Source organism: Hymenobacter glacialis (genome assembly GCF_001816165.1).
In the GTDB taxonomy this organism is placed as follows: domain Bacteria; phylum Bacteroidota; class Bacteroidia; order Cytophagales; family Hymenobacteraceae; genus Hymenobacter; species Hymenobacter glacialis.
Genome location: NZ_MDZC01000112.1, coordinates 1 through 57,671, shown reverse-complemented (window position 1 = coordinate 57,671; position 57,671 = coordinate 1). Strand labels below are relative to the sequence as shown.

General features: G+C 58.1%; 49 protein-coding genes and 1 rRNA gene. 32 read left to right on the top strand and 18 right to left on the bottom strand.

Annotated elements, in window-relative coordinates; genetic code table 11:
• Positions 1–77 precede the first annotated feature (77 nt).
• Positions 78–947, top strand: a complete 870-nt coding sequence (locus BEN48_RS15840) for a TolB family protein (protein ID WP_070735949.1) — start codon at positions 78–80, stop codon at positions 945–947.
• A 103-nt stretch (positions 948–1,050) separates the two neighbouring features.
• On the opposite strand, the gene BEN48_RS15835 is transcribed toward BEN48_RS15840, so the two are convergent.
• On the bottom strand, positions 1,051–2,043 hold the full coding sequence (locus BEN48_RS15835; RefSeq protein WP_070735948.1) for an NAD-dependent epimerase/dehydratase family protein: 993 nt from the start codon (positions 2,041–2,043) through the stop codon (positions 1,051–1,053).
• 106 nt (positions 2,044–2,149) lie between these two features.
• Between BEN48_RS15835 and BEN48_RS15830 the strand changes: the two genes are divergently transcribed.
• Positions 2,150–3,241: a patatin-like phospholipase family protein gene (locus BEN48_RS15830; protein ID WP_070735947.1), complete on the top strand. Its 1,092-nt coding sequence runs from the start codon at positions 2,150–2,152 to the stop codon at positions 3,239–3,241.
• 179 nt (positions 3,242–3,420) lie between these two features.
• Positions 3,421–4,674, top strand: coding sequence for a glycine C-acetyltransferase (gene kbl / locus BEN48_RS15825; protein ID WP_070735946.1), 1,254 nt, complete (start codon positions 3,421–3,423; stop codon positions 4,672–4,674).
• Between the two features lie 243 nt (positions 4,675–4,917).
• On the opposite strand, the gene BEN48_RS15820 is transcribed toward kbl, so the two are convergent.
• From BEN48_RS15820 to folP, 3 genes are all read right to left on the bottom strand, one after another.
• The gene (locus tag BEN48_RS15820; protein WP_070735945.1) at positions 4,918–5,280 is read right to left on the bottom strand and encodes a hypothetical protein; all 363 of its coding nucleotides are present in this window, start codon (positions 5,278–5,280) and stop codon (positions 4,918–4,920) included.
• A 127-nt stretch (positions 5,281–5,407) separates the two neighbouring features.
• Positions 5,408–6,250, bottom strand: coding sequence for a diadenylate cyclase CdaA (cdaA, locus tag BEN48_RS15815; protein ID WP_070735944.1), 843 nt, complete (start codon positions 6,248–6,250; stop codon positions 5,408–5,410).
• A gap of 107 nt (positions 6,251–6,357) precedes the next feature.
• On the bottom strand, positions 6,358–7,272 hold the full coding sequence (gene folP, locus BEN48_RS15810; protein WP_317043715.1) for a dihydropteroate synthase: 915 nt from the start codon (positions 7,270–7,272) through the stop codon (positions 6,358–6,360).
• 83 nt (positions 7,273–7,355) lie between these two features.
• On the opposite strand from folP, the gene BEN48_RS15805 reads away from it, so the two are divergent.
• The 5 genes from BEN48_RS15805 to BEN48_RS15785 all read left to right on the top strand — a co-directional run bounded on the left by BEN48_RS15805 (position 7,356) and on the right by BEN48_RS15785 (position 11,706).
• A complete protein-coding gene (locus BEN48_RS15805) occupies positions 7,356–7,892 on the top strand; it encodes a DUF1599 domain-containing protein (protein WP_070735943.1) in 537 nt (178 codons plus the stop codon).
• A 124-nt stretch (positions 7,893–8,016) separates the two neighbouring features.
• Positions 8,017–9,189 carry a BT_3928 family protein gene (locus tag BEN48_RS15800; protein WP_241502298.1) on the top strand — a complete coding sequence of 391 codons (1,173 nt, stop codon included), beginning with the start codon at positions 8,017–8,019 and terminating at the stop codon, positions 9,187–9,189.
• A gap of 179 nt (positions 9,190–9,368) precedes the next feature.
• The gene (locus BEN48_RS15795; protein WP_070736127.1) at positions 9,369–10,427 is read left to right on the top strand and encodes an ABC transporter permease; all 1,059 of its coding nucleotides are present in this window, start codon (positions 9,369–9,371) and stop codon (positions 10,425–10,427) included.
• Positions 10,428–10,430: 3 nt separating this feature from the next.
• On the top strand, positions 10,431–10,952 hold the full coding sequence (locus BEN48_RS15790) for a shikimate kinase (RefSeq protein ID WP_125932692.1): 522 nt from the start codon (positions 10,431–10,433) through the stop codon (positions 10,950–10,952).
• A gap of 64 nt (positions 10,953–11,016) precedes the next feature.
• The gene (locus tag BEN48_RS15785; protein ID WP_083321128.1) at positions 11,017–11,706 is read left to right on the top strand and encodes a sterol desaturase family protein; all 690 of its coding nucleotides are present in this window, start codon (positions 11,017–11,019) and stop codon (positions 11,704–11,706) included.
• 81 nt (positions 11,707–11,787) lie between these two features.
• On the opposite strand, the gene BEN48_RS19305 is transcribed toward BEN48_RS15785, so the two are convergent.
• The 4 genes from BEN48_RS19305 to BEN48_RS15770 form a co-directional block, all read right to left on the bottom strand.
• Positions 11,788–11,964, bottom strand: coding sequence for a hypothetical protein (locus BEN48_RS19305; protein ID WP_193408688.1), 177 nt, complete (start codon positions 11,962–11,964; stop codon positions 11,788–11,790).
• 281 nt (positions 11,965–12,245) lie between these two features.
• A complete protein-coding gene (locus BEN48_RS15780; protein WP_241502297.1) occupies positions 12,246–13,115 on the bottom strand; it encodes a TPM domain-containing protein in 870 nt (289 codons plus the stop codon).
• Entirely contained in the window at positions 13,112–13,570 is a 459-nt protein-coding gene (locus BEN48_RS15775) for a TPM domain-containing protein (RefSeq protein ID WP_070735941.1), read from the bottom strand. Before BEN48_RS15775 ends, BEN48_RS15780 begins: the two co-directional genes overlap by 4 nt.
• 121 nt (positions 13,571–13,691) lie before the next feature.
• Positions 13,692–14,270: a LemA family protein gene (locus BEN48_RS15770; protein WP_070735940.1), complete on the bottom strand. Its 579-nt coding sequence runs from the start codon at positions 14,268–14,270 to the stop codon at positions 13,692–13,694.
• Between the two features lie 187 nt (positions 14,271–14,457).
• On the opposite strand from BEN48_RS15770, the gene BEN48_RS15765 reads away from it, so the two are divergent.
• The 4 genes from BEN48_RS15765 (at position 14,458) to BEN48_RS15750 (ending at position 20,003) form a co-directional block, all read left to right on the top strand.
• A complete protein-coding gene (locus BEN48_RS15765) occupies positions 14,458–15,459 on the top strand; it encodes a sugar phosphate nucleotidyltransferase (protein ID WP_070735939.1) in 1,002 nt (333 codons plus the stop codon).
• A gap of 59 nt (positions 15,460–15,518) precedes the next feature.
• Positions 15,519–16,607, top strand: a complete 1,089-nt coding sequence (locus BEN48_RS15760; protein ID WP_125932691.1) for a hypothetical protein — start codon at positions 15,519–15,521, stop codon at positions 16,605–16,607.
• An 80-nt stretch (positions 16,608–16,687) separates the two neighbouring features.
• Entirely contained in the window at positions 16,688–18,919 is a 2,232-nt protein-coding gene (locus BEN48_RS15755; protein WP_070735937.1) for a prolyl oligopeptidase family serine peptidase, read from the top strand.
• Positions 18,920–18,944: 25 nt separating this feature from the next.
• Positions 18,945–20,003, top strand: a complete 1,059-nt coding sequence (locus BEN48_RS15750) for an LLM class flavin-dependent oxidoreductase (protein ID WP_070735936.1) — start codon at positions 18,945–18,947, stop codon at positions 20,001–20,003.
• Positions 20,004–20,078: 75 nt separating this feature from the next.
• Here BEN48_RS15750 and ahcY read toward each other — a convergent pair whose 3' ends face one another.
• Both ahcY and BEN48_RS15740 read right to left on the bottom strand, forming a co-directional pair.
• The gene (gene ahcY, locus BEN48_RS15745; protein ID WP_070735935.1) at positions 20,079–21,398 is read right to left on the bottom strand and encodes an adenosylhomocysteinase; all 1,320 of its coding nucleotides are present in this window, start codon (positions 21,396–21,398) and stop codon (positions 20,079–20,081) included.
• A 132-nt stretch (positions 21,399–21,530) separates the two neighbouring features.
• Complete coding sequence (locus tag BEN48_RS15740; protein WP_070735934.1) at positions 21,531–22,280, bottom strand: DUF4397 domain-containing protein; 750 nt, start codon at positions 22,278–22,280, stop codon at positions 21,531–21,533.
• 155 nt (positions 22,281–22,435) lie between these two features.
• Here BEN48_RS15740 and BEN48_RS15735 point away from each other — a divergent pair, with 155 nt between their 5' ends.
• The 4 genes from BEN48_RS15735 to metK all read left to right on the top strand — a co-directional run bounded on the left by BEN48_RS15735 (position 22,436) and on the right by metK (position 26,687).
• Positions 22,436–23,047, top strand: coding sequence for a hypothetical protein (locus tag BEN48_RS15735; protein WP_070735933.1), 612 nt, complete (start codon positions 22,436–22,438; stop codon positions 23,045–23,047).
• Between the two features lie 29 nt (positions 23,048–23,076).
• Entirely contained in the window at positions 23,077–24,303 is a 1,227-nt protein-coding gene (locus BEN48_RS15730) for a class I SAM-dependent methyltransferase (protein WP_070735932.1), read from the top strand.
• Positions 24,304–24,419: 116 nt separating this feature from the next.
• Entirely contained in the window at positions 24,420–25,154 is a 735-nt protein-coding gene (locus tag BEN48_RS15725; protein WP_070735931.1) for an SDR family NAD(P)-dependent oxidoreductase, read from the top strand.
• A gap of 270 nt (positions 25,155–25,424) precedes the next feature.
• Positions 25,425–26,687, top strand: a complete 1,263-nt coding sequence (metK, locus tag BEN48_RS15720; RefSeq protein WP_070735930.1) for a methionine adenosyltransferase — start codon at positions 25,425–25,427, stop codon at positions 26,685–26,687.
• 100 nt (positions 26,688–26,787) lie between these two features.
• On the opposite strand, the gene hpf is transcribed toward metK, so the two are convergent.
• The 4 genes from hpf to BEN48_RS15700 all read right to left on the bottom strand — a co-directional run bounded on the left by hpf (position 26,788) and on the right by BEN48_RS15700 (position 29,699).
• Positions 26,788–27,087: a ribosome hibernation-promoting factor, HPF/YfiA family gene (hpf, locus tag BEN48_RS15715; RefSeq protein ID WP_070735929.1), complete on the bottom strand. Its 300-nt coding sequence runs from the start codon at positions 27,085–27,087 to the stop codon at positions 26,788–26,790.
• 38 nt (positions 27,088–27,125) lie between these two features.
• Complete coding sequence (locus tag BEN48_RS15710) at positions 27,126–28,004, bottom strand: tyrosine-type recombinase/integrase (protein WP_070735928.1); 879 nt, start codon at positions 28,002–28,004, stop codon at positions 27,126–27,128.
• 164 nt (positions 28,005–28,168) lie between these two features.
• Positions 28,169–28,363: a 30S ribosomal protein S21 gene (rpsU, locus tag BEN48_RS15705; protein ID WP_035564799.1), complete on the bottom strand. Its 195-nt coding sequence runs from the start codon at positions 28,361–28,363 to the stop codon at positions 28,169–28,171.
• Positions 28,364–28,553: 190 nt separating this feature from the next.
• Positions 28,554–29,699, bottom strand: a complete 1,146-nt coding sequence (locus tag BEN48_RS15700) for an acyl-CoA dehydrogenase family protein (protein ID WP_070735927.1) — start codon at positions 29,697–29,699, stop codon at positions 28,554–28,556.
• A gap of 255 nt (positions 29,700–29,954) precedes the next feature.
• Here BEN48_RS15700 and BEN48_RS15695 point away from each other — a divergent pair, with 255 nt between their 5' ends.
• The 6 genes from BEN48_RS15695 to BEN48_RS15670 all read left to right on the top strand — a co-directional run bounded on the left by BEN48_RS15695 (position 29,955) and on the right by BEN48_RS15670 (position 37,893).
• On the top strand, positions 29,955–30,914 hold the full coding sequence (locus BEN48_RS15695; protein ID WP_083321145.1) for a polysaccharide biosynthesis/export family protein: 960 nt from the start codon (positions 29,955–29,957) through the stop codon (positions 30,912–30,914).
• Between the two features lie 65 nt (positions 30,915–30,979).
• On the top strand, positions 30,980–33,487 hold the full coding sequence (locus BEN48_RS15690) for a polysaccharide biosynthesis tyrosine autokinase (protein WP_070735926.1): 2,508 nt from the start codon (positions 30,980–30,982) through the stop codon (positions 33,485–33,487).
• 96 nt (positions 33,488–33,583) lie between these two features.
• Positions 33,584–34,270 (top strand): tyrosine-protein phosphatase, encoded by a 687-nt coding sequence (locus BEN48_RS15685; protein ID WP_241502296.1) that lies wholly within the window; start codon positions 33,584–33,586, stop codon positions 34,268–34,270.
• A gap of 78 nt (positions 34,271–34,348) precedes the next feature.
• Entirely contained in the window at positions 34,349–35,371 is a 1,023-nt protein-coding gene (locus BEN48_RS15680) for an NAD-dependent epimerase/dehydratase family protein (protein WP_070735924.1), read from the top strand.
• Positions 35,372–35,537: 166 nt separating this feature from the next.
• Positions 35,538–36,935, top strand: a complete 1,398-nt coding sequence (locus tag BEN48_RS15675) for a tetratricopeptide repeat protein (RefSeq protein WP_070736119.1) — start codon at positions 35,538–35,540, stop codon at positions 36,933–36,935.
• A gap of 127 nt (positions 36,936–37,062) precedes the next feature.
• Positions 37,063–37,893 carry a phosphosulfolactate synthase gene (locus BEN48_RS15670; protein ID WP_070735923.1) on the top strand — a complete coding sequence of 277 codons (831 nt, stop codon included), beginning with the start codon at positions 37,063–37,065 and terminating at the stop codon, positions 37,891–37,893.
• An 81-nt stretch (positions 37,894–37,974) separates the two neighbouring features.
• Here BEN48_RS15670 and BEN48_RS18335 read toward each other — a convergent pair whose 3' ends face one another.
• Together BEN48_RS18335 and BEN48_RS15660 are read right to left on the bottom strand one after the other, a co-directional pair.
• Complete coding sequence (locus BEN48_RS18335) at positions 37,975–40,839, bottom strand: T9SS type A sorting domain-containing protein (RefSeq protein ID WP_158010219.1); 2,865 nt, start codon at positions 40,837–40,839, stop codon at positions 37,975–37,977.
• 204 nt (positions 40,840–41,043) lie between these two features.
• Entirely contained in the window at positions 41,044–41,967 is a 924-nt protein-coding gene (locus BEN48_RS15660; RefSeq protein WP_070735921.1) for a bestrophin family protein, read from the bottom strand.
• 522 nt (positions 41,968–42,489) lie between these two features.
• Here BEN48_RS15660 and BEN48_RS15655 point away from each other — a divergent pair.
• From BEN48_RS15655 to BEN48_RS15630, 6 genes are all read left to right on the top strand, one after another.
• The gene (locus tag BEN48_RS15655) at positions 42,490–43,164 is read left to right on the top strand and encodes a DedA family protein (protein ID WP_070735920.1); all 675 of its coding nucleotides are present in this window, start codon (positions 42,490–42,492) and stop codon (positions 43,162–43,164) included.
• Positions 43,165–43,300: 136 nt separating this feature from the next.
• The gene (locus BEN48_RS15650; RefSeq protein WP_317043714.1) at positions 43,301–44,083 is read left to right on the top strand and encodes a shikimate dehydrogenase family protein; all 783 of its coding nucleotides are present in this window, start codon (positions 43,301–43,303) and stop codon (positions 44,081–44,083) included.
• Positions 44,084–44,433: 350 nt separating this feature from the next.
• Positions 44,434–45,087 (top strand): RNA polymerase sigma factor, encoded by a 654-nt coding sequence (locus tag BEN48_RS15645; RefSeq protein WP_083321144.1) that lies wholly within the window; start codon positions 44,434–44,436, stop codon positions 45,085–45,087.
• Entirely contained in the window at positions 45,077–46,759 is a 1,683-nt protein-coding gene (locus BEN48_RS15640) for a hypothetical protein (protein WP_125932689.1), read from the top strand. The genes BEN48_RS15645 and BEN48_RS15640 overlap by 11 nt, the downstream gene beginning before the upstream one ends.
• 152 nt (positions 46,760–46,911) lie before the next feature.
• Entirely contained in the window at positions 46,912–48,954 is a 2,043-nt protein-coding gene (uvrB, locus tag BEN48_RS15635) for an excinuclease ABC subunit UvrB (RefSeq protein WP_070735918.1), read from the top strand.
• Between the two features lie 188 nt (positions 48,955–49,142).
• A complete protein-coding gene (locus BEN48_RS15630) occupies positions 49,143–49,847 on the top strand; it encodes a head GIN domain-containing protein (RefSeq protein WP_070735917.1) in 705 nt (234 codons plus the stop codon).
• An 87-nt stretch (positions 49,848–49,934) separates the two neighbouring features.
• Here the strand turns inward: BEN48_RS15630 and BEN48_RS15625 are convergent, their stop codons facing one another.
• Complete coding sequence (locus tag BEN48_RS15625; RefSeq protein WP_394330937.1) at positions 49,935–51,257, bottom strand: metal-dependent hydrolase family protein; 1,323 nt, start codon at positions 51,255–51,257, stop codon at positions 49,935–49,937.
• A gap of 405 nt (positions 51,258–51,662) precedes the next feature.
• On the opposite strand from BEN48_RS15625, the gene BEN48_RS15620 reads away from it, so the two are divergent.
• The gene (locus tag BEN48_RS15620) at positions 51,663–52,103 is read left to right on the top strand and encodes a LytR/AlgR family response regulator transcription factor (protein ID WP_070735916.1); all 441 of its coding nucleotides are present in this window, start codon (positions 51,663–51,665) and stop codon (positions 52,101–52,103) included.
• Entirely contained in the window at positions 52,100–52,396 is a 297-nt protein-coding gene (locus tag BEN48_RS15615) for a LytR/AlgR family response regulator transcription factor (protein WP_070735915.1), read from the top strand. Before BEN48_RS15620 ends, BEN48_RS15615 begins: the two co-directional genes overlap by 4 nt.
• Before the next feature lie 18 nt (positions 52,397–52,414).
• On the opposite strand, the gene BEN48_RS15610 is transcribed toward BEN48_RS15615, so the two are convergent.
• Complete coding sequence (locus BEN48_RS15610; RefSeq protein WP_158010218.1) at positions 52,415–55,507, bottom strand: PAS domain-containing protein; 3,093 nt, start codon at positions 55,505–55,507, stop codon at positions 52,415–52,417.
• Positions 55,508–56,163: 656 nt separating this feature from the next.
• Between BEN48_RS15610 and BEN48_RS15595 the strand changes: the two genes are divergently transcribed.
• Together BEN48_RS15595 and BEN48_RS15590 are read left to right on the top strand one after the other, a co-directional pair.
• Positions 56,164–56,646, top strand: coding sequence for a carboxypeptidase-like regulatory domain-containing protein (locus BEN48_RS15595; RefSeq protein ID WP_070735907.1), 483 nt, complete (start codon positions 56,164–56,166; stop codon positions 56,644–56,646).
• 845 nt (positions 56,647–57,491) lie between these two features.
• Positions 57,492–57,671: ribosomal RNA gene (locus BEN48_RS15590) — 16S ribosomal RNA — on the top strand; the annotation flags it as partial.

Genomic DNA, 57,671 nt, shown 5'->3' with positions numbered 1-57,671 from the left:
TCGACTACGCTCAGCATGACGTTTTGATTTGCTCTATTCAAATGGGCTTTACTCCTCACTCTCTTGCCCCCTTCCCGATGAAAAAACTTGTTGCTTTCTGCTGCTGCCTGGTTCCCTACTTAGCGGCGGCCCAGCCGAACACCGACATTCACCTCTTCGACCTGGCAGTGAAAGGCACGAAGGTGGTTCTGAGCAAGCCGCTCAACATCACGCCCCACGTGGGCTACGACAACCAGCCCTTCTTCCACCCCACCCAGCCGCTGGTGTACTACACGGCCTTGGCCGACAGCGGCCGGACCGACCTGCGGGCCTACAACTACCAAACCGCCCAAAGCAAGGCCATTACCACCACCCGCGAGCGGGAATTTTCGCCCACCCTCACCCAAGACCAGCAGTTTCTGTCCTGCATCATTCAGCGCGACAACGGCAACCAGGACCTGGGCCAATACCCCCTGGCCGGCGGCTCGCCCACCGTGTTGATTGACAACCTGAAAGTAGGCTACCACGCCTGGATTGACCGCACCCGCCTGCTCCTGTTTGTGCTGGCCACGCCCGTCAACGAGTTGCACTACCACGACCTGGCCACTGGCCACGACACCGTGGTGGCCCGCAACATTGGGCGCTCCATCAAGCGCATTCCCAACCAGGCGGCCATCAGCTTTATGCAGCAAACCCCGGAGGGCACCTGGCTCATTCAGCGGTTCGACACGAAGACCCGCGCCATTACCACCATCGCCCCAGGCCTGGCAAAGTCGGAAGACGTAGCCTGGACGCGCAACGGCCTCATGCTGATGAGCAACGGCGAACAGATTTACAGCCGCTGCCCCGGTGCCCGCGGCACCTGGCAACCCGTGACGGTGAAGGGAGCCCCTGCGCCGCTGAAGAATGCCAGCCGCTTGGCCATTAACGCCGCTGCTGATAAGCTGGCGGTGGTAGTGGACGAGTAGCACCGGTGAGGTGGACGCATTGGGCACATATAGGCCATTAAAAAAGCCTCATATCCGACTCCACACTGGAAGTTGAACATGAGGCTTTTTCACAACTCAATAGCTACACCAACTGCATTTCCTTCAGATGATGCAGCATGTCGGCCGTCATTTTGTCCAAGTCGAAATCGGGCTGCCAGCCCCAGTCCTGCCGCGCTTTCGAATCATCGATGCTGGCAGGCCAGGAGTCGGCGATTTGCTGGCGGCCATCGGGGTTGTAGGTCACCTGGAAATCGGGCAGGTGGCGCTGAATGCTGGCGGCGCTTTCGGCGGGCGAGAAGCTCATGGCACCCAGGTTGTAGCTGGTGCGTACCTTGATTTGGTCGGCCGGGGCGTGCATCAGGTCCAACGTGGCTTTCAGCGCGTCGGGCATGTACATCATCGGCAGGTAGGTGTCTTCGCTCAGGAAGCACTCGTAATTCTCGCCGGCCACGGCCTTGTGGTAGATGTCCACGGCGTAGTCGGTGGTGCCGCCGCCGGGCAGGCTCTTGTAGCCGATGAGGCCGGGGTAGCGCAGGCTGCGCACGTCCAGGCCGTGCTTGCGGTGATACCACTCGCACCACTGCTCGCCGGCCAGCTTGCTGATGCCGTACACCGTGTTGGGGTTCATGATGGTGACCTGCGGGGTGTTGTCGCGCGGGGTGTCGGGGCCGAACACGGCAATGCTGCTGGGCCAGTACACCTGGGCCACGCCGTGGGCCACGGCCGCTTCGAGCACGATGAGCAGGCCGTCCATGTTCAGCTGCCAGCCGAAAAGGGGGTTTTTCTCTGCCGTGGCCGAGAGCAGGGCCGCGAGGTGGTAAATCTGCCTGGGGCGGTACTGACGAATGAGCTTGTCGAGGCGCGAGCGGTCGAGCACGTCGAGCAACTCGAAAGGACCACCGGCCAGCAGCTCGGGGTTCTTGGGCGGGCGCACGTCGGCGGCTACCACCAGGTTGGGGTCGTAGCGCTGGCGCAGGGCGGCCACCAATTCGAGGCCCAGCTGGCCGCAGGCGCCAATGACCAGCACGGAGCCGGGTAGAACAGTGGTTTCAGTGTCGCCGGGAGTGGTGGCCATGCGCGGAGGTGGGATTGGGTGGGACAGTGGGATGAAGTTTGGGTGCAAAGATACCGGGCCGGGCGTTGCCACAGCGCCTGCTGCACGCTACGGTATATTTGGCTTCATGTACAAGCGCGCTTTTTTAATAAGTTTTATCAGTTTATGGGCACTGCTGGCGGGAAGCCCGGCCAGTGCCCAGCCAGCTCCTGGCTCACCCCGCTACCGCAACCTGGTGATGGAAGGCGGCGGTATTCGCGGTATTGCCTACGGTGGCGCCCTGCAGGAGCTGGAGCAGCAAGGTATTTTGCAAGGCATCACGCGGGTGGGCGGCACCTCGGCAGGCGCCATTCAGGCGGCACTGCTGGCAGTGGGCTACTCGGCCAGCGAGATTGTTGCGGTGGTGAACGCCACGCCCGTGCAGCGCCTCAACGACGGCCGCTTCATCTTTTTCGGTGGTAGCCACCGGCTGCTAAAAGAGTACGGCTGGTACCGGGGCGACGAGTTTGCCACCTATCTCAGCGAGCTGGTGGCCCGCAAAACCAAGCAGCCCAACCTGACGCTGGGCGAGCTGCACGCGCTGGCCCAGGCCCAGCCAGCCCGCTTCCGCGACCTCTACACCACCGGCACCAACCTCACCACCCAGCGCGTGCAGGTATTCAGCCACGAAACCACACCCGCCATGCGCGTGGCCGACGCCGTGCGCATCAGCATGAGCATTCCGCTGTATTTCCGGGCCGTGCTGCTCGATGCGCAGAACAACGTCATCACGGGCACGCCCACGCCCGGCCAGCCCGTGCAGGTGCTCGTCGATGGCGGTCTGCTGGCCAATTACCCCGTCGATATGTTCGACAAGCCGCGCTACCTGCCCGCCGGCACCGCCGCCGCGCCCGATGCCAGCGGCAACGTGTTCAACCCCGAAACCCTGGGCCTGCGCCTTGACCGCGCCGAGCAGATTCCGATGGATACGGCCACCACCGGCCGCCGCCAGCTGGCAGCCTACGACATCCAGGACCTTGACACCTACATAGGAGCCCTCTACACGGTGGCCCTTGAAAACCTCAATCCCGTGCAGCCACGGGATTGGAAACGCACCGTGAGCATCAACTTTTTAGGCTTGAGCCCCAAAATAAAGCGGGTGACCGACGCGGAGAAAAAGGCGCTGATGGACAGCGGGCGCGAGGGCGTGAAGGCGTTTATGGCACGGCAGCCGAAATAAAGTCTAGTAGAAAGAACAGTCATGCTGCGCGAAGTTGAAGCATCTCTACCGTACCGTTAATCAATTTTACTACCGCGGTAGAGATGCTTCGACTTCGCGCAGCATAACCGTTACCAAAATTTAACGCCATAAACCGGCGTAATTTTGCCTCACTACTTCTCACCACTTCCCACCGACTTATGTACGCCACTCTCCAGCCCGACCTTACGCAGCAGCTTCAGGAAATAAAGGATGCCGGCCTTTTCAAGAAGGAGCGCATCATTACCTCGCCCCAGGGCGCCGAGATTGAAACCGACGAGGCCGGCGAAGTGCTGAACTTTTGCGCCAACAACTACCTGGGCCTGAGCTCGCACCCCGAGGTTATTGCTGCCGCCAAAGCCGCCATCGACTCGCACGGTTATGGCCTGTCGTCGGTGCGCTTCATCTGCGGCACCCAGGACATTCACAAAGAGCTGGAAAAGAAGCTGGCCGAGTTTCTGGGCACCGAGGACACCATTCTCTATGCCGCGGCTTTCGACGCCAACGGGGGCGTGTTCGAGCCCCTGTTCAATGAGCAGGACGCCATTATTTCCGATGCCCTGAACCACGCCAGCATCATCGACGGCGTGCGCCTATGCAAGGCCCAGCGCTACCGCTACCAGCACAACGACATGGCCGACCTGGAAAAGCAGCTCCAGGACGCCCAGGCCAAGGGCTCGCGCCACCGCATCATCGTCACCGACGGCTCGTTCTCCATGGACGGCACCATTGCCCGGCTCGACCTCATCTGCGACCTCGCCGACAAGTACCAGGCCCTGGTGATGGTGGATGAGTGCCACAGCAGCGGTTTCCTGGGCAAAACCGGCCGCGGCACCCACGAGCTGCGCAACGTGATGGGCCGCGTCGACATCATCACCGGTACGCTGGGCAAGGCTCTGGGCGGCGCCATGGGCGGCTTCACCTCGGGTCGCAAGGAAATCATCGACATGTTGCGCCAGCGCAGCCGCCCGTATCTGTTCTCCAATACGCTGGCCCCGGCCATTGTGGGCGCGTCGCTGCGCGTACTGCAGCTGCTCACGGAGAGCACCGCCCTGCGCGACCAACTCGAAGAAAATACGACCTACTTCCGGGAGAAGATGACGGCCGCCGGCTTCGACATCCGGCCCGGCCAGCACCCCATCGTGCCCGTGATGCTCTATGACGCCAAGCTGGCCCAGGAATTCGCGGCTAAAATGCTGGATAAGGGCATTTACGTGGTGGGCTTCTACTACCCCGTGGTGCCGCAGGGCCAGGCCCGCATCCGGGTGCAGCTGAGCGCCGGCCACACCCGCGCGCACCTCGACAAGGCCATTGCCGCCTTCATCGCCGTGGGCCAGGAACTGGGTACGCTGAAGGAGGCTGGCGCCGCGGCTGCCGCGCCCCGCGGCGAGCAAGCGGTGACGAACACACCCTGATTTCCGCTCGAATATTCAAACGCAAAAAAGCCGCTGCCTGTATAAGGCAGCGGCTTTTTTTGGCCTTGTCGGCATCGGTGCTAAGTGCTGGCGCAGCAGTAACCGTATTCGATTCGGGCCTGCTGATCTGACCGCCCTGGGCGGTCTGACCGGTTGAAGCACCAGCAATTTCGGTCTGACGACGACCGGTCAGACCGCCTAGGGCGGTCAGACCAGAGCATACGCTTACCGCTGCATTCGTACTTAAAGGGCTTTGAAGCCCGTAGCTTGGCGCACGCTGCGCTCGTTGCCGCTCACGGGGTCGGCGTAGGAATGGTCGCTCACTTCTACCGACAGGCGCTTACCAATGAGCTGCTTGGTGTCGAGGTCTTTGCCTTCTTCGGGCTTGATGCCCACGGCCGAGTACAGCTGCAGGATGATGGGGTGGCCGGCCTCGGAATTGTAAAAGCGCTGCGACACATAGCCGTCTTCGCTTTCCATGCGAGCGGCGAAGAAGGGCACGTTCTGGTGCTCGCTGCTGCCTTCCTCGATAGCGGTGATTTCGACCGTATGGCGGCCGTCGGGCAGGAAGCCTTTGTCCTGGCCTGCGTCAACTGAGATTTTCATATAACTAAATTTATTGGAAGCTTCAAACTAATTACATTAGCTTAAACGAAGCTCCTCGGGCAGGGTTACAGCCGGGTGCAGATGGCGCCCACCGGCCGTAGTCGTCGCATCACTGCCGCTGCACTGCTCAGGCCGCTTTCACGCCTACCGGACTGCCGGAGTTGGCAGCCGAGCGGCTGGCACCGTTACTTAGTAGCCACTCATTGAGACGGTTGCGCAGCTCGGCGGTGGCCAGGTTGCGATATACTGCGCCATGATACACCAAGCTCATGGCGCCGGTTTCTTCGCTCACCACCAGCACCACCGCGTCGGTTACTTCGCTCAGGCCGATGGCGGCCCGGTGACGCAGGCCAAGCGAGGCAGGCACGTCGGGGTTTTCGCTCACGGGCAGTATGCAGCGGGCAGCCTGAATGCGGCCGTTGGCTACAATCACGGCGCCGTCGTGCAGGGGGCTGGTTTTATTGAAAATGGAAAGCAGCAGCCGTTTGCTGATTTCAGCGTCGAGCCGGTCGCCGGACTCGGCATACGGGCTGAGGTCGGAAGCCTGGGCAAAGCAGATGAGGGCCCCGGTAAACTTGTTGGAAAGGCTTTTGGCGGCTTCCACGAAAGGCCCTACAGATAGGGGCGTGGCCGGGGCGGGGCGGCCCCACTTCCAGCCGCGCACCCGTTCCAGGGCCGTGGCCTTGCCCACGCTCAGCAGAAACCGCCGGATTTCCTGCTGAAACAGAATGATGCTGGCCAGCACGCCCACGCTCATAAACTGCCCCAGAATTTTGGTGAGCAGCTCCATGCCGGTGGCTTTCACCACGAGGTAGAGCAGGTAGACGGACACCAGGCCCAGGGCCACATTCAGGGCCACCGACCCGCGCAGCAGCTTGTAGAGCTGGTAGAGCAGGATGGTAACCAAAAACACATCGGCCGCGTCAATCCAGCCGAAATGCAGGAAATTGATGGGGAAAGGGCCGGACATATGGCGGGGCTGAAGAAGAGAGCGGCAGGCAGGGGGCCGTGGGTACAAAAGACGCTCCGGAGTGGGGCCGTTGCACGGCAAGCCTACCAAAATTCAAATTACGGCCTTTATTCCGCCATTGAAAAGGTATTGGCAAATAATTGTATGGTTTGATGTGCTTCGGCCACGTCGTGCGCCCGCAGCAGCCGGGCCCCGCCCTGCAGCGCCACCATGTGCAGGGCGGTGGTGCCGTTGAGGGCCGCCTCGGGGCTGAGCCCCAGCGGCCCGTACACCATTTTCTTGCGCGACAGCCCAACCAGCACGGGCCGGCCCAGAGCCTGCAGCTCGGGCAGGCGGCGCAGCAGCTCGTGGCTCTGGGCGGCGGTTTTGGCAAAACCGAAGCCGGGGTCGAGCAGCACATCGACCACGCCGGCCCGGCGCAGGGCCACAAGGCCGTCGCGAAAGTGGCGCAACAGGGTGAGCACCAGGTCTTCGTCGTAGTGCGTGAGCTGGGCCATGTTTTGGGGCGTGCCGCGCAGGTGCATCAGCACGTAGGGGGCCCGCAGGCGGCCCACGGTGGCAAACATGGCCGCGTCGAGGGTGCCGCCGCCCACGTCGTTCACCATGTCGGCGCCGGCCAGCACCGCGGCGTGGGCCACGCGGGCCCGAAAGGTGTCGACGGAAAGAAAGGCTTGCGGGAACTCGCGGCGCAGGGCCTGCACGGCGGGCAGCAGCCGCTGGGTTTCTTCGGCCTCCGAAATATCGGCGGCGCCGGGGCGGGTACTGTAGGCGCCCAGGTCGAGCACGGCGGCTCCGGCGGCCAGCATGGCGGCGGCGCGCGCCAGCAGGTCTTGTTCCGAAGCCACGCGGCTGCCGGCAAAAAACGAGTCGGGCGTGAGGTTGAGGATGCCCATCACCTGCGGCTGGTGCAGACTGAGCAACCGGCCGTGGGGGCTGAGGAGCGAATTGGGGCAGGAGGGCAAGAGGGTGGGCAAATAGGAGGGCATGGGCGTGGCCAGGTAGAATAAGGGCTCAATATCCATAGCCGGTAGCGAACTTGCGGCGGCAATGGGCACCTGATTACAATCCCAATCCCCCCCCCTGCCCTCTTTCCCCTGCCCTAACCGTGCAAACTCCCGACCACTACGACCTGCTGCTGGCCCGCTGCCGCACCCTGTTTCTGGCCAAAACCCACGACTACGGCACGGCTTGGCGCATTCTGCGCCTGCCGTCGGTCACGGACCAGATTTTTATCAAAGCCAACCGCATTCGCACCATTCAGGAAACCGGCGTGCAACTGGTGGCCGACGATGTGAACGAGGAGTTTGTGGCTATTATCAACTACTGCCTCATTGCCCTGATGCAGCTGCACCTGCCCGCCGGTACCCCGCTGGATATGAGTGCCGAGGCCGTGGCCGCTGCCTACGACCACGAAGCCGCCGAAAACCGCCGCCTGCTGCTGGCCAAAAACCACGACTACGGCGAAGCCTGGCGCCAGATGCGCGTGGCCAGCATCACCGACCTGATTCTGATGAAGCTACACCGCGTGAAGCAGCTGGAGGACATTGGCGGCGATGCCTGGGTGAGCGAAAGCGTGGAAGGCAGCTACCGCGACATGCTGAACTACGCCGTATTTGCCCTGATTTTGCGCGGCGAAGGCTGAGACCGCGCGGCCCCCGCCGATGCAGACGGGCCTGCTTCGGCACGTGCAGCAGAACCGGGCTGCCAACCCTCCTTATCTTAAACCAAACTTTGCGCGTTGCCTAGCCGTTTGGTACGGGCTTACTTTGTCTTATGCCAACTCCAATTTCCAGTACCAGAACGCGCCGACGCCGCACCTGCTTCGCACCATCACCCGCGTATCGTGGTTTTTGCTGGGGGCGTTGTTTGTTTTTTCCGGTCTTATCAAGCTGAACGACCCAGTGGGCACGGCTATTAAGCTGGAGGAATATTTCGAAGTGTTTGCTGTCGATTTCGGCTCCTTCTTCCTCTATTTTAAGGGCATCGCGCGCACGCTCTCCATCCTGCTCAGCTCCATGGAGGTGATTTTGGGCGTGGCCCTGCTCCTGCGCTGGCACATGCGCTACGTGATGTGGGTGCTGCTGGGGCTGCTGGTGTTTTTCACCTTCCTCACCTTCTATTCGGCGGCCTTCAATAAGGTAACCGATTGCGGCTGCTTCGGTGACTTTATCAAGCTCACGCCTTGGACGTCCTTCGCCAAGGACGTGTTTCTGATGGTGCTGTGGGCCGTGGTGTTTTTCAATCAGCGGTTTTTGCGGCATGCCTACGTGCAGGGCACGCAGGGCATTATGACCATGACGTTCGTCTCGGCCATTGCCATTGGCATTGGGGTGCGGGCGCTGGGCCACCTCCCCTATTTCGACTTTCTGCCCTATAAAGTGGGCAACGATATTGGCAAGCTCATGAAGCCTGCTGAGCCCGCCCGCTACCGCTACACCATGACGCGCAACGGTGAAACCAAGGAATTTGAGCAATACCCCACCGACACCACCTGGCAGTACCAGGCCATGACGGTGCTGAACCCGGAGAAGTCGCTGCCGGTCATCACCGACTTTGAAGTTTCGGACGTAAACGGCAATTCCTACACCGGCGACTTGCTCAAGGGCAACAAGTTGGTGCTCATTGTGCAAAACACCAACAAGACCGACCGCGACCGGTTTGTCGCCATCAATGCCCTGATGACGGCCACTGCCAAGTCGCGCAAAAACATCACGGCGCTCACCATCACCAGCACCAGCCCGGCCAAGTTTGATGCGTTTCGGCACGACGTGAACCTGCCCGGCCCCTATTACTTTGCCGACGCCACAGTGCTCAAGTCCATCATTCGCTCCAATCCCGGCTTGGTTCTTCTGAGCAATGGCGTGGTGCAGGCCAAGTACCATTACCACGACATCCCTGAACTGTTTGAGGTAGACAAAGCCCTGGCTCGCACCTTCTAAGAAGACCTCCGAACAGGCAAAACCAGAACGTCACGCCCATCGGGCGTCCGCTTGCCGGAGCCTCTCTGCCGCACCAGTAAAACGACTTACTAACGCAGCGAACAGGCTTCGCCAGGCTCTGCATGATGCCCTGGCACCTGGCAAGCCGTACCTTTCTGGCCGACTACCTCGCTCCCCCCATGCTCTCTTTTATCTTACGTCGCCTGGCTCAGGGCCTGCTGGTGTTGGTGGGAGTGGCCTGCACGGTGTTCCTGCTGTTCAACGTGCTGCCCGGCGACCCGGCCGCCCTGCTGGCCGGTCAGCGCTCCGACTTGGCCACCAAAGCCGCCATTACCGCCGACCTCGGCCTGGACAAACCGCTGCCCGCCCGCCTGGCGGGCTACCTCAACGACGTGTCGCCGCTGGGCCTGCACCCGCGCGACTCGGCCGGCCAGGCGCGCTACGGCGGCGTGGCGCTGCTGCCGCTGGGCAGCCAGGCGCTGGTGCTGAAAACGCCGTACCTGCGCCGCTCTTTCCAAAGCAACAAAGACGTGCTGAGCATCCTGCTCGACTATTTCCCCGGCACCATGTGGCTGGCGCTGGCCGCCATGCTCATTGCCAGTGCGGGGGGCGTGGCGTTTGGGGTGGCGGCGGCGCTGCGGCCCCAGTCCGTGCTCGACCGCACGCTGGTAACCACCTCGGTGCTGGGCATTTCGGTGCCGTCGTTTGTGGCCGCCATCGTCATTGCCGTCACATTCGGCTTCTACTGGAGCCACTGGACGGGCCTTAGTCTTACCGGCCAGCTTTACGAAACCGACCCGTTTACGGGCGAGAGCCACTTGGTGCTACGCAACCTACTGCTGCCGGCCATTGCATTGGGCATTAGGCCATTGGCTATTATCACGCAGCTCACGCGCTCCAGCATGCTCGACGTACTGAGCCAGGACTACATCCGCACGGCGCGGGCCAAGGGCCTGAGCCGGCGGGCCACCGTGCTGCACCACGCCCTGCGCAACGCCCTCAACCCGGTGGTAACAGCGGTGTCGGGATGGCTGGCGTCGCTCATGGCGGGCGCGTTTTTCATCGAGTACATCTTCAACTGGAAAGGCCTGGGCACCGTGACGCTGCGGGCCGTAGAGAACCTGGACTTCCCCGTGGTGATGGGCGCTACGCTGTTTGTAGCTGCCCTTTTTGTGGTCATAAATATTGTGGTCGACGTGTTGTATGCCGTGCTCGACCCGCGCGTGAAACTCAGCTAGGCCTTGAAAATCTATTTAATCGGCATGCCCGGCTCGGGCAAAACCACACTGGGCCGGGCCCTGGCCGAGCACCTGGGCGTGCCCTTCCTGGACCTCGACGCCGAGATTGTGGCGCGGGCGGGCCAGGTGGTTTCGGCCATTTTTCTGCAGCACGGCGAAGCCTACTTTCGGCAGCTCGAAGCTGATACGCTGCGCGAGATTGCCGCCCAGGCGGGGCCGCTGGTGTTGGCTACCGGCGGCGGCACCCCCTGTTTCCATCACAATCTCACAGTACTGAAAAACAGCGGAGTTACCGTGTGGCTGGACGTGCCGGTGGCCGTGCTCACGGCCCGCTTGGCCGCAGCGGCCGAAACCAATAGCCGCCCCCTGCTGGCCACCAGTGGCCCCAGCGAAAAGTGGCTACATGAAACCCTTAGCATACGTACGCAGTTTTACCAGCAAGCCCAACTGCGCTGCCCGGCCGATGCGTGCACGGCTGCGGCTGTAGCAGCGCAGTTGGCCGCTGCGGGCATCGCCCTGGGCTGAGCCGATATATTACCGCTTGGCTCGTAATTTTGCAAATTACCATAGTCTGACGTTCGCTACCTCTATGCAATCAGTATCAACCGAAGAATCCGTCGTTACCATCACGCCTGCCACCGCTGCCGCCCCCGTTAGGCCTAAGCACAAGGGCTCGGCGCAGCTATTTAAAAACCCTGTTCTGGAGCGGCTTTCACACACGCACATTGCGTTGCCGGTAGGCATTTTCGCGGCCACGGCCGCGGTGAGCCTCTATTATGGCCTCACCCAGGGCTTTATGACGGGGTTGACGGCCCTGGGGCTTTTTTTGATTGGCCTGTTCGCGTTCACCTTCGCGGAATACGCGGTGCACCGCTATCTGTACCACATTCCGGCCACTACCCCGGGCCGGGCCAAGTTTCAGTACACCTTTCACGGCGTGCACCACGAGTACCCCAAGGACAAGACGCGGCTGGCCATGCCGCCCATCCTCACGGTCTTTGTAGCGTCGCTGCTGTTCTTCATCTTCCGCTTTAGCTTTGGTTCCTACGCGTTTGGGTTGCTATCGGGCTTCACGTTTGGGTATGCCATGTACCTGTTTGTGCACTATGCCATTCACGCCTATTCGCCGCCCAAAAACTTCCTGAAAGTGTGGTGGACGCACCACAGCCAGCACCACTACCGGCAGGACGAAGTGGCCTTTGGTGTGTCGAGCACGCTCTGGGACCACATCATTGGCACTATGCCCACCAAAAAGGCCGAAGACAAAGCAGTGGCCTAACGCAACGCTTCCCGCATAAAAAAAGCGTGGCCCCTTCCTGGGGCCACGCTTTTTTTATGCACGGGGGAACAGCAGGCTGCATTAGCTGCGGCTGCGCATTTTGTTCACTAGCCAAAACACGAGCAGTAGCACCACCACCACGGCGATAATGCCGCCGTAGAAACCGGTTTTGAAGATGGTACCGATGGCATCGCAGCCCGTGAGGGAAGTAGCCAGTACACCGAGAAAAAGGAAGAGAGTAAACCGGGAAGTGTTCATGGATTTGAAACGAAGGGTAAAAGAAGCGGCAAACCGTCTTGGCACTGCCGGATACTTGCTGATACTGTGGCCTCGCTCAAAAGGTTGAGCAAATCGCTACAGGGCCAACTAATGTCGCGGGGCCGGGCGGGATTGCGCATGCAGTGCTCAAGCCAGAATCCCTACTTCAGCTCATGAGCATTTGCAGCGGCCAACACCACACAAGCGGAAGTAAAGAGGCCCGTCGTGCTACGCAGGACGGGCCTCTTTACTATCAAACGCTTGCAGATACCGGGCTTCGGCTACCAGCTGCCGCTGGCGCCGCCGCCGCCGCTGCTGCCGCCCCCAAACCCGCCGAAGCCGCCACCACCGCCACCAAATCCACCGCCGCCACCACCAAACCCGCCGCCACCGCCGAAGCCGCCGCCGAACAGAATGGGTGGAATGAAGCCGCCGCCCATGCCACGGTTGCCGCGCCCGCCGCCGCCGCCGCGCTTACGCAGAAAAAAGAAGACAAGCACCAGAGCGCCGATAATGAGCCAGAACGGTGGGCCGGAGCCAGAAGTCCCGCGCCCGCGCTGGGGTCGCACGTCTTCCGAGTCGGCCTTGTACTCGCCCTTGGCCAGGGCAATGAGTTGGTCGGTGGCCCGGTCGAGGCCGGCGTAGTACTGGTTTTGGCGGAAAGCCGGCACCAACGTATTGCTTATGATGCGCTTGGCGATGGCGTCGGGCACGGCGCCTTCCAGGCCGTAGCCGGTCTGGATGCGGGCTACGTGCTCCTGGTTGGCCACCAGAATCAGAATGCCGTTGTTGTTTTCCTTGCCACCAATGCCCCAGGCCTGGTATAGCTTCTGGGCGTAGCTGGCTATTTCGTCACCTTCCAGGGTGGGCACGGTTACCACGGCAATCTGCGACGTCGTGCTGTCGTTGTAGGCCACCAGCTTGCGTTCCAGCGCATCGGCTTCGCCGGGCTGCATCAGGTTGGCCAAGTCGTTGATTAGGCGCGGCGGGTTAGGTCGCGGCGGAATGGTTTGGGCCGAGGCCAGCACTGCCGGCAATACCCACAGCAGCAGGAGCAGCAACGGGCGCCAGAGCGGCCCCATCGCCATCCGCAAGCCGGGCACTCCGCCACGTGGCTTCAACAGCTGGGCGTTAGCCACCGTATTTTTCATGCGTCGGAAGACGGCTTGGGGCCGCCGAAAGAGATAGAATCGTCCAGCTCGTTCTGGTCGGTATGGGCATCGTAGGGGAAGTAGCGCTTGAGTTGCTCGCCCACCATGGTAATGCCGCGCTCCAGGCCCAGTACGTACTTCTCGTGCCGGAATTGCTCCAGCACGGCTTCCTTGGTCGTTTCCCAGAATTCATCGGGCACGGCTGCATTGATGGCCGAATCGCCAATCACGGCAAACTGCCGGCTCTGCCACGCCAGGTAAAACAGCACGCCGTTGCGGGCCGCGGTCTTGTGCATGTTGAGCTCGCCAAATACCTGTGCGGCGCGGTCCAATGGCTCGGGCGTGGGGCAGGAGTCTTCCAAATGCACCCGGATTTCGCCCGAAGTCATCGTCTCGGCTTGCCGAATGGCTGCCACCAGGGCCGCGTCCTGTTCGGGGGTGAGAAGGGATTTCATTCTATTGCGTGTTGAGTTTTAAGGGTTGAGTGTTGAATCAGGAATGGCTACAGGTGGGTCACGGTCGACCCGACTGGCTGGCATTCCTGACTCAACACTCAAAATTCAAGCCTCAACATTTCTAGAACTGTACCGTGGGTGCCTTGCCCGCACCGGCGTCGGCTTCGAAATAGCCTTTGGGCTGGAAGCCGAACATACCCGCAAACAGGTTGTTGGGGAAGCGCTTGGTAAAAGTATTGTATTCCTGCACCGAGCCGTTGAAGTTGTCACGGGCTACAGCAATGCGGTTTTCAGTGCCTTCAATCTGGGCTTGCAGCTCTTGGAAGTTGGCGTTGGTCTTCAGCTCGGGGTAGTTTTCCGACACGGCCAGCAGGCGGCCCAGGCCGGACGAAAGCTGGCTTTGGGCTTCCTGAAAGCGCTTGATGTTTTCGGGGGTGAGCTGGTCGGCGCTGAGTTGCACGCTGGTGGCTTTAGCCCGCGCTTCCATTACGGCGGTGAGGGTGGTTTGCTCCTGCTTGGCGGCGCCCTTCACGGTGTTTACCAGGTTGGGAATGAGGTCGGAACGGCGCTGGTACTGGCTTTGCACCTGGGCCCATTTGGTTTTCACGTTCTGGTCGCGCTCCACCATGCCGTTGTAGCCGCAGGAAGATTGGGTGAGCAACAGGGCGATGCCCGCGAAATAAAGAAGAAAGCGTTTCATGGTGGGGTGGGGTGTGAAGGGGGTTGGATAAAGAAGCTGCACGTTGTGGCCGCAGAAAACCACAGGCCCGCAAATCGGGTTGGTTCCGAGCTTGGCGCAAAGTACGTAGCTTGGCCGTAGTAGTTGTAGCTTGCTTCATAGCCGGGCTTGCCCGGCTGTCCCTTTTCCGCTTCCCCCCTTTTCGATAATGAAAGCTATTATTCCCGTTGCCGGCATTGGGTCGCGCCTGCGCCCCCACACCCACACCCAGCCCAAAAGCCTGGTGCCGGTAGCTGGCAATACCATCCTGGGTCACATCATCGACCGGCTCCAGACCGCTGGCCTCACCGAATTCGTGTTCATTGTGGGGTACCTGGGCGATAAAATCGTGCGCTACGTGCGCCGCCATTACCCCGACCTCAACGCCACCTTCGTGGTGCAGGAACCCCGCGAGGGCATTGGCCACGCCCTGTGGCTGGCCCGCGAGGAGTTCCGCCACGACACCGACGGCGTACTCATTATGCTCGGCGATACCATTGTGGACGTGGACCTGCCCGCCCTGCTGGCCACACCTGGCTCGGTGCTGGCCGTGAAAGAGGTGAAGACGCCCAGCATGTTTGGGCTGGTGGAAACCGGCGCCGGCGGCCGCGTGAGCAAGGTGGTGGAGAAACCCAAAATCCCGAAGTCGAACTACGCCATGGTGGGCCTCTACAAGCTGGCCTACCCCGAAAATTTTGCCAAAGCGCTCGAATGGCTGCGCGAAACCGACGTGCGCACCCACGGCGAATTCCAGCTCACCGACGCCCTCATGCACCTCATCGAGGAAGGTGAAGCGATGACCACGGCTTCGGTAGACAACTGGTTTGACTGCGGCCGCAAGGAAACGCTGCTCGAAGCCAACGCCCGCCTGCTCAACACCGCCGAGTTTCTGGAGTCGCGCGACTACTCCGAGTTTCCGGACGCTGTGATTATCCCACCGGTCAGCATCGGGCGCGGCTGCCAGATTTCGCATTCCATCATCGGCCCCAACGTGGCCATCGGCGACAAAACCATCATCAAAAACTGCATCCTCACCGACTCCATCATCGGCACGTACTCCGAATTAAGCTCGGCCGTAATGCACGATTGCATTGTGGGCTCCGACGCGTCGTTCCGCGGCATGAACCACTCGCTGAACATCGGGGACAATACCGAGATTGATTATAGCTGAGAAAAGCAGTAGTGGGCGGCCTGTTCGTACTTTTCGGTTTCTAATTCCTTTTGCTGCGTATGATTTTCCGTCGTCTGCTTTTCGCCTGTGCTGTTGCTTTGCCTGTGCTGGCCTCGGCCCAAACGCCTCTGGGCCAGCCTTCCCTAGACGAGTCGAAGGTGCAAATCTGGTGCGCCACGGTGCGGTTTGTATACGACGACGCCAGCCGGCCCAACCTCAAGAGCACTGTGCGTTGCGAAGGTGGCAACCTTGCCGCGCTGGCCGCCAGCATTCGGCCCGATAGCCTGCGGGTGTACAGCGTGCTGTACCAGCCTATTGAAGACCGGGGCAACGTCTACCAGGGCAAGAAAGACAACCCCGCGCGCCTCGCGGCCCTCAGCAAAGCCATTATCAGCAAATTGAAGGGCTCGCCGGCCCGACGCCGCGACCCCGCCCGCATGGCCCGTGTGGAGGCCCTCGAAGCCGCGCTGAACAACTACGTGGTATCGGGCACGCCGCTGGGCGACGTGACCGCCGCCATGACGCCCGAAACCGCCGATACCAGCGCCACCGGTGCCATGGCCACCATGGGGCCTGCCGAGGCGGCCGAAGCCCAGGCCGTGGCCGAGCGGGAAGCCGCCGGTGGAGCCGCAGCCTCTGACGAAAGCGCTGGCACGGGCAACCTGCTCAATCAGTTTGCAGGGCCGTTGGCCCTTATTCTGGGTATTTTAAGCCTGGTGCTCTACATCATGCTCCGCGTGACGCTGGGCCAGTGGCGCCGCCAGCAGCGCCGCGAAACCCTCACGGCCAAGCAGGCAGCCCAGGCTGCGCAAGCCTCCGCCGCCGAAACCAGTGCCGCTGTGGCCGACTCGGTAGCCCGGGTGAAGCGGGCCGAGGCCTTGGTGCTGGCCGCCGGGCCTGCCGCCAGTGCCACTGCTCCTGCGCCTACCAACCTCACCCCGGCGCAGCGCCTGGAAGTGGAACGCCTGGTGAGCCAGCGCGTAGACGAAGAACTGCGCTGGCTGCGCGCCAACCTGCCCGAGCTAATTGCGGCTGCGGTCGCCGGGCCTGCCGGGCTGGCTCCTGCCCATGTGCAGGAGCCTACGGCGGCGCCATTGGCAAGCAATGGACCGACCAAGCCCATTGCCGATGACGTGCAAATGGATTAACTTCCGTAAGTAGTGATGCAGGAGGCTATTGTGCTACTGCGCGTTGCTGGCCCAACCGGCTTTACTTCCGTTCGTATCATATGAAAGCTGCCATTCCGCTGCTCGTCGCCCTGGCGACCCTGGCAGCATGCCGGGCCACCACTAAGCCTGAGGCCAACACGCTGCCCGGCAACCAAGCCATTACTGAAATGACGACTCCCGAAAGCGGCGAGCCCAGCCGCAGGGCTGGCCTGGCCCTCATTGCCCTTCCCCCCGTGAAATACCCCGCAAGCCGCCAATCAACTACCACCGACACCTATTTCGGCGTTAGAGTCGCTGACCCCTACCGCTGGCTCGAAGACCTTGACTCGCCCGAAACAAAAGCGTGGGTAGCGGCGCAGAACGAAGTCACTTTTGCCTATTTGAACCAGATTCCTTTCCGGGACAAAATTCGGGAACGACTCACCAAAATCTGGAATTACGAGCGGTACGGCGTGCCGGAGCAGGTGGGCGAAGAACTGGTGTTCAGCAAGAACGATGGCCTGCAAAACCAGCCGGTGCTGTACCGACAGCGGGGCACCGAGGCGCCCACGGTACTGCTCGACCCCAACAAGTTCTCCAAGGACGGCACCACGGCGCTGGCCGGCAGCGAGTTCAGCAACGACCACCGCTACCTGGCCTACGCCACCAGCAGCGGCGGCTCGGACTGGAACAAGGTCCGCATCTTGGACCTGAAGACCAACCAGCTGCTGCCTGAAGAGCTGACCTGGGTGAAAGTATCCGGCACGTCCTGGACCAAAACCGGTTTCTACTACAGCCGTTACGACGCGCCCAAAGCCGGCGAGAACAACCTGTCCGGCAAAAACGAATTCCACAAGGTGTACTTCCACCAGCTCAACACGCCACAGTCGGCGGACAAGCTGGTGTACGAAGACCCTAAAATGGCCCTCGGCTTCCGCATTGCGGGCGCTACGGAGGACGAACGGTTCCTGGCCCTGTACCTCACCGATGGCAAATCGGACGGCAACCGCCTACAGGTGCGCGACCTCACCGACCCCAAACAGGCGGCGTCCTGGACCACGCTCCTGGCCTCATACGAGTCGAATAACACCCTGGTCGGCAACGTGGGCGGCGAGGTACTAGTGCTCACCAACTACAAAGCGCCGCGCTACCGTGTGGTGCGCATCGACCCCAAAAAGCCGCAGGAAGCCAACTGGCACGACGTGCTGCCCGAAACCCAGAACAAGCTGGAAAGCGTGAGCCAGGTGGGCGGCCGCCTTATTGCCAGCTACCTGCACGATGCCAGCTCGCAGGTGAAGGTGTACTCGGAGTTGGGTCAGTTTCAGCACGAGGTGCAGTTACCGGCCATTGGCACGGCCAGCGGCTTCGGTGGCCGGCGCGCCGACAAGGTGGTGTACTACGCCTTCACGTCTTTCACCTACCCCACCACCATTTATAAGTACGACCCGGCCACCAATACCAGCACCGTGTTCCGGGCCCCCAAGGTGGACGTGAACCCGCAGGATTACGTGACCACGCAGGTTTTTTATCCCAGCAGGGACGGCACGAAAATCCCCATGTTCATCGTGCACAAGAAAGGTGTGGCGCTGAACGGCAATAACCCTACCTACCTCTATGCCTACGGCGGCTTTAACGTGTCGCTCTCGCCGGGCTTCTCAGTAGCGCGCATGCTGTGGCTGGAAAACGGCGGCATTCTGGCCGTACCCAACCTGCGCGGCGGCGGCGAATACGGCGAGGCCTGGCACCAGGCCGGCATGACGCCCAACAAGCAGAACGTGTTCGACGACTTCATTGCCGCCGCCGAATACCTCAAGGCCAACAAGTACACCGACTACGACCACCTTGCCATTGCGGGCGGCTCCAATGGCGGCCTGCTGGTGGGCGCCACCATGAACCAGCGCCCCGACCTCTGCAAAGTAGCCCTGCCCGCCGTGGGCGTGATGGACATGCTCCGCTACCAGAAGTTCACCATTGGCTGGAACTGGGCCCCCGAATACGGCACGTCCGATGACCGGACACAATTTGAAAACCTGCGTCAGTTCTCGCCCCTGCACAACCTCAAGGCCGAAACCAACTACCCCGCCACCCTCATCACCACCGCCGACCACGACGACCGGGTGGTGCCCGCCCACTCCTTTAAATTCGCAGCGGCCCTGCAGGCGGCCAACTACGGCGCCAACCCCATGCTCATTCGCATCGACGTGAACGCCGGCCACGGCGCCGGCAAAAGCACCAAGCTGCAAATCGACGAGTGGGCCGACGTGTGGAGCTTTTGCTACGCCAACATGAACGTGACGCCGAAACTGCAGTAACACCAGCCGTCCAAAATCTCACTCCATGCAACTAGGAATCAGCTCTTTTGGCGAAGTCGCGCCCGCCCACGTAGCCGGCGGCGACCGCAGCGCACAGCAGCGCATGCAGGAATTACTGGCGCTGGCCAAGCTAGCCGACGAAGCTGGGCTCGATGTACTAGCTCTGGGCGAGCATCACCGCGCCGACTTCATCATCTCCGCACCCGAGGTAATTCTGGCTGCGGTAGCCGCCGTCACGCAGCGCATTCGCCTATCCAGCGCCGTCACCGTGCTCAGCTCCGCCGACCCGGTGCGGGTGTTCCAGAACTTCGCCACGTTGGACCTGATTTCCAATGGCCGGGCCGAAATCATCGCTGGTCGTGGGTCGTTCATTGAATCCTACCCGCTCTTCGGCTACGACCTGGACGACTACGACGAGCTATTTGTCGAGAAGTTGAGTTTGCTGTTGGAAATTAACGCCAACGAGGTGGTATCGTGGCAGGGCAAGCACCGGCCTGGCCTTGCCGCACAGGGCGTGTACCCGCGCCCCGTGCAGTCCAAGCTACCTGTTTGGATAGGCATTGGCGGCACGCCAGCCTCGGCGGTGCGGGCCGGAAAAATGGGCCTGCCCCTCACCATTGCCATCTTGGGCGGCGCGCCCGGCCGGTACATTTCCTTCGCGGAACTCTACCGCGAATCAGCCCAGCAAGCCGGCCACGACCCGGCCCAGATGCCACTGTGTCTCAACTGCCACTTTCACTTGGCTGAAACCACGCAGCAGGCCGCCGATGAGTTTTTTCCGCCCTATGCCACGCTCATGAACCGAATCGGCCGCGAGCGCGGCTGGTCGCCCATGGACCGTCGGCATTTCGACTTCCTGTGCGGGCCCGAAGGCCCCTTATTCGTAGGCACGCCCGCCAACATCACCGCCAAGCTCCTGCACCTGCACAACCTGTTTGGCAACACGCGGTTTTTGGGCCAGCTGGTTCTGGAGGGCATTCCGCACGAGCAGGTAATGCGGTCTACCGAGTTGTTTGGCACCCAAGTGGCGCCAGCCGTGCGGGCAGCGTTGGGCGATACCATATCAGCTACCCCTCTAAAGTAGAATCAGAGTTTTATAGAAAACAAAAAGGCCGCTGGAGCATTGCTCCAGCGGCCTTTTTGTATCATTTATCAGCTTTTAGTAGCGGTACAAGTCCGATTTGAACGGACCCTCTACCGGTACTTTGATGTAGTCAGCCTGCTTGGGGGTCAACTCATCCAACTCCACACCGATTTTGGCGAGGTGCAGACGAGCCACCTTCTCGTCGAGGTGCTTGGGCAGGGTGTACACCTGGTTTTCGTACTGGTCGCCACGCTCCCACAGCTCCAATTGAGCCAGGGTCTGGTTCGTGAACGAGTTGGACATCACAAACGACGGGTGACCGGTAGCGCAACCCAAGTTCACAAGGCGGCCTTCGGCAAGGATAATCACCTCTTTGCCTTCGATGGTATAGATGTCTACCTGGGGCTTCACCGTGTCCTTGGTGTGTCCGTAGTTGCCGTTCAACCACGCCATGTCAATCTCATCATCGAAGTGACCGATGTTGCAGACAATTGCCTTGTCGCGCAGGGCGCGGAAATGCTCTTCGCGGATGATGTCGCAGTTGCCAGTGGTGGTAATCACGATGTCGGCACGTGGAATGGCGTCTATCATCTTGCGTACCTCGTAGCCATCCATGGCGGCCTGCAGGGCGCAAATGGGGTCAATTTCGGTTACGATAACACGGGCACCCGCGCCGCTCAGCGAAGCAGCAGTACCTTTTCCAACGTCGCCGTAGCCGGCTACCACGGCTACTTTACCGGCCATCATCGTGTCGGTAGCCCGGCGGATAGCGTCCACAGCCGACTCTTTGCAGCCGTACTTGTTATCAAATTTCGACTTCGTAACCGAGTCGTTCACGTTGATAGCGGGAAAAGGTAGGGTGCCGTTTTTCACGCGCTCATACAGGCGCAACACGCCGGTCGTCGTCTCCTCCGAAACGCCTTTTATGCCGGCGGCCAGCTCGGGGTACTGGTCCAGCACCATGTTGGTGAGGTCACCGCCATCGTCCAGAATCATGTTCAGCGGCTGGCGGTCTTCGCCGAAGTACAGCGTCTGCTCAATGCACCAGTTAAACTCCTCTTCGTTCATGCCCTTCCAGGCATATACCGGGATGCCGGCCGCGGCAATGGCAGCCGCAGCGTGGTCCTGGGTCGAGAAGATGTTGCACGACGACCACGTTACTTCCGCACCCAGTGCTTTCAGCGTCTCAATGAGCACCGCCGTCTGGATGGTCATGTGCAGGCAGCCGGCAATGCGGGCCCCTTTGAAGGGCTGCGACGCGCCAAACTCCTCGCGCAGGCTCATCAGACCGGGCATCTCTGCCTCAGCCAAACGGATTTCCTTGCGGCCCCACTCGGCGAGGCTCATGTCCTTTACTTTGTACGGAACGTACGTTTTGGTCGTGGTTTCCACCATGATAGAATTATATTGTTGATTCGCGTTTCAACCGCAAAGATACTTGATTTGTTCGCCATTGGGCATAAAAAAGCCCGCATCTTGCAACGCGGGCTTTTTTACTTGATAATTGCCGAAGCAATAGATAATCAATTAGTTGTGCTGGATGATTACGGCCTGGGGCTGCTGGGCAGCAGGAACGGCGCCCCCGGCAATGCCACGCACCACAACGGTGTAAATTTTTCCAGCCTCGTAGTTTTTGGTACCCGTTCCGGTGCCCGTGCCGTCGCCCACGGACACCACCTGCGTGCGCGGGGCTACGGCCGTGACGACGGACAGATTCAGGGCCGCAGCATTGACCACAATAAAGGGAGATGCTGCCCCAAAAGCCACATCGGTGGTGAGGTCGGTGGGGCTGCCTGTAGGGGTAGCAGCGGGAATGGCAAGCCGAACCGGCGTGGGTGCCCCCACGCCCAAGTGCACCAGCCGGACTTTGGCAGTGCCGGCAGCTGGAGCTGTGAGGTCGTCGGATACGGTGAGCAACGCCGCGCTACCGATTGTAGCAGTAGGCGAGTAGGCAAACACCGAATAGTTCTGGTCTTTGGCTACCGTAATGGCTTGGCTGGCCACTATCTGTGCGCCGTTGTTAATGCGCAGCGTGGGAGTGCCCGCGTTTACGTCGAGGTAAGACGAAGTTTGACCGTAGTTGAGCTGGCCTACCTGCTGGTCGGTGATGAAGGCGGTGATTTGGGTGTTGGCCGCAGCTGCGGAGTGCGAAATGAGCACCTTGCCGCGGTCAGGTGCCGGCGCAGCGGGCATGTCTTCCTTGCTGCAGGCAGCGAGTAGCAGGGTGGCAGGCAGCAAAGCCTGGATAGCGCGGCGAAGAAAGAATGTTGTTTTCATAAAAGTTGAATAGGTTAGGAACGCATCGCACTGCCTGAAAAAACCAGGCGACCCGGCCTGAACGTACGACACAACTTGTTTGTTGAGTCGCTGTTAGTAAAAAAGTTGGGCTGCTCAAAGAATTCCAGCTCATAGTGCTTTCCTATCTTTGCTGTATGCAGAAAATTAACCAGCTAGCGGCCTCACCGTGGCGGCTACGTGGCTTGGCTACTGTGGTTCTATCGGGCGGTTTGTTTGGTGCCGCACTGGCTCAAACGGCCCCCAATACCATCCGGCTACGCCCCGACGATGCCGTGCGGGGCCTCAATGGTCCGCAGCACAATTTCGACTTCATGGCGCCCGGCAAAGACAACGGCGAGTACCAATCGGCTGGTTTTTTTGGCCAGAAGCTGCGGCCCTTCCTGGCCGGCAACGAGGAGGCCCTGGACCGCTTGAACGATTACCGCCGCCAAAAAACACTGTATCTGGCTGACCGTATTCTGGCCGTGGGTTCGTTTGCCGTCTATGGACAGCAGATTTTTGCGAACGGCGAGCGGCAGTATTTCAACAACACCCAGAAAGCAGCTATTGGCGTCTTTGCCACCAGCGTGCTGGCCACGGTGTTCATCAACCGCAATACCAACAAGCACCTGCAGCGCGCCGTGACGGCTTACAATGCTGATGTGGCGCACATGTCGCTGTGGCCGCGCCTGCGGCCCTCTTCTATTGGCTTAGGCGTCGCGCCCACGGGGCACCCCCTGCTGGCTGTGCGCTGGCTGGTGCGCTAACCGTTGGTTTTTTTCGTATAAGTTCTTTCATGGACTACCCCTTGCCCGAAGCGGCCAGGCGCTACGTTGCCGCGCACCTGCACGACGACCCCGCGCATCTTGCCCTCCAAGCCCGCCGCCATCCTGATTTGCCCGTGCCCGAACTGGTACGCCAGATTCAGGCCCGCCAGAAAGCCCGCGCCAAGCTGCCCGCCTGGGCCGACAACGCCGACCTTATTTTTCCGCCCGCGCTATCCGTTGAGCAAGCTTCATCGGCTCGTACTGCGGCTTTTAAGGCCGGGCTGGTGGAAGGCCAGCGGCTAGCTGACCTCACTGGTGGCTTTGGCGCCGACACGGCCCACTTTGCGGCCCGCGTGGCGCAGGTCGATTACGTGGAGCGGGACCCGAAACTAGCCCAAATTGTGGCTTACAACTTGGCTCAGCTCGGTGTTGCCAACGTGACGGTCCACGCCGCCGATGCTGTAGCATTTCTAAAAAACACGCCCCATCACTACGATTGGCTCTACCTTGACCCGGCCCGGCGCGACACGGCCGCTCGCAAGATTTTTCTGCTGCGCGACTGCGAGCCCGATGTGGTGAAGCTGCTACCGCTGCTGCTTCACAAAGCCGATAAAATATTGCTAAAGACCTCGCCGATGCTTGATATTGAGCACGCCGTGCTGGGCCTGGGCCACGTACGCCGGCTGTGGGTATTGGCCGTGGACAATGAGGTGAAGGAGGTACTGTACGAATTGGGCCAGGAGCCGGCCATCGACCCCGAGCGTTACGCCCTCAACCTGCGCCGCGACGGTACCCAGCAGGAGTTTCGCCTCAACCGCGCCCGCGAAGCCCGCGCCACGCCCCGCTACGCCGAGGCGCAACAGTTTCTCTACGAACCCAACGCCGCCGTGCTCAAGGCCGGGGCATTCCGGAGCATTGGCACGGCCTTCGAGCTCCTGAAACTGCACCAGCACAGCCACCTGTACACATCCGATGTACTAAGGGCTGATTTTCCGGGACGTATTTTTCGGGTTCTCGCCACCGAAAAAGCCGATGGCCCCACCTTAAAGGCTTATCTGGGACCTGAAGCCAGGGCGCATGTAACTACGCGCAATTTCCCCGATTCAGTGGCCGATTTCCGGCGCCGAACCGGGATTCGTGAAGGAGGGGATATTTACCTATTTGCCACCACTGACCTGCGCGGCCGGCCAATGGTACTGGTGTGCGAAAAAATCGTCGCTAACGCTTCTACAGTTGAGCCGTCAACTGATGCTTAGCTGAAGCCACTCGGCTAATAATTCGGCACTCAGCAGCATGAAATCGGCCACGCTCCCAAACGTTGCGTAAGATAAAACAGCGCTCCATTATTGAGCTAGTCGCAAATACTAATACGATGCGTTTTAAAGACAAAGTGTGCCTGGTTACGGGCGGAACCTCCGGCATTGGCCGGGCTACTTGTGTGCGCCTCGGCGCCGAAGGTGCCAAGGTCATTGTGCTGGGCCGAGATGCTGTTGACGGTGCAATAACCGTGAAAACCATCAAAACGGGAGGAGGCCACGCTGTGTTCATGGCTTGCGACCTTGCCAAGCCGCGCGCCATCACTGCTACTGTCAATAAAGTGGTGGCCAAGTACAACCGCATAGATGTACTGGTCTGTGATGCCGCTATGATGACTTTTGAGCCCCTAGTAGAGTTGCCCCTGCCCAAGTGGGACCTCCTCATGCAAGTGAACCTGCGTTCGCTGGCTCAACTCACTCAGTTGTGTTTGCCGCACATGCCCGCGGGCAGTTCCATTGTAGCCATCAGCTCCGTACACGCTCAACAAACCACCGCCAACGTAGTGCCCTATGCCACCAGCAAAGGCGCCATGGAAGCCTTTGTGCGCGGCATGAGCCTGGAGCTCGACTTCCGCCAGACCCGCATCAACGCCGTGGCACCCGGCGCCGTGGACACCCCCATGCTCTGGGGCAACCCCAACGTAAAAAGTGGCGCCGAACAAATCGACAAAGCCACCGTGGGCAAACCCGAAGAGCTGGCCGCTGCCATTGCTTTTATGGCCTCATCAGAAGCCAGCTTCATTCACGGCACTACCTTGGCAGTAGATGGGGGCCGGCTGGCGCAATTGTAGGGCACTTTAACGTGGTTTAGCCATCTGGCCACTCGTACTTTTCTTGTCAAAGAGGTTGTCCGTAATGGCTGAGTGGCCAATAACCAGACCCTGATTATTCGGGATTCGAGGAAGCATTGGTTGGGATACTACGAGAGGGAGGCGACTCTCACTACCCTTCACCGTAATCGATGCCTCATATTTCCGTAGTTTTGCATGGCCTTTGCCCACTTATCAGCTGGCTTATAAGGCCGTCTTGCTTTTTCTTTTTCGTTCTTAGCCGCGCATTCAATGCCCTATCTGTTCACTTCCGAATCGGTTTCGGAAGGCCATCCCGATAAAGTCGCCGACCAGATTTCCGACGCCATCCTTGACGAATACCTCCGCCAGGACCCCACCGCCAAAGTAGCTTGTGAAACGCTCGTAACCACCGACTTTGCGCTTGTTGCCGGCGAGATTAAGTCCACGGCCCACGTTGATGCCGAACCCATTATTCGCGAAACCATTCGCCGCATTGGGTACAACAAACCGGAATATCTGTTCAACGCCGACACCTGCGAGGTGATGAACCGCCTGCACGAGCAATCGCCCGACATCAACCAGGGCGTGGAGCGCGCCAAGGACGAAGACCAGGGCGCCGGCGACCAAGGCATGATGTTCGGCTACGCCAGCCACGAGACGGCCAACTACATGCCGCTAGCCCTCGACCTGTCGCACCGCTTGCTCCAGGAGTTGGCCGCTATCCGCCGTGAAGGCCGGGAAATGCCTTACCTGCGGCCTGATGCCAAAAGCCAGGTCACCATTCGGTACTCCGATGACCACCTGCCGGAAGCCATCGACACCATCGTCATCAGCACGCAGCACGACGAGTTTGACCCGTCGGAGGGTGCCATGCTGGACCGCATCAAAGCCGATGTGCTGGCTACGCTCATTCCCCGTGTTAAAGCCGGCCTGAGTGCCGATGTCCAGGCCCTGTTCACCGACGGCATCACCTACCACATCAACCCCACTGGCAAGTTCGTTATCGGTGGCCCCCACGGCGATTCGGGCCTTACCGGCCGCAAAATCATAGTGGACACCTACGGCGGCAAGGGCGCCCACGGCGGTGGAGCCTTCTCCGGCAAAGACTCCTCCAAGGTAGACCGCTCGGCTGCCTACGCCGCTCGTCACATTGCCAAAAACCTGGTAGCCGCCGGCGTGGCCGACCAAGTCCTCGTGCAGGTGGCCTACGCCATCGGCGTGGCGCAGCCCGTGGGCGTGTTCGTGACCACCTACGGTACTACGAAAGCCAAAAGCACTAACGGAGCCACCCTCACCGACGGTGAAATCGCAGAGAAAGTGAATAAGCTCTTCGACCTGCGCCCCTACGCCATTGTACAGCACTTCGGCCTGCAGAATCCCATCTTCGCTCAGACGGCTGCTTATGGCCACATGGGCCGGCAGCCCGGCACGGTGCAGGCCACCATGAAGGACGGAAGCGTGAAGACTTTCGAAACCTTTACCTGGGAAAAGCTGGACTACGTAGCTAAGATTAAGGCCGAGTTTGCACTATAATCCTGGCACCTGAGTGGTGCTGAGCCATAATAAAAAAGCCCCGTTTGCTATTCAGCAAACGGGGCTTTTTTATTGATTCAGAAGGAAGGTTGTGTGGGAATTAGTGGCTGAGCATTTTTTCCTTGTATTTGGTAATCTGACGACGCAGGCTTTCAGCGGCGGCATCGGCAGCGGCTTCAAATGAAGCGGCGTCTTCTTGGCTGAACAGCGTGGAACCAGGCACCAGCAGCTTTATCTCAACAGTTTTATTTTCAATTCCGTCTTTGTTGTTAAGGCGCATGATAACCTCGCCGCCGGTCACTTTATCGTAAAAAGTCTCGAGCTTATTGAGACGTTGCTGCACGAAGTCTAGCAGTTTTTGGTCGGCGTCGAAGTGCACCGAATGCATCTGTACTTTCATAAAGCAGTTGATTAAGAAGGTAAAAGGGTAAAGAAAACTCAAGCCCGTGGGTGGGCTTGTTCAAATACGGATTTTAGGCGGTCGACGGACAGGTGCGTGTAAACCTGGGTAGCAGCCAGACTCGCATGCCCCAGCAATTCTTTAATGGAATTCAAATCGGCCCCCTTACCCAGCAAATGGGTAGCAAACGCGTGGCGGAGCGCGTGCGGGTGCTGCTGCGCGCCCGAGGTGGTAATCTGGCTCAGGTAGCGCTTCACGGTGCGGTACACGAATTTTTCGTACATCGGCTCGCCTTTGTCGGTAAGGAGCAATGGCCCACCCACCGCGCCAAACTCATGCGCCCGGCGCGTCTGGTACCGCTCAATAACCAGCTTCAGCGACGGATTGAGTGGCACCAGGCGCTGCTTGTTGCCTTTGCCTGTTACACGCACCGTACTGGCCCCCAGGCTTATGTCATCAGCGTGAATGCCGATGAGCTCTGATAGGCGAATACCCGTACCATACAGCATTTCGAGCACCAATTGGTCGCGCTGCCCCGCAAATTCATCGCCGAATTCGAACGTGTTCAACAAGCCGTTCAACGCCTCCTCCGGCACAAATTCGGGGAGCTTTTTGGCCATTTTGGGGGCCTTAATGCGCAACATGGGGTTGGCCTCAATTATCCCGGCACGCAAGAGAAACTTGTAATAGGAGCGCAGGCACGCCACCTTGCGGTTCACCGTGCGCGGGTCCAGGTCTTGTTGCATGAGCTCCACCACCCAGCCCCGGATGAGCGGGTGCGTGGCCTGAGCGGTATCGGCCAGGTCATATGCCGATTTTAAGAAGGCAGCAAACTGGCCCAGGTCCGTCTGGTAAGAAGTAACCGTATGGGCACTGTACCGTCGTTCAAAGCGCAAAAAATCAAGAAAAGCCTCCATGCCAACACCAAAAAAAGCCCGGCGTGAGGGCCGGGCATCCAATGTACTCTTTTTTTATTCCCCAGCAAAAACCCACTGCTACATGGACGCGAAAAAACCGGCCGGCTTGCCGCATAGGGCAAACCAGCCGGTTCTAGCAATGCTAACGATTCCCGAAAATCGAGCTATTCGTTCGGCTGGCCGTAAGTGGCAAGCTTGTAAACAGCCTTCTGTTTCATCTTACGCTCCGTGATGCTGGGCTTCTGGAAGAACGTGCGACGACGCAGTTCTTTCAGCACACCAGTGCGCTCAAACTTCTTTTTGAAGCGCTTCAGGGCGCGGTCAACCGATTCGTTGTCTTTGATTTGAATGATAATCATATCAGGGAATGAGGGAGATTTTCTGAGGAGGGCGGCCTAAACCGGGCCGCAAAGATAAACCACAGATTTAACAGATTCTAACGGATTTAACAGATTTTTTATGGTTCTGCCCCTGATTCAGTGTGAGGGGCTATTTTAGATAATCCCATTACCCAGCAAAAACCACAGAAACCTAATAACGCTGCCGTTTTTACTTGAGCAAAGCCCGAGCAATCACCAGTTTCTGAATTTCGCTGGTGCCTTCGCCAATGGTGCACAGCTTGGCATCGCGGTAGTACTTCTCGGCCGGGTAGTCCTTAGTGTAGCCGTAGCCACCGAATATCTGCACGCCTTCGTTAGCGACACGCACGCTCACTTCCGAGGCGTAAAGCTTGGCCATGGCCGACTCAAGGTTCACGTTCTGGCCGCGGTCCTTCATGTCGGCGGCGCGGTAAGTGAGTTGGCTGGCGGCTTCAATCTCAGTCGCCATATCGGCCAGTTTGAAGGCAATGCCCTGGAAGCTGCTGATGGGCTGGTTGAACTGATGACGCTCTTTGCTGTACTGCACAGCGGCTTCGAAAGCGCCCTGCGCAATGCCCAAGCTAAGGGCCGCAATGCTGATGCGCCCGCCATCGAGTACTTTCAGCGACTGCACAAAGCCATCGCCCACTTTGCCGATAACGTTTTCCTTGGGCACCTTGCAATCCGTGAAAATCAGCTCCGTGGTTTCCGAGGCCCGCATGCCGAGCTTGTCTTCTTTGCGGCCAGCTTCGAAGCCCGGCGTGCCGCGCTCGATGATGAAGGCCGTCATGCCGTGGGAGTCGCCCACTTCGCCGGTGCGCACAATAACCACGGCCACGTTGCCAGATTTGCCGTGCGTGATGAAGTTCTTGGCGCCGTTGATAATGTAATTTTCGCCGCTCTCGTCGAGCACGGCCGTAGTGCGCATATTGCCGGCATCAGAGCCCGTGTTGGGCTCCGTGAGGCCCCAGGCGCCAATCCACTCACCCGAAGCGAGCTTGGGCAGGTATTTCTGCTTCTGTTCCTCAGAAGCATGCTGCAGGATATGGCCGGTGCAAAGCGAATTGTGCGCCGCCATGCTCAACCCAATGCTACCGTCGATTTTGGATAGCTCGGCAATGGCCGTCACGTACTCCATGTAGCCAAAGCCCGAGCCACCGTATTGCTGGGGCACGAGCACACCCATCAGGCCCAGCTCCCCGAGTTTATGAAAAATTTCAATGGGAAACTCCTGGCTTTCGTCCCATTTCATCATATTGGGCTTGATGTGCTGCGCGCCAAAGTCGCGCACCATCTGGGCAATCATGGTTTGATTTTCGGTGGCTACGGCTTCCATACTATTGAATAAGCTTGAGGGTGGGATTTGAGAAATCAGAACAGACAACTAACTGCTTAACCAACAACTCTGGTTTTAGGCCCACAAAAGTACGCTTTAAGCGCTGGCAAAAGCTAAGCATCTGGCACCGCGTAACGGGTTGAACTTGAATAGGCACCGCAAAATCGTTACTTTTGAGGCTTTTTGAGAGAAACTTGGTTTTGACCACCGTTTTTTTTCACTGTTTCCCATTTGATTCCGTATTAATTGGCCTTCATGCCGACCTTTCATCTTCGCCGTTTGACGCGGCTGTGGCTGCTGGCACTGCCCGCACTGCTGCTTTTTTCGTCGTGCGCCACGACCAAATATTACAACCAGCGCACGCTGTTTCGCCTGACTGACAAACAGGGCAGACAGCTCGACAGCACCAAATTACGCATCGCCGTAAACCGGTCGGAGCGCAACTATGTGATCCAAGCCAATGATTTTCTACAGGTGCGGGTGAACACCAACAAAGGCGAACGAATCCTGGACCCCAACGGCGAACTGCAGTTCGGCCAGCCCTCCGGTGGAGGTTTGCCAACTGGCGGTGGTTCTATTGGTGGTAGTACTAGTGGCGGTGGCGGTGGCGGTGGCAGCCCACAGAACATAGGGCAAGGAGGTGGGTCTGCTACGCAAGGAACGAGTGGCTCTGTTTTTTTAGTACAAGCCGATGGAACAGTAGTACTACCGATGGTGAACCGTGTGCGCGTGAGCGGCTTAACATTATTGGAGGCCGATAGTATGCTGGCTATTCGCTACAATGAATTCTACAAGGAGTCGTTTGTAACAACCCGCGTCACCAACAACCGCGTGATTATACTGGGGGCAACTAGTGGTAAAGTCATCCCCCTTAATAATGACAACATGAACCTCCTCGAAGTACTGGCACTAGCTGGTGGAGTAGATGGAGCTGGCGGTGCAGGAGGTGGCACGGGCTTGTACCGCAATGGTGGGCGTGTAAATAACATCCGCATTATCAGAGGAGATTTGAAGAACCCCCGAGTTCAACAAATCGACTTATCTACCCTTGATGGCATGCGGCGGGCCAACTTACAAGTGGAACCCAACGACGTTATTTATGTGGAGCCAATTCGTCGCCCATTCCTCGATACGCTGGTAGATATAGGGCCAATCTTAAGCCTGTCATCGTTGCTACTTACCACCACGTTTTTCTTTATTACTCAATTCAGATAGTACTATCACCCTATTACCGTCTATTAACTTAGGTATTTTAAGCCTGATTTGACACTATACTCATAATGGCTACGAACGAAAACAGGGAACTGGAAGAGCTTATTCGCAACGCTACCGGCGGTACGGCGTCTCTTCCCGAAGCGCCAACGGTGGGGGCCAGCGAGCCCGAGGACGAATCTGCCAGTCTGGACATTACCACCCTTGTGTTGGTGGCACGGCGTAGCTTGCTCTGGATGCTGCTTCTAATTATGTTGGGAACAACCGCTTCCTGGCTCTATCTGCGCTATACCAAACCTGTATATAAGTCAGCTTCCTTACTTAAAATAGATGAACGCAATGAGGGCAGTGCCCTTGGGTTAGGCGGTCAGGGTGCACCAGCAGTGGTACCCAATGGCCGGACGAAACTAGCGGGCGAAGTTGAGCTAATTAAATCCAACATCATATACCAACGGCTTAAGGATTCCCTGGCTCTGGACGTGAATTATTACGTGCAGGGGACGGTACTGGAGTCGGAACTATATGGCACTTCGCCTTTTCGCGTCAAGTACAATATCACGGACCCAAGTCTATATAATCGCAAATTTGAACTGCGATTTACTGGCCCTAGTCGATTCAAGCTGGATTTCGTGGCTCAGGGCCGCCCGCTTGGGGGAGAGTATGCATTAGGACAGCAAATAACATTTCCAGGAATCCAGCTTCAGGTACTGGAGACGGAGAGCTTCGCGGCTAACAATACTGCTGATGCCAGTTACCATTTTACCATTCAAGATGACCGTAGCGTCAATGCATACTTAGATAAAAATCTAACCGTTGAGATAGTTAATCCCGAGGCAAATACCATCCAAATTGCTTTTAATGACTTTAACGCCAGCAAAGCGCAGGACATTGTTAACAAGATAGACTCAGTATATCTTGAAGAGAAGCTTGCCCAAAAATCTGAAAGCACAATCAGCAAGCTCCGTTTTCTGGACCAGATTCTGGACCAGAACGGACAGAACCTAGAAGATGCCGAAGACCGGCTGCAAAAGTTTGTGCAGAAAACTGGCACTTACGATAGCAAAGGTGAATTTGAGGCTATCAGTGGAAAGCTGGAAAAGTTTGAAACCGAACGGCTGAAGCTCACCGACAACATTGCCATGTTGGCTGAAATAGCCAACATGGCGAATCAGGACCGCCTGACTCGCGATGAAACTCAAACCGTGGAGCAAAGCCTGCCCGCCCTGGCTGGCATTGAGGACGCGCAGTTGGGGCAGGAGCTTAATCAACTCAACTCGCTGCAATGGCGGCTACGCCGGGTGTCGCGGTCCTACAATGAGAGCACCGAAGCCGTTCAGGGCATTCGCGACGATATTGCATACACGCGGGCTTCACTGAAGCGTTTGTTACGGCAAAACCAAATTCTGCTTAAGAAAGAGCTTGCGCGCCTTGACCAGCAGCGGGCTAAGCTCAACGGTGCACTGCAAAGCCTGCCATCTAAAAGCACCCAATTGGAGCGATTGAAGCGCCCTCTGGACTTGTATACTAGTTCTTACCTTCAATTAATGGACCGCAAAGTGCAGTTCAATATTGAAAAGGCCGGTGCTACTGCCGATTTTAAGATACTTTCTCCCGCTTCGCCTCCAGGAGCGCCGATTTCCCCCAACCAACTCATTGTGTATGCTATTGGTTTGGCGGGGGGTCTTGTATTGGGGCTGGGGCTGATTGCGGTGCGGTATTTTATGCACAATACCATCACGAACGTGCGGGAGTTAGAGCGGAGTACCAAGGCGTCAGTTCTGGGTATCATCCCAACCTATGACAAGGAGAAAATGGAGGTATCCCGGCTGGTGGTGGACAAAAACCCTAAATCGGCTATCTCAGAGTCCATTCGTTCCATAAGAACCAACCTTGACTTTATCAGCTCAGCCAAGAAGAAGCGGATGATATCGGTCACCTCCACGATTTCGGGGGAAGGTAAAACATTCGTTACCGTCAACTTGGGAGGCATTATTGCACTATCTGGGCAGCGGGTCATCATCCTCGACCTTGACATGCGCAAGCCCAAGGTTAACTTGGCCTTTGGAGCTGGCAATGCGAAGGGAGTGAGTACCATTCTTATAGAGCGCCACAGCATTCAGGAGTGTATTCAACCTACTTCCATCGAATCGATGCAGTTTATTTCAGCGGGTCCTACCCCGCCGAACCCATCGGAGCTTATATTGAGCGATAAGTTCGACTTGATGATTCAGGAATTGTTTCTATCCTACGATGTCATCCTGATTGACACTCCACCCGTTGGCCTGGTGACCGACGGTATCCTCATAATGCGTAAAGTTGACATCCCGCTTTACATTGTTCGCGCTAACTATTCACGCAAGGCCTTCATAAAGAATATAAATCGGTTGATGCGCAGTAATAATCTCACGCGCATGTGCACTATTCTTAACGATGCCAGCTCACGTGGCGCGGGCTATGGCTACGGGTATGGCTACGGGTATGGCTACGGCTACGGTGCCTATGGCCAGGGATATTACGAAGAACCTGCCGCTAAGCCACTTACCTTCGGCGAGAAGCTGAAGAAATTCTTCAGTTAACACCCGCATTGAATGGCTTCTCTTCTGCAACGGCTTTTCGGAAACAAGCCGGCAGCTCGGGCTATTTCGGCTAGCTTCGCCCAGTTGGGGGCTGACATGCACTCCCACCTACTGCCAGGCCTGGACGATGGAGCTGAGACAGTGGAACACTCCCTGGACCTACTCCGGGCCCTGCGTGAGGCTGGTTTTCGAAAGCTGATAATGACGCCCCACATCATGGGCGACTTCTACAAGAATACCCCGGAGGGGATTCGGGCGGCTCTGCAACTCCTGCGGGACGCTGCCACTACCGCGGGCCTGGGCGATGTGGAGTTGGCTTGCGCGGCTGAATACTATCTAGATGAATTCTTGGGCCGCAAGCTGGCCGACGGTACTGAGATGCTGACTTTCGGCGGCGACAAACGCTATCTGCTGTTTGAAACCTCGTACATGAACGAGCCCCTTAACCTGTACGAAATTATTTTTGAGCTTCATGCTCAGGGGTACCAGCCCGTGTTGGCCCACCCGGAGCGTTATACCTATTTGTACGGCCGCTTTTCAGATATCGAGGCCTTGCGACGCGACCATGGTGTGCTGCTCCAGATTAATCTGAATTCGCTGGCCGGTTACTATTCTCCGGCTGCTAAACGGGTGGCTGAAGAGTTAATTGATGCCGGCTTGGTTGACTTTGTGGGCACTGATACGCACCACCTGCGCCACACCGAAACCTTGGTGCGCAAAACCCTGCCACTCCCCTACATGGAGAAGCTTTTACAATTGCCACTCCTCAACCAAACACTTTGAGGCCGTTGCCTGCTGCTGGATGGTGCTGTTGCTGATAACACCACCCTGCAGAATTCCTCAATCTCCCCGCATTCCTTCATGATATTCGTTACCGGCGGAACCGGCTTGATAGGCTCCTTTCTGTTGCAAGCCCTGCGCGCGCGCGGCTTAGCGGTGCGAGCATTGCACCGGGGCGCCTTGCCCACCAATGCCGCGCCGGGTGTGGACTGGGTAGTCGGCGATTTGCTTGATACCGAATTGCTGCGCGTGGCCCTCACGCCTGATGTAACGCATGTGTTCCATTGTGCTGGGCTGGTGTCCTACGCGCCGCAGGACGAAGACTTGCTGCTAAACGTGAATGTGCAAGGAACCGCGGCCATTGTAGACGCCTGCCTGGAGCGACCGGGCATTCGGCTAGCCCATGTGTCGTCCGTGGCGGCGTTGGGTGGCCCTGCCGCAGGAAGTACAGCCGACGCAAATGGCGCACTGCCCGTTACCGAAAAGAGTACCTGGGACCTTGGGGCTGCGCACCCGGCCTACGCTACCTCCAAGTACTTGGGTGAGTTGGAAGTGTGGCGCGGAGTAGCCGAAGGGCTTTCCGCTGTCATCGTCAATCCTTCGGTGGTGCTAGGGCCCGGCGACTGGCACCGCAGCAGCACCCGGCTGCTGCGATACGCCCATCAAGAACACCGCTTTTACACCGCTGGCCTCATCAATTTTGTGGATGTACGGGATGTAGTGGCTCACCTGCTGGCCCTGGCGCTCGACCAGCCGGAACTGCGCGGAGAGCGGTACATCCTGAGTGCGGAAGCGGTGCCGCTGGCTGCTTTTTTCCGCATGGCGGCGGGAGCCATGGGGCGGCGGCCGCCCACAACGGCAGTGCCCAATTGGGCCGCCGAGCTCATCTGGCGCTTGGAGCACGCACGAGCCGTGCTAACCGGAGCCCGGCCGCTCATTACCAAAGACACGGCCCGGGCCGGCCGGCGGCCCGTGGTGTATGCGCACGCCAAAGTACAAAGCGCTACCGGCCTCGATTTCCGTCCGTTAGCCGAGACACTGGCGTGGTGTGCCGCCGAATTGTCTGGCAACCTAACCACGTCCCCAACGGTTATCGTAACTTAGCGAGAGCCAGATTGCACGGTTTTGGCTAACATTTGTTATATTGATAGATAACTGATAAAGTGGAGTGGAACGGCGTTTGCAAGCAACTGGCTAGTAATTGACTGGTACTTCGTTCGCCAATTCACAAAACGGATTAATCCACTTACCTTATTGCGGTATTATGCGCATGAACGAACATTTTGAAAACCACCGGGCCGTGTTGGATATCGTGCGCCGCTTTGAGCGCATGGTAGCCCAGCAAGAGCCTGTATTCTTCGATTTAGAGGACTTCGAGAACATCATTGACCACTACGTTACCAATGCCGAGTTTGACAAGGCCTTGCAGGCTTGTGATGCGGCCCTGGGCCAGTATCCTTTCTCGACGGAGCTGCTGATTGACCGCGCGCAGGTGACGGCCATGCGCGGCGATTACACCGAAGCCGAACGCCAGATTGACGAAGTAGCAGCCCTCGACCCGACCAACGCCGATGTGGCCGTGACGCGGGGCATTATCAGTACCCAGCGCGGCGAGTTTGCGCAGGCGGTTGACTTTTTTCGGGCGGGTCTGGAGCAGGAACCTGAGCGCGAAGACATTCACTTCAATTTAGGCTTGGCCTTTCAGAGCTGGCAGAAATTTAAGAGTGCTGCCAAGCACTACAAGCAAAGCCTGCGCCTGAACCCCGACAACGAGACGGGGGTGCAGGAGTTGCTGCATTGCTTGGACATTACGGCTCGCTTGGAGGAGCACGAAGACTTTTTCAAAGGCTTTACCGACGACGACCCGTACTCAGCTACGGCGTGGTACAACCTGGGGCAGTACTGGTACCGCCGCGAGGACTTCACGAAGGCAGCGGAGGCATTTGATTACGCCGTGGTCATCAGCGCCGATTTTCATGACGCGCACCACTGGTTGGCCGACACCTACGTTTGCCAGCAGGAGTACCAGAAAGCCATTGCCGAGTTTGAGCAGGCCTATCCTCCGGGCGAACCCACCGACGAGGCCCTGTGCAACATTGGGGAGTGCTACGAGAAACTGCGCGACTGGGAGCCGGCCCGGCGCTATTACCGCCAGGCCCTGGAGATTAACCCCGAGATGGACGAGGCGTGGTTTGGCCAGGGCGTCCTGCTCCAGGAGCAGGGCCGTTGGTTTGAGGCCATTCATTACTTCCGCAAGGCTACTGAGATATACGCTGAAAGCGGCGAGTACTGGTCGGCTTTGGGCGCGGCCGAGAACCAGGTGGGCAACGTGGTCAGCGCCCTGGAGTCGTACGAGAAGGCCACCGAAGTGGCCCCCGACGATGCGCAGGGCTGGGTGAGTTGGAGCGCCATTCTGTACGAGCAAGGTCATTTTAGCGAAGCGGTGGACTTAGTTCGCCACGCGGTGAACCTGCACCCGCACGAGGCGCATTTCCACTACATGCTGTGCGCTTATCTGCTGGCCGATGGGCGGATGCGCGAAGCCTACACCGTTCTCGAAACGGCCCTCACGCTTAGTTATGAGCAGCATGTGCTCTTGTTTGATTACTTCCCTGAACTGCGCGAGCAGCCCGGCCTAAAGAAGCTGATTGAGCAGTTCCGGAAATAACACTTCCGGTTAACGCTACTTTTGCAACCGCCCGTCGAACGACGGGCGGTTTTTGTTTGTCGGCACCACCCAACTTTCTTGGCCGGCCCTCATAATCCGTTGTTTCCCTCTTAGAGAGTTAGCATTGATGAATTACGAACTATCCCAGCTTCCAGAGCGCACCCCCAAGCCCCGCGAGCAAGGCTACACCATGATGATGGACAAGGGCATGAGCCTGCGCGAAGTAGAAGACTTCCTGGAAGTAGGTGCTGCCTACACCGATATTGTGAAGCTAGGCTGGGCCACCTCCTACGTGGTGCCCAACCTCAAGCGCAAGCTCGAGATTTACCGGGCGGCCGATATCCCAGTGTATTTTGGCGGCACCTTGTTTGAGGCCTTTATCATCCGCAACCAATTCGACGATTACCGCCGTCTGCTGGACAATTACGGCATGGAATACGCCGAAGTATCGGACGGCAGCATTGACCTCGACCACGAGCGCAAATGCGAGTACATCCGCGAGCTGAGCAAAGCCGTGCGGGTACTGAGCGAGGTAGGCTCGAAAGATGCCGAAAAAATCATTCCGCCCTACAAGTGGATAGCGCAGATGGAAACGGAGCTGGCAGCCGGGGCCATTAAGGTCATCGGTGAAGCCCGCGAGGGCGGCAATGTGGGCCTTTTTCGCAGTACGGGCGAAGTACGCTCGGGCCTGGTAGAGGAAATTCTAACCAAGATTCCTTCGGAAAAGATTCTCTGGGAAGCGCCACAGAAAGCTCAGCAGGTTTGGTTCATCAAGCTATTGGGCGCCAATGTGAACCTCGGCAACATTGCCCCCAACGAAGTGGTGAGCTTGGAGACCATCCGCCTGGGGCTGCGCGGCGACACGTTCTCGCACTTTCTGGATATGGACGCGGTGGACCCCATGTTCCGGCCAGCCGCCAAGACGGGCAAGCCCGGCACCTCCATGCCCCGCGGCTAGCACCCTACTTCGACAGACACAAGGACACAAAAAAACCGGCCTCCATCAGGAGGCCGGTTTTTTTGTGTCCTTGTGCTGCAATTACTGCTTCACAATCTTCAGGTTCTGCGTCTCGCCCGTAGGGAGCGTCACGCCAACCAAGTACATGCCAGCCTTAAGGTCACCGAGGTTCTTAATAGAGAGGTCGGAAACACCGGAGGTCAACTCTACTGACTCCTGACGAATTACACGGCCAGTAATGTCGGTGATGCGCAACTGGCCTTTGCCAGCAACCACCGACTGCAGTACCAAGCGCAATTCGCTGCCATTAATAGGGTTTGGATACGCAACCATGGCGTTAGCCAATGCATTGCCCGTGAACAGCACCGTGCGGGGAGAGAAGAAGGCATCTTTGCCATTTACGTCAATCTGACGGAGACGGTAGTAACGCGTACCTACCTTGTTAGCTTCCGTGTCGACGTAGCTATAGTTGGTTTTCTTGGTGCTGTTGACCGTGGCGCTGGCCACCGAACCCAACGTGCGGAACTGCTGGCCATCGGTCGAAACCTGAACCTCGAAGCCTTTGCTGTTGAATTCTGAGGCTGTCTCCCAGGTAATCAAAGCATCGGCGCCCATGCGCTCGGCATTGAAGGTAGTGAGGGTAACAGGCAGAGGATTGACCAGTGCCTCACTGAGAGTGAAGGTATTGAAGGCGGTAATCTCATTTTTAACCAAGACATTGTTCGAAAGGCCATCGCGACCCAACTGGCTGTATGTATTGGTGCCATTGGTGGATAAATACAGTGATAACTTGTTCTCATCCACGCTACCGTTGAAGGAGCCATCGTTCAGTCGCAGATTCACAAGCTCATTGTCGAGATAGCGGAACTCCATCTTTGCTCTTGCACCGGCGGCGTTGCCAGGCTGCACACCGAACGTGCGGCGAATGCCGGGCTTAGGCGAGGCACCACCAAAAGCTGATGGTGGTGTGTTACCAGTTGTATTACGAGAAACGAATACGGCGCCGGGCTCAGTACTACCCGTAAAGGTAAGCGCAAGGCCAATGTTACTGAAATTTTGACGCACACCAGTAGCAGCAACTTGAGTGGTTTTAATGTAACCACGCAAGTAGCTGTTCTCATTTTCACCAATTAATTGGGCGGCAGGCGTAACGACAGAGGTATTAGGGTCGGTGAGTGTGCCTGCAAACTCTACAAAGTTGGTGCTTACAGCAGAACCGTTGGTCACTAAAATGCCATTAATGAACTTCAGGTAGCCGCCGGAGCGGACGTTAAAGTTGGTAACAAGGGTTTTGATGCTGCCTGGGGTACCGTCAATCTCCACCTTGGTAAAGCCGTTAGCCGAACCGCTAATGGTTTGGTTCCCGCCTTTGAAGCTGATGACTGGCTCCGCACGCTGAATAAAGCTACCCTGTTCGTTCATAAAATCACCGAACACATCTAATTGCCCCACTACCAGGCGCAGGATACTACGGTCCAGCTGCGAAGTAGCTTGTAGCACTAGATTGCGTACCATTGCATTGCCGCTGGTGGAGTTATCATAGCCGGCGCTGGCAGGAATATTGATGGTGTTACCCTCAGAGTCAATTTCTGTCGTTGCGGCTGTAGGTGGCCGCATAGCGTCGCTATAAATGTTAGGATATGGTACGGCTGTGCCACTCGGGAAGTTGGGAATGGTAGCATTCGTGTTCATATTGGGGACACCATTATTCCAGTTACGAGCATCAAACCAGTTATCATTAATCCCACCAGTCCAAACGGTGTTGCCGAAAGGAGTGCCGTTGACGATGAAATTGGCGATATAATTCTGACCATCGTTGTCATCATTCACAGAAAAGGTTCTGTTCGGGCTAGTGGAGCTGTTGACGCCACTGGCTTGCAGATAGACATCAAGATTGTAGTTGCCCGTTGTGCCAATACCTGCCAACAAGTTCCGGGCAGCATTGGAAAGGCTGAATGTCCGCGTCCGCGTGCCACCAGCACTTTCATTAATAGAAGTTTGGGTTAGAGCAATGGATTGGAAAGCACCACCACCAGTAGTAGAGGAACGAACCCGATAGTAGAGAATGACGCTGCTAACAGTGTTGGGTCCGTTCTCGGTAGTAGTAGCCGTGCCACCATTAAGCAATAACTGGCCAGTATTTACGTCGTATTGGCCAAGAAATGCGTTGTCTAAGTCGGGGTTTGCCGAAACATTATTAGCATCGTAATTAACATTACCGAGGCTAGGCGAAGAAATAAGGGCTGTAGTACCAGTCAGCGTGGGAGGTGTGATAATAACGCCAGTAGCGGTAAACATCGACCGACGACGCTGCGCGCCTATAATAGCGTCCTCTCCTCTTTTTGGCCCGCCAGTGTAAGTACCTACAGCTCTAACACCGATATCAAAGCGGTAGTCAGTGCCAGGTGACCCACCTTGCATAGCCATCGCCAATATGTTACGAGCGGCATTATTAAGGGTAAAAGTTCGGACCTTACTGCTGTTGTTATAGCTCGTTTGAGTAAGCTGGACCGATTGTGTGAAAGCAGGGCCAGTTGCGTCGGCTAGTGTCCCAGGGGCTACTCCAAAAACCACGAAGGCTTGAAAATATTCCTCTTGGCTATCCTCTCTGATTGCGATGGTACCGCCTTCCAACAGTAAACGGCCAGCGTCAACGCTAAGCGGACCAAAGTCCGTTCCATCAAAAATAGCGCCCCCGCTCGCAGTGGCAGGAGGTGGGGTACCGGTTGCACCAGGTCGGGTCGCAACAGCATCAAACGTGTTGGTAGTCTGTGTGGCAGCACTAGTTCCGTAGGTGACAATCACATTGCGAAAGTCAACCGTTGACGACTGGGCCAACGCCGTCTGCGACGCCCCCAAGCCGACAAAGACGGCAAGGAGCGGAATGAGGAAGTTGAAAAAGCTTCGCTGTCGCAACAGCTTTTGAGTAAAGGTTAAAGTTTGCATGGATATGGAAATTGGATGAAAACAGGAAGGAAATGACGTATCAAGTCGTAATGAGGCGCATATACGCATGAGGTAAAAAAAGGTCTACTACTACTGAAAAATTTAAAAACTTTTGCAAAACAATCCAAATCAGATATAAAATCAAATACCAAAAGCTTTCGTTCTACACGACTCCCAGCTCGTTGAACCAGCACCGGTGCACGTTTAATGCACTATGCTATAAGGAACTGAGGCCAATGCCTTTTTCTCGGCTGGAAGCTCTACTCCCAGCAAGTCATGGACACTGACGCGGATTTTATTGGAGAGTTGGGTGATGGGCAAATCGTTGCTGTCGTACCCAAACGGATTCTCGATTTCATTGCCAATCATTTCCAGTCCCAGCATGGCATAGGCCCCAATCATGGTAATGGGAACCATCCACCAGCCACAGGAGTCCACCAGCACCAAGGGCATTATCATGATAAATATGGTGATATAGCACTTAATAAAGAAACTGTAAGAATACGGAATGGGTGTGGCCTTGATGCGCTCGCAGGTACCGTTCACTGCCATCATGCTCAAGTAGTGCTGCTTGATGTTGATGAGGTGAATGGGGTCGAAAATCTGTACCTGCCGCAGTTGCTCCACGCTTTCCATGAGCACGGCAATGATGGTGGAAGCTACGCTTTCGGCTTTTTGAAGACGTTCGATGATGTCGGGTGTGGCCTCCATTTTATCGAAGCGTACCTTGTTGCGCAGGCTGCCTTCTACCGCAATGGGAAAGTTGGAAATGAGGGCAGCGAAGTAGCGCCGGCTTGATTTGGCCTCGCGGGGCAGCAGGGCGTTCATTTCCATGGCCAGGCCCCGGCACTGCGACACCAGCACGCCCCACACCTTGCGGCCTTCGTAGTAGCGGTCATAAGCAGTATTGGTGCGAAACACCAACAGCAAGCTGAGCAGAATACCCAAGATGGATAGGTACTCGCGGCCAATCCGAACGTTCAGGGTATGAAAATCGAGACTGGTAACCGCAATAACGCTCCCGTACAAGCCCACCAAGGCCACGCGTTTCAGCAACAGGCGAATAACAGTGGAAGTCTGAAAATGTCGCAACGCGCGCCACCAGTCACCTCCTTGATAAACAATCATCTTACGGGTATATTTTCAATCCTGCAACGACAACTTTACGGTTGAGGTTGGGCAAGCGCAAACACGAAGGATAGTGATAGTGGTAAAATCTAAAATGGCTACTGATTGTACACTGACTCCCTGCAGTGTACTTCCCATCATGAGTCGTGCCACCTTTTGGATAAGTGAGTACTTTTCCAGTTTTATTTTGGAGGGGATAAGCGCTGAAGTGCCCGGTGCCCGGTGGTATTCCGGGCAGGACGTGGTGTTTCAGGCGGAAATTAAGAAAGCAGTCTCCCACGCATAGCCTCGGCAGTAGCTTAGGCCGTGCAAAGGTACGGGCGTGGCCCTGCTTATCAAAGAGATACCCACGTAATTGGGGGAGATAAAGGCAGGCGGTGGGTATGGGACAGTAGCAGAATGATATAGGAGCGGGCACGAGTGCGGCCGCAGCCAGTACTGGGCACTTTTCAGGCACATAGCAGCTTAGACGCCGGCACTTCAGCTTCGTTCCGTTTTCTTTGCACTTCACTTACGCCTGGCATGGAACTCATCAAGCATTTTTTCGACATCGTTTTGCACCTGGATGTGCACCTCAAGCTGTTGGTGCACGACTATGGCAACTTGGTTTACCTTATTCTATTCCTCATCGTCTTCACCGAGACGGGGGTTATTGTGTTTCCCTTCCTGCCCGGCGACTCGTTGCTCTTTGTGGCCGGCACGCTGGCAGCCCAGCCCAACGCCGACACGGGCGCGCCGTTGCTCAACATCTTCATCCTCATCCCGCTGCTGATGGCGGCCGCTTTTATTGGCGACAACCTCAATTACTTTGTAGGCGACTACTTAGGGCCCAGGGTATTCCGCGAGAACTATAAGTTTCTGAACCGCAAGTACTTGGACCAGACCCAGGCGTTTTATGCCAAGCATGGCGGCAAGACCATTATCATGGCGCGCTTCGTGCCCATTGTGCGCACGTTTGCCCCATTTGTGGCCGGAGTAGGCACCATGACCTATCGGTTCTTTGTTACCTACAGCCTGGCTGGGGCTGCCATCTGGGTGATTTCATTATCCTTGGCAGGCTACTTTTTCGGCAATTTTGCCTGGGTTCAGAAAAACTTCACGCTGGTTATTTACGGCATCATCCTCGTTTCGATAATGCCACCGCTCTGGTCGTTCCTGAAAAGCAAATTCGGTCCGCAGCCCGCTACCGAGGTCTAGTTGATGCCCAAGCCACACAGGCAAACAAGCAGCTGATTGGGGCGCTGGCACGACGCCAGCGTAATCCCGGAATCGCAATTCGATGAAAAAGGCGCCCCGACAAACAGCTGTTCGGGGCGCCTTTTTTGGTTTTATTTTGAACACCCCCGTCTTCAATTTCTACCCGCACATGCGCCAGTTTGGGCTTATTGGCCGTACCCTCAACTACTCGTTCTCCCAGACTTATTTCACGCAGAAATTCTATTCTCTGGGGCTGAAAGAGCATCAATACGACCTTTTTGAGCTGGCCACTATTGGGGAGCTGCCCGGCTTGTTGGCCGCCCAGCCCAACCTGGTGGGGCTGAACGTAACCGTGCCTTACAAGGAAGCGGTGGTTACCTATCTCGACGAGTTGGCCGCCTCAGCCAGCCGCGTGGGTGCCGTAAATGTTATTGAGCGCACCTCCGATGGCCGGCTGGTGGGGCATAACACCGACTACGTAGGTTTCCGAGATTCCTTGCGCACCTTCTTTCCCATTCGGGGCGAGGGGGGCCGCGCTCTTATTCTGGGCGCCGGCGGTGCTGCCAAAGCCGTGGAAGTGGCACTGCGCGAGTTGGGCATTCCGTACTGGAACGTGACGCGCGGCCGGCTCGGGCCCGGCCTCACCTACGAGGACCTTTCGCCCGAGCTGCTGGCCGCCCACGCGCTCATTATTAACGCCACGCCGGTGGGCACGTTTCCCAACAATGCGGAGTGCCCGCGCCTGCCGTATGAGGCCCTCACGGAGCAACACTACTTATACGACCTGGTGTATAACCCCACCGAAACTCTATTTATGGCCAAAGGGAAGGAGGCCGGCGCGCACGTGAAGAACGGCTTTGAGATGCTGTGCCTGCAAGCTGAGGCTGCTTGGGACATCTGGCACGGAAACGCCCGGTAGAGTTCACCAGCCATGAGCAGCCCAGCCAGCGGGCCTAATTCTGCTCAAAAACTGTCAGTATCAGGATGGGCCCAACTGCATCAACCCTATACCTTAAATGAGGATGATGAGTTGTTTAGCGTGCTGTTGGCGGTGCAGCTTTTACCTTCGGAGACCTGCTGGTATCTTCCTACTTCTTTGCTTGTGACTGGCGTTTTTAGAAAGTTGTTGCAACCATTCGGCCTATTGGTGCATCCCCATGCTGCGGCCACCTCCGGGCCCGGTTGTGTGCGCTTCTCTTGCCTTTCTATGCTGCAAAAAATGACCTTCTCTACCAGTTTCCCCACCGGCTCGGGTGCCCGGCTTTTGGCATGAGTCCCGCCACGTGGTTTGCCTTTGGCGCCGACGACGTGCTGCCCGACCAGCCGCCCACGGCGCCGCGCCTCACCGCCAGCCGCAGCGCGGCCCCGACCAGCCCGCCCACCGAAGCCGAGCTGATTGACGGCTGCCTGCGCGGCCGCCAGCTAGCCCAGAAGCTGCTATATGAGAAGTACGCCGGCAAGATGATGGCCGTGTGCATGCGCTACGCCCAAACCACTTTTGAAGCCGAAGACGTGCTGCAGGAAGGCTTCCTCACGGTGTTCCGCACCCTGGCCAGCTTCCGCCGCGAATGCCCGCTGGAATTCTGGATTCGCCGTATTATGGTGAACGCCGCTCTGCGCCAGCACCGCCGCAATGCCTCCCTGGTGGCAGTGAGCGACGGCGACTACCCCGAAACCCTGGCCAGTGAAGAATACACCCTTAGCAACTACAATTTCCAGGAGCTGCTGGAGATGGTGCGGGAGCTCGCGCCGCGCTACCGCATGGTTTTCAATCTCTACGCCATCGAAGGCTATACCCATAAAGAAATCGGAGAATTATTAGGCATCACCGAGGGCACGAGCAAATCGCAATATTCCCGGGCCCGGGTAATCTTACAAACTAAACTGGAGCGCCTTGGCACTCCAACCCGCCATGTCAACTAATCCTATCGATAAAAATTCTACGCCTAAACCCACCGGCAGCTTAGAGGACTTGTTCCGCCACCACTTGGGGGAAGAAGCCGCGGTGCCACCGCGCCCCATGCTCTGGGACCACATCGACAACTCCCTGCTCCTGCGCCAGAACGAAACCTACCGCCGCCGCCTGGTAGCCACGCGTTGGGTAGCCGCGGCCAGCCTGGGGCTGGCCACGCTGGCCGGCACCGGCTGGTGGGTCCAGGGTGGGTCCGGCTTGGTGGGCCCGGAAGTAGCCACGCGCGCTACCGCTACCAAACCAGCCAGTGGCAACCTTGCCAACCAAAGCTCAGCTTCCGTGGCAGCAGTTGAAAAGGTAGGCGCCGGCAGCGCCGGGGCGTCTCATTCTGCCTACGGCGATGTGAACGCCACGCAGGCGGCTAAAGCCCGCAGTGCCGCAGAAATAGCGTCGTCTTCAGGGCAAGCTGGTCGTACGGTCCGGCCGCAAACTGATTTTGGTGCTTCCTCGGTGCGCATCGGCCTGGAAGATGGCTTGGCAGCCAGCACCACCACTTCGAATGAGGTGGCCAGCGCTGGCACAGCCGATAGCAGCCCGGCTGGCGGCACCGCTAGCCAAGAAACCGCTGGAAAAACCCGGGCCGCAATAGCTACTGCGGCAGTTCCTGCCGCTGGCAACCAAGCACAAAGCCTGGGTGGCACCGAAAATCTTGCTGGTGCCGCCGCCGCCAATGTGGCGACCGTTGCTGCCCCCCGTGTTTCTAGTGGCGTACCGGCCGCCAGTTCGGCCACTGTGGCGGCTGCTTTCGTGCCAGCTGGTTCTGCTGCACTGCCTGGGCAGGTGGGCCTGCTTGCGCCTACTTCCACTTCTCTCGCACTCACTGCTCCCGCTGCCCTGCCCAATGGCTTGGCCTCTCTCCCCCTGCCTGCCGAAACCGCGCCAGCAGTGGCCGTTACTGACCGTAAGTGGCAGTACGGTGCCAGCTACGCTGCTGGAACCTTCAATCCCAACATCAACTTTTCCCGCGAGGGCGTGGGCGCTGATTACGCTTATAACCCCGCCCTGGGCGCCGACTCCCCGGCCCTGACCGAAGCCGCTGCCACCGAGTACCGCAACAACCTGCGCCCTGGCTTCAGCCAGCGCATTGCGCTGGTAGCCAAGCGCCACCTCACCGGCAATTGGTCCCTCAACACCGGCGCCGAGTTTGCACAGGCCTCCGCCAATTCGTCTTCCACGTCCGCCTTTGTCGGCGAGCAGCTCCTCGACCTTGGCCAGTTTAGCACCGGGGGCATGCGCACCACCAGCTTCCGCTACCGCACGGCCGGCATTCCGGTGAGCCTGAGCTACAGCAATGCTGAAAAACGTGGCTGGAGCTTATATGGGCGCCTTGGCGGCGTGGTCAGCGCTTTGCTAGGCGTGCGCAGCGAAGTAGAAGGCAGCCCCGAAGCCACCCGGACGTACTCGCTGGCCTCGGCGGGCACGCCGTATCGCCGGGTGCTGGGCAGCATTCGTGGCGCTGCCGGCGCCCAGTACCGCCCAGAGCTGGGCGGCTGGGCCTTCACCCTGGCCCCCGTGGCCGAGCTTGGCCTCGTGCCCCTGAACGCGAACCCCGCACAAAGCTATTTTGCCCAAAGCCGCCCCTACACCTTTGGCCTGGAAGCCAGCGTGGGGTTTGGCCGCTAGCAGCCCAAAAGCATTCTGAAAACAACGCCCCACCTTATATAAGGCGGGGCGTTGTTGTTCTATCACATAAGCCTAATTCAATTCCGACGAAACCCAAAATACTGGTTTGCGGTTAAGTCAGGCTGACCTTTTCGGCCTACCTTTCGCGTTGCATGGAGTACCAACTGACCTCTGAATTTAAGCCGACCGGCGACCAGCCCACGGCCATTGCCAAACTCGTGGAGGGCGTGAACAACGGCGAGCACGCCCAGGTGCTGCTCGGGGCCACCGGCACCGGCAAAACCTTCACCATGGCCAACGTCATTGCCCAAACCGGCAAGCCGGCCTTGGTGCTCTGCCACAACAAAACGCTGGCCGCGCAGCTCTACGGCGAATTCAAGGCGTTTTTTCCGAATAACGCTGTCGAGTACTACATCAGCTACTACGACTACTACCAGCCGGAAGCCTACATCGCCAGCACCGATGTCTTTATTGAAAAAGACCTGGCCATCAACCAGGAAATTGAGAAGCTGCGGCTGCACACTACTTCCACCCTGCTCAGCGGCCGGCGCGACATCATCGTCATCGCCTCGGTGTCGTGCATCTACGGCATTGGCAACCCCGAGGAATTTGCCAAAAACGTCATTTTCCTTAAGCCGGGCATGCGCTACACGCGCAACAACCTGCTCTATCAGTTCGTCCAGATTCTGTATTCGCGCACCGAGGTGGAGTTCACCCGCGGCACGTTCCGAGTGAAGGGCGACACCGTGGACGTGTTTCCGGCCTACGCCGACCACGCCTTCCGCATCTACTTTTTTGGCGATGAAATCGAGTCGGTGCACAAGATTGACCCGGTGAGCGGCAAGAAGCTGAGCGACGAAGCCAACGGCGTGGCCCTGTACCCTGCCAACCTGTTTGTGACCGGCAAGGACACGCTGAACTCTGCCATCAAGCAAATTCAGGACGACATGGTGCTACAGCATGCGTACTTCGAAAAAGAAGGCCGCGACTCCGAAGCCAAGCGCATCATGGAGCGCACCGAATTCGATTTGGAGATGATTCGGGAACTGGGCTACTGCTCCGGCATCGAGAACTACTCGCGCTATTTTGATGGGCGCACGCCGGGCTCGCGGCCGTTCTGCCTGCTCGACTATTTCCCCCAGGACTACCTATTGGTAGTGGACGAGAGCCACGCCACCATGCCCCAAATCCGGGCCATGTGGGGCGGCGACCGCAGCCGCAAAACGGCCCTCATTGAATATGGTTTCCGCCTGCCCTCAGCCCTGGACAACCGGCCGCTGACGTTCAACGAGTTCGAAAGCATGTACCGGCAGGCCGTGTTCGTATCGGCTACGCCCTCGGACTACGAGCTGGCCCAGGCCGATGGCGTGGTGGTGGAGCAGATTATTCGCCCCACGGGTCTGCTCGACCCCGAAATCGACATCCGCCCCAGCATCAACCAGATTGACGACTTGCTGGACGAGGTGGACAACCGCGTGAAAATGGGCGACCGGGTGCTGGTGACCACTCTCACCAAACGCATGGCCGAGGAGCTGAGCAAGTACATGGACCGCCTGGGCATCAAGGTAGAATACGTGCACTCCGACGTGAAAACGCTGGACCGCGTGGAGATTCTGCGCAAGCTGCGGCTGGGCGAAATCGACGTACTGATTGGCGTGAACTTGCTGCGCGAAGGCCTCGACCTGCCCGAAGTGAGTCTGGTGGCCATTCTCGACGCCGACAAGGAAGGCTTCCTGCGCGACCAGCGCAGCCTGATTCAGACCATGGGCCGCGCCGCGCGGAATGACCGCGGCAAGGTCATCATGTACGCCGACCGCATGACCGGCTCCATGCAGCGGGCCATTGACGAGACCAACCGGCGCCGTGCCACCCAGGCCGCTTACAACGAGGAGCACGGCATCACGCCGCGCACCGTGCGCAAGAGCCACGCCGAAATCATGGGCCAGACGTCGCTGTCCGATTACCGCGTGCTCGACAACCAGGCCTACGCCGGCCCCGACTCCGATGGCGCCGCCTTGGCCCTGGCCGCCGAGCCCGTGGTGGCCATGATGAACCGCACGGAGCTGGAAAAGCTCATTAAAACCACCGAAAAGCAGATGGAAGCCGCTGCCAAGGAACTTGACTTCCTGCAAGCCGCCAAGCTGCGCGACGAGCTTTCCGCGCTCAAAACCATGCTCAAGGGCAAGCGGGATTAGCCGGTTGGCATAGGTTTCGGCAGAGGGTCAGCAGCACCGCATAATATAGGTGTTGCTGACCCTTTTTCTGCTTTTACCAACATGAAGCACTTGGTACTTTTCCGCAAGGCTTTGGTAAATTAGGGAGCCCAGGCAACCACACGTTCCGTTCTGGCATCCATACATCATACCTTTTTTCTGCTTGCACCATGAATACCTACTTTCTTACTGCGGCCGTGGTCGCCATTTCGTTTGCCTCCTGCACCGCACAAGCCCAGGTGAAGCAGCCGCGCCAGGTGGGCACCTTCCAACAAGTCAGTTCCAGCGGCGGCATCGATGTTGTGCTAACCCAGGGCGCCAGCACCTCGGTGGTAGTAGAAGCCGCCGCCGAAGCCCAGGAACACCTGCTCACCACCGTAAATGGCAACACCCTGGAAATTGGCTGGGAGCGCAACTACTCCGTGCGCAACCTGCTAAGCAGCAAACGCAAGACCGTGGTGTACATTGCCTGCCCTAAGCTTACCGGCCTGTCCCTTAGCGGTGGGGCCGATGCCAAAGGCGAATCCAGCTTCTCAGCCGATAATTTTCGGATTATTGCCAGCGGCGGCAGCGACGTTACGCTTTCCCTCAATGCCAAAATGCTCACCATTCAGGCTTCAGGCGGCAGCGATATTACCTTGGCGGGCAGCGCAGAGCGCCAGAAAATAGACGTAAGCGGCGGCTCCGACTACAACGGCTTCAACCTGAAAAGCGCTTCCGCCAGCGTGAATGCCAGCGGTGGCTCCGACGTCAACGTCCACGTCGAGGAGGAGATTTCCACCAGCGCGTCCGGTGGCAGCGACATTCGCTACAAAGGCAACGCCCGCCTGGCCAAGTCCAGCAGTGGCGGCAGCAGCGTGCGCCGCATCCAATAAGTCATTAACGGTGAGATGTTAGAGGTGAGTGACTAGTGTCGAAGCGTTACCCTTTCACCACTAACCGTTTACCACTCACCGTTAAAATCAGGGTTGTTTATATAGCACACCGCCCTTCATTACCAGGCGTACCTGGCGCACGGCGGCAATGTCCTGGGTGGGGTCGCCGGTCACGGCCACCAGGTCGGCCAGCAGGCCGGGACGAATGCTGCCGCGGTCGGCCAGATGAAAAATCTGGGCGTTGCCGCTCGTAGCCTGGCGCAACACCTGCAGCGGCGTGAGGCCAAAGTCCTGCACCAGTTGCTCCATCTCGCGGGCGTTGTCGCCGTGGGTAAACACGCCCACATCGCCACCCATAACCAAGGTCACGCCAGCTTTCAGGGCCGCCTGCACGCTTGTGTGTTTCTGCTTGATGCGCGGTGGCTGAGGGTCCTGGCCTTTTTTCCAGCCGCGGTACTGCGCAATGGCGTCGCCGGCGGCCACGGTGGGGCACAGCGCCACGCCGCGCTGTTTCATCAGCTTAAATATTTCGGCGTTGCCATCGTCGCCGTGCTCAATGGTTTCGACACCGGCCAGCGTGGCACGGCGCATGCCTTCTACCGTGGAGGCGTGCGCCACCACGCCCCGGCCTGCCGAGCGCGCCGTCTGCACAATGAGCGTCAGCTCTTCCAGTGAGAAAGTGGGCTGGGCCGTGCCATTGGGTCCCCAGCGGTAATCAGCATACACCTTAATAAGGTCGGCGCCCTTGCCAATTTGCTCCCGGACGGCACGCACAATGCCATCCACGCCGTCGGCCTCTTGGGCACCTTGGGGCACGTCAATGTCGGTGGCCATCTTGGGACCGTAGCTGCCCGTGGCCACCAGCGCCAGCGTAGCTACTAACAGGCGCGGCCCGGGAATAATGCCTTGGTCAATGGCCTGCTTCAGACCCACATCGGCGTAGCCGGCGCCCTCGCTGCCCAGGTCGCGGGCCGTGGTGAAGCCCGCCAGCAGCGTGCGCTGCGCATGTACTGTGCCCCGAGCCACCCGTAGCGCGTGCGACTCCAGCAGCACCTGGTCGTTCCAGGGAGTTTCGTTGTAGGGGTGCAGCAGCATATGTGCGTGGCCCTCAATCAGGCCGGGCATCAGGGTAAGGCCAGGAAGGTCCATGGTGCGCCCGCCTGCGGGCAAGCTCACTTGGGCGGCCGGGCCTGCGGCCGTTATTTTATCGTTTTCTACCAGCACGGCCCAGCCTTGGTGCAGGTCGCGCCCGTCGAACACGGCGGCAGGCCGCAGGAGCACCGGCACGGCGGTTACGGGCGTGGCCGGGGCAGACTGCCCCTGTGCGCCTGCGGCGCCGCCCAGCAGCAGGCCCACCCAAACCAACCGGCTGCGCCATTGATACCGGCCCGATGTAAGAAGCTGTCGCAAGCTGAACTTTCCCATAAAGTGAGGCGCCTGCTAGTTGATTTTGCTCATCAGGCCCACGAAGCTACTTTGCCAGCGCCGCTTGCACGCGCAGCCAGGGAGTTGAGGGGGTCATTCCTGCAGGGCCAGCCAGCAACTCCTGCTTTCGTCCAGGCCACCGAGCGGCCTATACCGCTCAGCGTCGAAGCGCAAAATTCATTATTTTAACCAGCCGAAAACCCCTGTTCACCACCCGATTATCGAGGTTGAACGAACTAATAGTGCACCAAGAGTTTGGCGGAATCTAGTTTGTATTCTCAAGCCGTATGATTAACGAATAAGATGCTAGCTACCAGCTGGTACGCGACGCCTGCCCCAGCGCTTCCCTTATTCTTTCGCCATTCTGCAAACAGGTACTTTCTCGCCGCCATGACTCCCTCCGCCAAGCTCACTTGCCTCCTCGTCGACGACAACGAAATGAACCGTCTGACCCTGGAGCACCTCATCGGCCTCACGCCCGAATTGGAGCTGGTAGCCTCGTTCAGCAACGCCGTCGATTGCCTGGCATTCTTTCACCAGGGTGGCAAAGTTGATATTGCTTTTTTGGATGTTGAAATGCCCCTGCTTTCGGGCCTCGACCTGGTGCGCATCCTGCCCACGCCGCAGCCCGACATTGTGCTGGTAACTTCCCACCGCGACTTTGCCCTCACCGCCTTCGACCTGCACGTCACCGACTACATCGTGAAGCCCGTGGAGTTTCCCCGCTTGCTGCAGGCCGTGCAACGCGTGCAGGCCAACCGCGCGGCCTCTCTCCACCCCGAGCCCGCCCCCGCCCCGCTGCCCTCCCCCACGACCAACACCTGTTCGTGAAAGTCAACAAGAAGATTGTGCGCGTCAACTACGCCGAGCTACTCTACATCGAAGCCCTGTCCGACTATTCCGTACTTGTGCTCGACAAGCAAAAGCTCATCGTCTACAGCACGCTCAAGGTCTTGGAATCGCGGCTGCCCGCTACCCAATTTGCCCGCGTGCACCGCTCGTACATTGTCAATACCAAGCGCATCGACGCCGTAGAGGACCATATACTGGGCTTTGGCAAGCACGAAATCCCCGTGAGCAAATCTTACCAGGAAGGGTTTTACCGCCGCCTGCGCGGCGCGTAGCGCCGGCTTGGCTGGCCCCTATTCTGCCGCGGGCAATTCGCCGGGCAACAGGGCCAGCACCCGTGTCACCAGCACCACCAGCTGGGCTACCATGGCCGGCCGTTCAGCAGTGGCGAGGCCAGCTTGTGGGGCCTTCTCCAGAATGGCCATCGGGCCTGCGGCATCGGCTACGCTCAGCGCCAGCAGATTGGGCTTTATGTGGTGGGCCAGTTCTGCCACTTTCGGCCAGTTTTGCACCATGGCGGCGTCCTGCATTTGCACCAGGCTGCCGGGCGTGTTCGCCAGAAAAGAACGGATAATTCGGGCCACAAAATCTTCGCGGCCGTGCGCCATGGCGCGCAGCTTGGTCAGGTCGTAGGGCAATGCAGCGCGGCGGATGCGGCGCAGGGCATCCATTTTGTGGTAGAGCTCCTGTTCCTCGTAGGGCTTAGCCAGGCAGTCGTCCATGCCCGCAGCGCGGTACCGCTCGTTGTCTTCCCGAAACGCATTCGCTGTGAGGGCCAGAATGGGTACCTGGGCGCGCCGGGGGTCGGGCAGCTGGCGCACGGCCCGCGTCACTTCCACCCCATTCAGTCCCGGCATCTGAATGTCCATTAGCACCACATCGTAGGCGTTTTCCTTTAACATTTGTAGGCCCTGCTCCCCGTCCACGGCCTCCTCCAGAATCACGCCCCAGTCCTCCAGCATAAAACGGGCTACCTCACGGTTTATCTCGTTGTCTTCCACCAGGAGCACCACCAGGCCCATCAGCGCCCCGGTATTGAACTCCCCCAGTGGCGCGGCCACCTCCACGGGCACTTCGGCCTTGGGCAGGGTCAGAGAGAAGGCAAACGTGCTCCCCTCCCCCGGCGCGCTGCGCAACGTGAGCACCCCATCCAGTTGCTCCACCAGCGCCCGGCTAATGCTCAGCCCCAGCCCGGTACCGCCAAACTGCCGGGTCGTATCGGCATATGCCTGAGTAAAGTCTTCGAAAATGTGTACCTGCTTATTAGACTCGATGCCAATGCCCGTATCGGTCACACTGAATTCCACCGTGATGTGTGTGGCGCTGGCCGCAAGCTGCCGGCCCACCACCGTAACTCCGCCGCGCGAGGTAAACTTGATGGCATTGGCCACCAGATTGATAAGGATTTGATTGAGGCGGTACGGGTCGCTCACCACCCACGGGTAGTCGCAGTCGTCGCGCAGCAGCGCATAGCCGAAAGACAGCCCCTTCTCCTGGGCCTGCAAAGCCAGCGGCTGCATTGCCTGCGTCATCGACTCGCGCAGGTTGAAATTCACCTGCTCAAAACCCAGCTTTCCAGACGTGATTTTAGCCATGTCCAGCACGTCGTTTATAACGCTGACCAGGTGCTGGCCCGAGGTGCGAATCATGCGCAGAAACTCCTTCTGGCGTGAGTCGAGTAGTGTTTTGCCCAGCTGGCTGGCCATGCCCAGAATGCCATTCAGAGGCGTGCGGATTTCGTGGCTCATGTTGGCCAGAAAGTTTTCCTTGGCCACCGCCGCCGATTCGGCCGCTTCCTTGGCGCGCTTCATTTCCCGTTCGGCCGCAATGCGCTCGGTGATGTCGTGCGAATGCGAAATCACGTAAGGTTCCTGGCCAGGCTCGCTCACCATCAGGTTGCGGTACAGCAGGTAGCGCAATTCCTGGCTGCCGCGGGGCCGCACCCGCTGCACCCCCGCATCTTCGTGCATAGCACTGATATGGCCCAGGTAAGTAGCAAACGCGGCACGGTCTTCCGTTGTCATCACGTCAGCCACGTTGCTCCCCACTATGTCGGCCACCGGCATATTCAGTAGTTCGGCCAGGGCCGGATTGGCCGTCAGCACGGTCCCGTCCAGGGCATGGGTACAAATCAAGGCCTGCGCGTAAGTCATCAGGTCCCGGTACTGTTTTTCGCTGCGCTCCAACGTCTGCTGTGCCTCCTTAACAGCCGTAATATCCGTGCTTACACCCAACACATGCACGCTGCCATCGGGCCGGAGCAAGGGCCTTTTCACCGTCTGAAACACCCGCACCGAACCGTCGCGCTGCGTTAGCGTCTCCTCCACCGTCAGTTCGCAGCCACTGCGCAGCACCTGCAAGTCGTGGTCGGCCAGCTTAGCCTTTTCTTTGGCTTCCACGCTATCCGGCGCCAGCGCCTCACCGGTCAGATGGCGGGTTGCCTCCCGAATGGCCTGCATGGCGTGGTTTTCGAAGATAATTTCATGCTCCGCGTTGCGCACGTAAATCACGCTCGGGCTGGCATCCAGTATGCTCTGCGTAAACTCCTGCTGCTCCCGCAACTCGCGCCGCGCTATTTCCTGCGCCGTAATATCAAGCCCGTAGCCAATAACCAGCCCCACGGCCTCCCCACCCTCAGGCACGGGCTGCAGGCGGCGCATCATGTAGCGTAGTTCGTCGGCGCTGCCAAGCGTTTCCACCCACTCGTGGCGTTGGCGGCGCTCCAGCACAGTGGCTAGTTCGGCCTGCCGCTTTTCCACCACAGTGGTAGGGTAACCGCGGCGGGTACTGTACTCGGCGTTGGTGCGGCCCAACATCCATTGCCGCAGTTCAGCGTCGGGCACGGCCGTGGGGTTCGCAAAGCGGTAGCGGTACTCCGGATCCACCACAAACACTTCAGCAGGCAATTCGTGCAGTATGGTTTCGTAAAAGCGCTGCTGCTTTTGCAGTTGCTGCTCGGCCTGTACCCGCGCAGTTATTTCAACCACGTACAAATTCACGTAGCCCCCGGCAGCAACCGGCACCCCCTGCACACTAAACCACTGCCCTTCAAGCTGCCCTTCTTCACACTGTGCAGTGCCCGCCGCCATTGCTCGGGCCGCCAAGTCCCGCAACCGCCGCATCCCATTCAACCGAGTGGCGCGCGTGAGTCCCTTCCCCAGCGCCTGGGCCGCTTCATTGGCATATTGCTGCCGCCCGGAAGCAGCAAGCTGTAATAATGGATTAGGATTCTGATGTGTAATGCCAGCAATGGCTTCCACTTGGTTTATCCGCCGTTGCTCGCTCACATCGCGCAGGCCCAGCATCCGGTATGGCTGTCCAGCCTCCACCCGCTCGCCTACCACCACGTCACACGCCAATACACGCCCATCGCGCAGCCTTACCAATTCATTAGGAACCCCCAACGCATTACCCGGTTGCTGGCCTGTGGCACGTGTCAAAGCAGTATCACACGTCAGTCTTTGGGTCTGCACGTACGCCAGCAGTTCATTTCCCTCACGCCCCAACCAGGTGGCCGGCTCATCGGGCAGTCCATACAGCGTAAAGAATTGCTCGTTGAGCACCACAATGCTTCCAATCGCATCAAGCATCATTATCCCCTCCGGCAACAAACTGGTCAGCAGAGCCATTGACTCTCTCCCCAAATCAGTATCAAGCGCATTACGCAGAGCGCAGAACAACTCGGCATTTCGCTGCTGATGTTGGGCCAAGTCCTCGTTAGAATCAAGAGGAACCGAAAGCAGAAAGGTAGAGGGCATAATTGGAGGCACACAACAATATCCGGCATGAAAGCGGCCCAAAATTCATAACTGGCTAAACGCTTCCTCACGCTACCCAAAAGGTGTCATTTCCTTGCCAGATGCGGAACAGTATCTGGCAAGGAAATGACGTTTTCCCCTCCAACTCAGTCCAACGACTATTGCGGTGGAAAATCAAGCTGTTCACCGGTGAATTATAGTCTTTAACCGAGTGGTGCAAATGCGAGACTCCTCTCATCTCTAGATTTGCATCATTCAAATACAAAATTTAAACACAGCTCATCATGCGTCATTTCGCCGCTCTCATCGCCGTCCTTTCGCTGTTCACCTTCCGCAATGTCAGCGCTCAAGAGCTTCTCGCTAGCAACACCACCTTCCCAACTGGTCGCACCAATGACAAGGCCCCTGACGCCCCAAAAAGGGAATCAGGCGAAAAAATCGTTTTGACCGGCACCATCACCAACCCCGCTGGTGTATTGCCAGGTGCCGTAGTCATCCTTGCCAGCACCAAGCAAATGGCCGTCACGAACGCCGAAGGCGAATTTGAGTTTGTAGTGCCCGCTAACGCCGGCCCCTTGCTCGCCCGAGTAACGTACGCAGGCTACGCCGATGAGAACATGACCCTGAACGCTTCGGCAGCTGAGTCAACCGTAAACTTGGCCAATGCCCAGGTTATCGTAATCGCCCGCAAGCAGCGCCTCAAAGCATACATGAAGACCGCCCACAAAGAAGTACGGCACAGCCTCAAACAAGTACACAAAAAGTAGTCTTGTCCAGGAAGAACCCATTACTCCATAATGAGACTTTCTCACAACCCAACAAAAAAGGCCCGTTCCAAATGGAACGGGCCTTTTTTGTTGGGTTGTGGAAGGGAAGGAAGTTAATAATAAAGCAGGGACGTCTTGAACGAGAACTACACTGAATAGTTATCTCCCTTAGGAACCTGCCACTACCCGCTCGCTACAAATCCCCCACTCCACACCACGGCTCCTCCACTACATCGTAGAACTACCTGCTTTGAATGCGTTGCCGAAATCACCAAAACAGTCGGCTATTCCAACAAAACAAGTCTGCACCCGATTACCGTAGCCACACAATTATCAGCTGTGGCAGCAGCCATTCAAACACATCAATTTTTTTTCAATACCCTTACAGCATCTTTATCTGGCAGATACCTGCTTCCAGCTAGCAGTTGGCTGGCATTTCAATGAAAATAATCACCCCCGGCTTTTGATTAATAAAAACTTCACGTATCTTTGCACTCCCAATCGCAATAAGGGTCTCAACAGGAGGCCAAAAGTTGAATGGGTTGAACGAAAAGACAACGCCGCACTGTTATCAATCCGACTCTTACAAAAGAAGGAGAAGGTGGTCGAGCAGCGAGAGTCTTAAACTCAAAAATTAGTTTTCTATTACGCAAGTAGTAGCAGCGTTAGCCCAATAGGGGCTGGCACACGTTCTTTGAATGATTGGAAAAGACAAATAGTAAGGGCTTCCTGCAGCGATGCGGGGAGCAGGAAAATACAAGCGTAGAACGACGACACGAACTCGTTAACACGGGTCGGATTAGCACTCGACATCAGCCCGTCTTCGGACGGGTGTAGGATATTTTACAATGGAGAGTTTGATCTTGGCTCAGGATGAACGCTAGCGGCAGGCCTAATACATGCAAGTCGAACGGTTGTTAGCAATAACAATAGTGGCGCACGGGTGCGTAACGCGTAGCCAACCTACCCGAATCTGGGGGATAGCCCGCCGAAAGGCGGATTAATACCGCATAAAACTGCAGTCC

Bases quoted from the DNA above. Each gene is read 5' to 3' on its own strand.
- BEN48_RS15840 (WP_070735949.1), top strand. From the start codon at position 78: ATGAAAAAACTTGTTGCTTTCTGCTGCTGCCTGGTTCCCTACTTAGCG.
- BEN48_RS15835 (WP_070735948.1), bottom strand. From the start codon at position 2,043: ATGGCCACCACTCCCGGCGACACTGAAACCACTGTTCTACCCGGCTCC.
- BEN48_RS15830 (WP_070735947.1), top strand. From the start codon at position 2,150: ATGTACAAGCGCGCTTTTTTAATAAGTTTTATCAGTTTATGGGCACTG.
- kbl (WP_070735946.1), top strand. From the start codon at position 3,421: ATGTACGCCACTCTCCAGCCCGACCTTACGCAGCAGCTTCAGGAAATA.
- BEN48_RS15820 (WP_070735945.1), bottom strand. From the start codon at position 5,280: ATGAAAATCTCAGTTGACGCAGGCCAGGACAAAGGCTTCCTGCCCGAC.
- cdaA (WP_070735944.1), bottom strand. From the start codon at position 6,250: ATGTCCGGCCCTTTCCCCATCAATTTCCTGCATTTCGGCTGGATTGAC.
- folP (WP_317043715.1), bottom strand. From the start codon at position 7,272: ATGGATATTGAGCCCTTATTCTACCTGGCCACGCCCATGCCCTCCTAT.
- BEN48_RS15795 (WP_070736127.1), top strand. From the start codon at position 9,369: ATGCTCTCTTTTATCTTACGTCGCCTGGCTCAGGGCCTGCTGGTGTTG.
- BEN48_RS15785 (WP_083321128.1), top strand. From the start codon at position 11,017: ATGCAATCAGTATCAACCGAAGAATCCGTCGTTACCATCACGCCTGCC.
- BEN48_RS19305 (WP_193408688.1), bottom strand. From the start codon at position 11,964: ATGAACACTTCCCGGTTTACTCTCTTCCTTTTTCTCGGTGTACTGGCT.
- BEN48_RS15780 (WP_241502297.1), bottom strand. From the start codon at position 13,115: ATGAAAAATACGGTGGCTAACGCCCAGCTGTTGAAGCCACGTGGCGGA.
- BEN48_RS15775 (WP_070735941.1), bottom strand. From the start codon at position 13,570: ATGAAATCCCTTCTCACCCCCGAACAGGACGCGGCCCTGGTGGCAGCC.
- BEN48_RS15770 (WP_070735940.1), bottom strand. From the start codon at position 14,270: ATGAAACGCTTTCTTCTTTATTTCGCGGGCATCGCCCTGTTGCTCACC.
- BEN48_RS15765 (WP_070735939.1), top strand. From the start codon at position 14,458: ATGAAAGCTATTATTCCCGTTGCCGGCATTGGGTCGCGCCTGCGCCCC.
- BEN48_RS15760 (WP_125932691.1), top strand. From the start codon at position 15,519: ATGATTTTCCGTCGTCTGCTTTTCGCCTGTGCTGTTGCTTTGCCTGTG.
- BEN48_RS15755 (WP_070735937.1), top strand. From the start codon at position 16,688: ATGAAAGCTGCCATTCCGCTGCTCGTCGCCCTGGCGACCCTGGCAGCA.
- BEN48_RS15750 (WP_070735936.1), top strand. From the start codon at position 18,945: ATGCAACTAGGAATCAGCTCTTTTGGCGAAGTCGCGCCCGCCCACGTA.
- ahcY (WP_070735935.1), bottom strand. From the start codon at position 21,398: ATGGTGGAAACCACGACCAAAACGTACGTTCCGTACAAAGTAAAGGAC.
- BEN48_RS15740 (WP_070735934.1), bottom strand. From the start codon at position 22,280: ATGAAAACAACATTCTTTCTTCGCCGCGCTATCCAGGCTTTGCTGCCT.
- BEN48_RS15735 (WP_070735933.1), top strand. From the start codon at position 22,436: ATGCAGAAAATTAACCAGCTAGCGGCCTCACCGTGGCGGCTACGTGGC.
- BEN48_RS15730 (WP_070735932.1), top strand. From the start codon at position 23,077: ATGGACTACCCCTTGCCCGAAGCGGCCAGGCGCTACGTTGCCGCGCAC.
- BEN48_RS15725 (WP_070735931.1), top strand. From the start codon at position 24,420: ATGCGTTTTAAAGACAAAGTGTGCCTGGTTACGGGCGGAACCTCCGGC.
- metK (WP_070735930.1), top strand. From the start codon at position 25,425: ATGCCCTATCTGTTCACTTCCGAATCGGTTTCGGAAGGCCATCCCGAT.
- hpf (WP_070735929.1), bottom strand. From the start codon at position 27,087: ATGAAAGTACAGATGCATTCGGTGCACTTCGACGCCGACCAAAAACTG.
- BEN48_RS15710 (WP_070735928.1), bottom strand. From the start codon at position 28,004: ATGGAGGCTTTTCTTGATTTTTTGCGCTTTGAACGACGGTACAGTGCC.
- rpsU (WP_035564799.1), bottom strand. From the start codon at position 28,363: ATGATTATCATTCAAATCAAAGACAACGAATCGGTTGACCGCGCCCTG.
- BEN48_RS15700 (WP_070735927.1), bottom strand. From the start codon at position 29,699: ATGGAAGCCGTAGCCACCGAAAATCAAACCATGATTGCCCAGATGGTG.
- BEN48_RS15695 (WP_083321145.1), top strand. From the start codon at position 29,955: ATGCCGACCTTTCATCTTCGCCGTTTGACGCGGCTGTGGCTGCTGGCA.
- BEN48_RS15690 (WP_070735926.1), top strand. From the start codon at position 30,980: ATGGCTACGAACGAAAACAGGGAACTGGAAGAGCTTATTCGCAACGCT.
- BEN48_RS15685 (WP_241502296.1), top strand. From the start codon at position 33,584: ATGCACTCCCACCTACTGCCAGGCCTGGACGATGGAGCTGAGACAGTG.
- BEN48_RS15680 (WP_070735924.1), top strand. From the start codon at position 34,349: ATGATATTCGTTACCGGCGGAACCGGCTTGATAGGCTCCTTTCTGTTG.
- BEN48_RS15675 (WP_070736119.1), top strand. From the start codon at position 35,538: ATGAACGAACATTTTGAAAACCACCGGGCCGTGTTGGATATCGTGCGC.
- BEN48_RS15670 (WP_070735923.1), top strand. From the start codon at position 37,063: ATGAATTACGAACTATCCCAGCTTCCAGAGCGCACCCCCAAGCCCCGC.
- BEN48_RS18335 (WP_158010219.1), bottom strand. From the start codon at position 40,839: ATGCAAACTTTAACCTTTACTCAAAAGCTGTTGCGACAGCGAAGCTTT.
- BEN48_RS15660 (WP_070735921.1), bottom strand. From the start codon at position 41,967: ATGATTGTTTATCAAGGAGGTGACTGGTGGCGCGCGTTGCGACATTTT.
- BEN48_RS15655 (WP_070735920.1), top strand. From the start codon at position 42,490: ATGGAACTCATCAAGCATTTTTTCGACATCGTTTTGCACCTGGATGTG.
- BEN48_RS15645 (WP_083321144.1), top strand. From the start codon at position 44,434: ATGAGTCCCGCCACGTGGTTTGCCTTTGGCGCCGACGACGTGCTGCCC.
- BEN48_RS15640 (WP_125932689.1), top strand. From the start codon at position 45,077: ATGTCAACTAATCCTATCGATAAAAATTCTACGCCTAAACCCACCGGC.
- uvrB (WP_070735918.1), top strand. From the start codon at position 46,912: ATGGAGTACCAACTGACCTCTGAATTTAAGCCGACCGGCGACCAGCCC.
- BEN48_RS15630 (WP_070735917.1), top strand. From the start codon at position 49,143: ATGAATACCTACTTTCTTACTGCGGCCGTGGTCGCCATTTCGTTTGCC.
- BEN48_RS15620 (WP_070735916.1), top strand. From the start codon at position 51,663: ATGACTCCCTCCGCCAAGCTCACTTGCCTCCTCGTCGACGACAACGAA.
- BEN48_RS15595 (WP_070735907.1), top strand. From the start codon at position 56,164: ATGCGTCATTTCGCCGCTCTCATCGCCGTCCTTTCGCTGTTCACCTTC.